Source organism: Paenibacillus sp. DS2015, from assembly GCF_050433705.1.
GTDB lineage: Bacteria > Bacillota > Bacilli > Paenibacillales > Paenibacillaceae > Paenibacillus_AQ.
Map to the genome: position 1 here is coordinate 57,672 of NZ_JBNPWS010000013.1, position 57,671 is coordinate 115,342.

47 protein-coding genes, 3 pseudogenes and 2 riboswitches (2 of these 52 cut by a window edge) are annotated in these 57,671 nt (G+C 41.8%); of the genes and pseudogenes, 40 read left to right on the forward strand and 10 right to left on the reverse strand.

The window, feature by feature from the left end:
- The 5 genes and pseudogenes from J2T13_RS13110 to J2T13_RS13130 all read left to right on the forward strand — a co-directional run.
- Positions 1–521, forward strand: the final stretch of a protein-coding gene (locus J2T13_RS13110; RefSeq protein WP_429371897.1) for a slipin family protein. It extends 592 nt beyond the left edge of the window; only the last 521 of its 1,113 coding nucleotides appear in the window; the start codon falls outside the window, past its left edge; it ends in the stop codon at positions 519–521.
- A gap of 513 nt (positions 522–1,034) precedes the next feature.
- Positions 1,035–1,460, forward strand: a pseudogene (locus tag J2T13_RS13115) (RtcB family protein); the annotation flags it as partial.
- Positions 1,461–1,646: 186 nt separating this feature from the next.
- On the forward strand, positions 1,647–2,090 hold the full coding sequence (locus J2T13_RS13120; protein ID WP_429371899.1) for a hypothetical protein: 444 nt from the start codon (positions 1,647–1,649) through the stop codon (positions 2,088–2,090).
- 221 nt (positions 2,091–2,311) lie between these two features.
- Entirely contained in the window at positions 2,312–2,857 is a 546-nt protein-coding gene (locus tag J2T13_RS13125; RefSeq protein ID WP_429371901.1) for a PadR family transcriptional regulator, read from the forward strand.
- Positions 2,838–3,608, forward strand: a complete 771-nt coding sequence (locus J2T13_RS13130; protein ID WP_429371903.1) for a CPBP family intramembrane glutamic endopeptidase — start codon at positions 2,838–2,840, stop codon at positions 3,606–3,608. The genes J2T13_RS13125 and J2T13_RS13130 overlap by 20 nt, the downstream gene beginning before the upstream one ends.
- A 167-nt stretch (positions 3,609–3,775) precedes the next feature.
- On the opposite strand, the gene J2T13_RS13135 is transcribed toward J2T13_RS13130, so the two are convergent.
- Complete coding sequence (locus J2T13_RS13135) at positions 3,776–4,150, reverse strand: hypothetical protein (RefSeq protein WP_429371905.1); 375 nt, start codon at positions 4,148–4,150, stop codon at positions 3,776–3,778.
- A gap of 276 nt (positions 4,151–4,426) precedes the next feature.
- On the opposite strand from J2T13_RS13135, the gene J2T13_RS13140 reads away from it, so the two are divergent.
- From J2T13_RS13140 to J2T13_RS13160, 5 genes and pseudogenes are all read left to right on the forward strand, one after another.
- Positions 4,427–5,830, forward strand: coding sequence for a transcriptional regulator (locus tag J2T13_RS13140; RefSeq protein ID WP_429371907.1), 1,404 nt, complete (start codon positions 4,427–4,429; stop codon positions 5,828–5,830).
- Positions 5,831–5,899: 69 nt separating this feature from the next.
- Complete coding sequence (locus J2T13_RS13145) at positions 5,900–7,078, forward strand: FtsW/RodA/SpoVE family cell cycle protein (protein ID WP_429371909.1); 1,179 nt, start codon at positions 5,900–5,902, stop codon at positions 7,076–7,078.
- A gap of 58 nt (positions 7,079–7,136) precedes the next feature.
- Entirely contained in the window at positions 7,137–8,123 is a 987-nt protein-coding gene (locus J2T13_RS13150) for a Gfo/Idh/MocA family protein (protein WP_429371911.1), read from the forward strand.
- Between the two features lie 62 nt (positions 8,124–8,185).
- Positions 8,186–8,710: a hypothetical protein gene (locus J2T13_RS13155; protein ID WP_429371913.1), complete on the forward strand. Its 525-nt coding sequence runs from the start codon at positions 8,186–8,188 to the stop codon at positions 8,708–8,710.
- A gap of 21 nt (positions 8,711–8,731) precedes the next feature.
- Positions 8,732–9,286, forward strand: a pseudogene (locus J2T13_RS13160) (DUF1273 domain-containing protein); the annotation flags it as partial.
- A gap of 197 nt (positions 9,287–9,483) precedes the next feature.
- On the opposite strand, the gene thiE reads toward J2T13_RS13160, so the two are convergent.
- From thiE to thiM, 3 genes are read right to left on the reverse strand one after another with little or no spacing between them, the layout of a single operon-like run.
- Entirely contained in the window at positions 9,484–10,143 is a 660-nt protein-coding gene (thiE, locus tag J2T13_RS13165) for a thiamine phosphate synthase (protein ID WP_429371915.1), read from the reverse strand.
- Complete coding sequence (thiD, locus tag J2T13_RS13170; protein ID WP_429371917.1) at positions 10,136–10,954, reverse strand: bifunctional hydroxymethylpyrimidine kinase/phosphomethylpyrimidine kinase; 819 nt, start codon at positions 10,952–10,954, stop codon at positions 10,136–10,138. Before thiD ends, thiE begins: the two co-directional genes overlap by 8 nt.
- Positions 10,955–11,009: 55 nt before the next feature.
- The gene (gene thiM, locus J2T13_RS13175) at positions 11,010–11,810 is read right to left on the reverse strand and encodes a hydroxyethylthiazole kinase (RefSeq protein WP_429371919.1); all 801 of its coding nucleotides are present in this window, start codon (positions 11,808–11,810) and stop codon (positions 11,010–11,012) included.
- A 196-nt stretch (positions 11,811–12,006) separates the two neighbouring features.
- Positions 12,007–12,110, reverse strand: a riboswitch (TPP riboswitch).
- Between the two features lie 212 nt (positions 12,111–12,322).
- Between thiM and J2T13_RS13180 the strand changes: the two genes are divergently transcribed.
- Genes J2T13_RS13180 through J2T13_RS13190 form a run of 3 tightly spaced genes read left to right on the forward strand, consistent with a single transcriptional unit; the run spans position 12,323 to position 14,553 of the window.
- Complete coding sequence (locus J2T13_RS13180) at positions 12,323–13,015, forward strand: methionine ABC transporter ATP-binding protein (protein WP_429371921.1); 693 nt, start codon at positions 12,323–12,325, stop codon at positions 13,013–13,015.
- Positions 13,008–13,670 carry a methionine ABC transporter permease gene (locus tag J2T13_RS13185; protein ID WP_429371923.1) on the forward strand — a complete coding sequence of 221 codons (663 nt, stop codon included), beginning with the start codon at positions 13,008–13,010 and terminating at the stop codon, positions 13,668–13,670. The genes J2T13_RS13180 and J2T13_RS13185 overlap by 8 nt, the downstream gene beginning before the upstream one ends.
- A 49-nt stretch (positions 13,671–13,719) precedes the next feature.
- Positions 13,720–14,553 carry a MetQ/NlpA family ABC transporter substrate-binding protein gene (locus J2T13_RS13190; protein WP_429371925.1) on the forward strand — a complete coding sequence of 278 codons (834 nt, stop codon included), beginning with the start codon at positions 13,720–13,722 and terminating at the stop codon, positions 14,551–14,553.
- A 164-nt stretch (positions 14,554–14,717) separates the two neighbouring features.
- On the opposite strand, the gene J2T13_RS13195 is transcribed toward J2T13_RS13190, so the two are convergent.
- Positions 14,718–15,524 (reverse strand): WYL domain-containing protein, encoded by an 807-nt coding sequence (locus J2T13_RS13195; protein WP_429371927.1) that lies wholly within the window; start codon positions 15,522–15,524, stop codon positions 14,718–14,720.
- Entirely contained in the window at positions 15,511–16,827 is a 1,317-nt protein-coding gene (locus tag J2T13_RS13200; protein WP_429371929.1) for a helix-turn-helix transcriptional regulator, read from the reverse strand. The genes J2T13_RS13195 and J2T13_RS13200 overlap by 14 nt, the downstream gene beginning before the upstream one ends.
- 196 nt (positions 16,828–17,023) lie before the next feature.
- Between J2T13_RS13200 and J2T13_RS13205 the strand changes: the two genes are divergently transcribed.
- The gene (locus J2T13_RS13205; protein ID WP_429371931.1) at positions 17,024–17,806 is read left to right on the forward strand and encodes a nucleotidyltransferase domain-containing protein; all 783 of its coding nucleotides are present in this window, start codon (positions 17,024–17,026) and stop codon (positions 17,804–17,806) included.
- A gap of 20 nt (positions 17,807–17,826) precedes the next feature.
- Complete coding sequence (locus J2T13_RS13210; RefSeq protein WP_429371933.1) at positions 17,827–19,053, forward strand: RtcB family protein; 1,227 nt, start codon at positions 17,827–17,829, stop codon at positions 19,051–19,053.
- Between the two features lie 113 nt (positions 19,054–19,166).
- Here J2T13_RS13210 and J2T13_RS13215 read toward each other — a convergent pair whose 3' ends face one another.
- A complete protein-coding gene (locus J2T13_RS13215) occupies positions 19,167–19,403 on the reverse strand; it encodes a DUF6953 family protein (RefSeq protein WP_429371935.1) in 237 nt (78 codons plus the stop codon).
- Between the two features lie 290 nt (positions 19,404–19,693).
- Here J2T13_RS13215 and J2T13_RS13220 point away from each other — a divergent pair, with 290 nt between their 5' ends.
- The 12 genes and pseudogenes from J2T13_RS13220 to J2T13_RS13275 all read left to right on the forward strand — a co-directional run bounded on the left by J2T13_RS13220 (position 19,694) and on the right by J2T13_RS13275 (position 32,447).
- Positions 19,694–20,749: a FecCD family ABC transporter permease gene (locus J2T13_RS13220; RefSeq protein ID WP_429371937.1), complete on the forward strand. Its 1,056-nt coding sequence runs from the start codon at positions 19,694–19,696 to the stop codon at positions 20,747–20,749.
- Position 20,750: 1 nt separating this feature from the next.
- A complete protein-coding gene (locus tag J2T13_RS13225; protein ID WP_429371939.1) occupies positions 20,751–21,791 on the forward strand; it encodes a FecCD family ABC transporter permease in 1,041 nt (346 codons plus the stop codon).
- A 63-nt stretch (positions 21,792–21,854) separates the two neighbouring features.
- Positions 21,855–22,518, forward strand: a pseudogene (locus J2T13_RS13230) (ABC transporter transmembrane domain-containing protein); the annotation flags it as partial.
- A gap of 357 nt (positions 22,519–22,875) precedes the next feature.
- Entirely contained in the window at positions 22,876–23,922 is a 1,047-nt protein-coding gene (locus J2T13_RS13235; protein ID WP_429371941.1) for an NAD(P)/FAD-dependent oxidoreductase, read from the forward strand.
- 133 nt (positions 23,923–24,055) lie between these two features.
- Positions 24,056–24,607 carry a glutathione peroxidase gene (locus tag J2T13_RS13240; RefSeq protein ID WP_429371943.1) on the forward strand — a complete coding sequence of 184 codons (552 nt, stop codon included), beginning with the start codon at positions 24,056–24,058 and terminating at the stop codon, positions 24,605–24,607.
- 174 nt (positions 24,608–24,781) lie between these two features.
- A complete protein-coding gene (locus tag J2T13_RS13245; RefSeq protein WP_429371945.1) occupies positions 24,782–25,786 on the forward strand; it encodes a Gfo/Idh/MocA family protein in 1,005 nt (334 codons plus the stop codon).
- Positions 25,787–25,957: 171 nt separating this feature from the next.
- Positions 25,958–26,117, forward strand: a riboswitch (FMN riboswitch).
- Between the two features lie 131 nt (positions 26,118–26,248).
- Positions 26,249–27,208, forward strand: coding sequence for a DMT family transporter (locus J2T13_RS13250; RefSeq protein WP_429371947.1), 960 nt, complete (start codon positions 26,249–26,251; stop codon positions 27,206–27,208).
- A 213-nt stretch (positions 27,209–27,421) separates the two neighbouring features.
- Positions 27,422–27,937, forward strand: coding sequence for a hypothetical protein (locus J2T13_RS13255; protein ID WP_429371949.1), 516 nt, complete (start codon positions 27,422–27,424; stop codon positions 27,935–27,937).
- Positions 27,938–28,145: 208 nt separating this feature from the next.
- Positions 28,146–29,120, forward strand: coding sequence for a ring-cleaving dioxygenase (locus J2T13_RS13260; RefSeq protein WP_429371951.1), 975 nt, complete (start codon positions 28,146–28,148; stop codon positions 29,118–29,120).
- A gap of 447 nt (positions 29,121–29,567) precedes the next feature.
- Complete coding sequence (locus tag J2T13_RS13265) at positions 29,568–29,897, forward strand: ArsR/SmtB family transcription factor (RefSeq protein WP_429371953.1); 330 nt, start codon at positions 29,568–29,570, stop codon at positions 29,895–29,897.
- Between the two features lie 186 nt (positions 29,898–30,083).
- The gene (locus J2T13_RS13270) at positions 30,084–31,844 is read left to right on the forward strand and encodes a SulP family inorganic anion transporter (protein WP_429371955.1); all 1,761 of its coding nucleotides are present in this window, start codon (positions 30,084–30,086) and stop codon (positions 31,842–31,844) included.
- 93 nt (positions 31,845–31,937) lie between these two features.
- Positions 31,938–32,447 (forward strand): hypothetical protein, encoded by a 510-nt coding sequence (locus tag J2T13_RS13275; protein ID WP_429371957.1) that lies wholly within the window; start codon positions 31,938–31,940, stop codon positions 32,445–32,447.
- 158 nt (positions 32,448–32,605) lie between these two features.
- Here the strand turns inward: J2T13_RS13275 and J2T13_RS13280 are convergent, their stop codons facing one another.
- A complete protein-coding gene (locus J2T13_RS13280) occupies positions 32,606–33,229 on the reverse strand; it encodes a nitroreductase family protein (RefSeq protein WP_429371959.1) in 624 nt (207 codons plus the stop codon).
- Between the two features lie 253 nt (positions 33,230–33,482).
- On the opposite strand from J2T13_RS13280, the gene J2T13_RS13285 reads away from it, so the two are divergent.
- Positions 33,483–33,935, forward strand: coding sequence for a cupin domain-containing protein (locus J2T13_RS13285; RefSeq protein ID WP_429371961.1), 453 nt, complete (start codon positions 33,483–33,485; stop codon positions 33,933–33,935).
- 7 nt (positions 33,936–33,942) lie between these two features.
- A complete protein-coding gene (locus tag J2T13_RS13290) occupies positions 33,943–34,605 on the forward strand; it encodes a hypothetical protein (protein WP_429371963.1) in 663 nt (220 codons plus the stop codon).
- Here J2T13_RS13290 and J2T13_RS13295 read toward each other — a convergent pair.
- Positions 34,588–34,809 carry a hypothetical protein gene (locus J2T13_RS13295; protein WP_429371964.1) on the reverse strand — a complete coding sequence of 74 codons (222 nt, stop codon included), beginning with the start codon at positions 34,807–34,809 and terminating at the stop codon, positions 34,588–34,590. The genes J2T13_RS13290 and J2T13_RS13295 overlap by 18 nt on opposite strands.
- A gap of 595 nt (positions 34,810–35,404) precedes the next feature.
- Here J2T13_RS13295 and J2T13_RS13300 point away from each other — a divergent pair.
- Positions 35,405–43,111 carry a pullulanase gene (locus J2T13_RS13300; RefSeq protein ID WP_429371966.1) on the forward strand — a complete coding sequence of 2,569 codons (7,707 nt, stop codon included), beginning with the start codon at positions 35,405–35,407 and terminating at the stop codon, positions 43,109–43,111.
- Positions 43,112–43,340: 229 nt separating this feature from the next.
- On the forward strand, positions 43,341–43,610 hold the full coding sequence (locus J2T13_RS13305; protein ID WP_429371968.1) for a NifU N-terminal domain-containing protein: 270 nt from the start codon (positions 43,341–43,343) through the stop codon (positions 43,608–43,610).
- Between the two features lie 316 nt (positions 43,611–43,926).
- Here J2T13_RS13305 and J2T13_RS13310 read toward each other — a convergent pair whose 3' ends face one another.
- Positions 43,927–44,967, reverse strand: a complete 1,041-nt coding sequence (locus J2T13_RS13310) for a substrate-binding domain-containing protein (protein WP_429371970.1) — start codon at positions 44,965–44,967, stop codon at positions 43,927–43,929.
- A gap of 281 nt (positions 44,968–45,248) precedes the next feature.
- On the opposite strand from J2T13_RS13310, the gene J2T13_RS13315 reads away from it, so the two are divergent.
- The 9 genes from J2T13_RS13315 to J2T13_RS13355 all read left to right on the forward strand — a co-directional run.
- On the forward strand, positions 45,249–46,208 hold the full coding sequence (locus J2T13_RS13315; protein ID WP_429371972.1) for an MTP-1 family protein: 960 nt from the start codon (positions 45,249–45,251) through the stop codon (positions 46,206–46,208).
- A 2-nt stretch (positions 46,209–46,210) separates the two neighbouring features.
- Complete coding sequence (locus J2T13_RS13320) at positions 46,211–47,272, forward strand: BtaManbiosPhlase (protein ID WP_429371974.1); 1,062 nt, start codon at positions 46,211–46,213, stop codon at positions 47,270–47,272.
- Between the two features lie 289 nt (positions 47,273–47,561).
- Positions 47,562–48,506 carry a carbohydrate ABC transporter permease gene (locus J2T13_RS13325; protein ID WP_429371976.1) on the forward strand — a complete coding sequence of 315 codons (945 nt, stop codon included), beginning with the start codon at positions 47,562–47,564 and terminating at the stop codon, positions 48,504–48,506.
- Between the two features lie 61 nt (positions 48,507–48,567).
- Positions 48,568–49,314, forward strand: a complete 747-nt coding sequence (locus J2T13_RS13330; RefSeq protein ID WP_429371978.1) for a carbohydrate ABC transporter permease — start codon at positions 48,568–48,570, stop codon at positions 49,312–49,314.
- 81 nt (positions 49,315–49,395) lie between these two features.
- Positions 49,396–50,676 carry an ABC transporter substrate-binding protein gene (locus J2T13_RS13335; RefSeq protein WP_429371980.1) on the forward strand — a complete coding sequence of 427 codons (1,281 nt, stop codon included), beginning with the start codon at positions 49,396–49,398 and terminating at the stop codon, positions 50,674–50,676.
- Positions 50,677–50,773: 97 nt separating this feature from the next.
- Positions 50,774–53,755 carry a hypothetical protein gene (locus J2T13_RS13340; protein WP_429371982.1) on the forward strand — a complete coding sequence of 994 codons (2,982 nt, stop codon included), beginning with the start codon at positions 50,774–50,776 and terminating at the stop codon, positions 53,753–53,755.
- A 107-nt stretch (positions 53,756–53,862) separates the two neighbouring features.
- Positions 53,863–54,714, forward strand: coding sequence for an AraC family transcriptional regulator (locus J2T13_RS13345; protein ID WP_429371984.1), 852 nt, complete (start codon positions 53,863–53,865; stop codon positions 54,712–54,714).
- Positions 54,715–54,790: 76 nt separating this feature from the next.
- Positions 54,791–55,780, forward strand: a complete 990-nt coding sequence (locus J2T13_RS13350; protein WP_429371986.1) for an aldo/keto reductase — start codon at positions 54,791–54,793, stop codon at positions 55,778–55,780.
- A 373-nt stretch (positions 55,781–56,153) separates the two neighbouring features.
- On the forward strand, positions 56,154–57,671 hold the 5' portion of the coding sequence (locus tag J2T13_RS13355) for a glycoside hydrolase family 95 protein (protein WP_429372028.1). 855 nt of this gene lie beyond the right edge of the window; the window shows 1,518 of its 2,373 coding nt (coding positions 1–1,518); the start codon lies at positions 56,154–56,156; its stop codon lies off the right edge, out of view.

The window sequence follows — 57,671 nt, forward strand, 5'->3', positions numbered from 1 at the left end:
TGCGTCTCAATTTTGTATGTCAGTACAAGGTTGTAAATCCGCTTAAGGCTTTGGAAATTAAGTCGTTTGAGGAGCAGGTCTACATTGTTCTTCAGCTTATTCTGCGAGAATATGTAGGAACATTGAAGCTGGATGATCTGTTAAAAATGAAGCAAGAAATCGCGAATTTTGTCCTCACTCGCTTGAACGAGCAAAGTGAACATTACGGAGTTAAGTTTCTATCGGCTGGGCTGAAGGACATCATATTACCCGGGGATATTAAGGATATTCTAAATACAGTATTACTGGCAGAGAAGAAAGCGCAAGCTAACATTATCACGCGTCGCGAGGAGACAGCATCTACCCGAAGCCTGCTAAATACAGCAAAGCTTATGGATGAGAACGTGACGCTCTACCGCCTTAAAGAACTAGAGTTCTTAGAGAAAATCTGTGAGAAGATCGGCACGATCTCACTTACTGGTGGTGGGAACTTACTAGAACAGCTTAATTCTTTGTTGAGTGTAAAAGGTTTGGAGAAATAATGGTGAATAGTTGACAAATATTGGAATTCCTTTTAAGATGATTGAAATAACAGAAGGGAGGCCGATGAATATGTTCCAATACAAGCTAACGATCCACACAAACAATTACAAATTGAAGTCCATATCATCGGTCTCTGACGGGATTGCATGACCAATAATTAAGTTTATGTACCCCTTTTTGAATTTACTTAGATTATTGAAGGTGTAATAAAGAAGCCATGGACGCAGTATGCTGTCCGTGGCTTTTTTGTGTTCACTTATAGGGATCAGGATAAAGACTTGGTCGATAGGGGCAGTGATTAAGATGTAAGATTCGCAGGTTTATACAGGATTTAATAAATGGAGAGGAATTAAGACCAATATGAAAGAAACTTATTATCAGCAGGTCCAATTGCCTTCAGGGCAAGTGCATGTCTAAGTTTAACTTTGACGAGGAATCGTTGAATTTATTTCCAGAACGGGTCTGGCATCGCTCGCATCGGCAACTGGGAACCCTGGGTGGAGGGAGATGGGAAGTCTTATTTTGTTCATCGTAAAGGAGCAACCCGGGCCCTCCCTCCGAAGCATCCGGATAATCCAGATCCTTACCGCGAAAGTGGTCATCCTGCACTTATTCCTGGTTCTATGGGAACGGCATCGTATATTATGGTCGGTAGTGAAAGTGGTAAGGCCAATTTTCATTCCATTTGTCATGGTGCGGGGCGTATTCGGTCACGTAGTGCTACCAAGAGATTAATTACAGTGGATGAATTCTCATCCTCGATGCGGGTTGGGATGGAGGACGAGATTGTTGTGAACCAGCGCTCATTAGAATCTATGATTGATGAATCTCCACAGGCGTATAAGGATGTGGACCAGATTATTGAGAGTGTTGTAGGAGCAGGTTTAGCTCAAGTTGTGGCAAAATGTAAGCCTTTGGCTACAGTTAAAGGTACTTAGAGAGCTACTTAGAACCTATTTAGTATTTGTAGATATGTTCTAATGTTGTCATATTCACTCATAATAAACCGAAAAATGATAAATAAGTTAAATTTGTTGAAAAAAATAGCATATTATGTCATGTTAGATAAGCTTGGGTAATAAAGGAATTAAAAATGACTGTGTCTAATAGGGAGGATATGGAAAGTGGAAACGAATAACAAGATTGTATTACCTGTATTAGGAGCATTGTTAGCTGCGATCATCGGAGGCGCGCTATGGGCGCTTATCGCAGTCCTAACGGAGTACGAAATCGGCCTTGTAGCATGGGCAATTGGAGGATTAGCGGGTTATGCAGTTAGTATATTGGCTAACAGGCATACAAGTTCAATCCATCAGATTATAGCGGTTATCGCTAGCTTGATTGGGATCTTATTGGGTAAGTACTTCATGTTCAGTTACTTTATGAATGACAGTTTTGAAGGTATGTTTAGTAGTTATACCGTTCAGTTTTTCCAAGAGAACTTTACGGAGTTATTCGCTGCCATGGATATTCTCTTTGTAGTGCTTGCTGTTGTAACGGCATGGCAATTGCCAAGCAAAATGTCTATTCGTAAGGCTTCATCTGAGCAACCTATTGCACCACAGTAGAATGAAATAATGTAGCCCCTATCTTTGTGGATAACACCAACAAAGATAGGGGCTTTTTATATATATATTTGCTTATATTTCTACGAGAAACGGTTACTTTCCCTTGGGGTATGTAGCATTCGTATCTACTTGATAAAAAAACACTTGACTGAATTCTGAAATAGATTATGATAAATATATCGAAACGATATATCGAGTAGCTATAAATGAGGGGGGATTGAATGTTAGAATACATCATTCTGGGGTTGTTGATGGAAGGAAAGATGAGCGGGTATGATCTGAAGAAGACGATCGATAGTTCTGTAGGTTTCTTTTATAAAGCAAGCTTTGGTAGTATCTATCCAGCATTAAAGAGGCTAACGGACAAAGCCCTTGTATCCGTAGAAGAAATCGAGGATAGCAAGAATAAGAAGTTGTACTCACTGGTACCGGAGGGTAAAGAGTCCTTCCTGATCTGGTTATCCAGACCGTTAGAACTATCTCGTAATGATCATTTGAGTAAAATATTCTTCTATGACTATTTAGATGAAGATACGCGTCAGCAACGCCTAGCGGAGTATCAAGTTAAATTAAATCATGAAATGCACCATCTTCAAGCCGTTCAGCAGATCGTTGCTGGAGAACTTACAGAAGTTGAACATCCTGAGAATTACTACTATCGTGTGTCTGTCTTAGCGTATGGATTGAACCATTCCAATATGGAAAAGCAATGGATTAAGGATATCAAAGAGAGGAAGGAATTAAACCATGACAACTTCAACAAATAATAAATCATTTTCAAAGAGGCGCCCTATTCTAACCGTTGTAATTATTGAGGTTTTACTGTTGCTGGCAGTCTTTGCTGCTGGAGCTTACGCTACGATTAAGGAGCTAGAGTACACGGCACCGGTGCTGATATCATTCATCCCCATTGCGCTTGTGCTAATTGTATATTTAACTTGGAAGCGTAAATGGAATCAGATGGGATTTCAATCTTTGCGTAACATTCCTAAGAAAAACTGGCTGTATTATTTGCCGCTTGTCGTGATTCTAGTCGTCATTAGTCTTGAGGGTTTTAGGGGAGTTACGGCTTCTGAAGTATTATTCTTTATCTTCTTCACATTGTTAGTTGGTTTTGTTGAGGAGACAGTCTACCGAGGTTTAATCTTAAGAACATTGTTAGCTAAAAGTGTTACAACGGCAGTGGTCACATCAAGTATTCTTTTCTCCATTACTCATGTTCTAAATGTATTGTCAGGTCAGAGCACTTCTCAAACGATTCTGCAAATTATTTATGCACTGGTTATGGGTGCTGTATTAGCCTTACTAATAGTAAAAAACCATAATATTATCCCACTCATTCTGTTTCACTTTATACATAATCTAATCCAGTTCCTAGGCAATGAAAGCACATTTCTAGCCTATGATGTTCTCATCATTGTTGTGTTAGTGATCCAGTGTGTATGGTTAATTGTAAGCTTGAAGGGCAAGGTTGTACGGCCTCAGCCAGAGATCAATAAGGGATCATCGCTTGTGTAGGTGTACGGTGTTGTATTAAAACTGGGGGTGTCAACCTGACGCCCTCTTTTTGCTATAATGGGAAAATATATAAAAAACACCTCTCCAAGTGGTTTCAGAGAGGTATTAGGGTTAAATCCAGATCCGCGTGTAAATTACCTGAGCTTGTTGGTCTAAGGTAGTTCTAATTATTGTCTAATGACTAGTATGTCATTAGGAGGATTCCCCGTGTTCTGTATTTCTCTAATTTGTTGATTCGTTAGATTGCGGCCTACTAGAATAAATGAAGAAGTTACATTGTCAAAGCCTTGGTTTCTTAGATTCGCTACATTGGTGTTACCCCGAAATACGCGGAAATCTCCTCGGAAATTAATACGGGAGAACAAAACAAGTGTGACCTCAGAGCGGTTCACAACATTTCTGACTCTGAAGCTAGAGAGGAGATCGTCGAAACGAAATGCACCTAAATCCCGAACGGCGACACCGCCACGTCTAAAGACAATACGTCTTCCGTTAAAGTTAGTGCCTGCGAAAAGGGCGAGTCTAAGATCTCTGTTTGCCATTATTATTATCACTCCTTCTTGTGAGATGATAACAATATATGAGAGTCTTTCAATCATTGCGTAGACTTGTGGGAAGGTAAAACGTCTGATTTTGGTGGAGAGGCGTATGTCATAGTGATGAGGCAGGCTGTGTAACCCCCATTCCCATTCAGGGTGAGGAAGAATCATTTAATATATTTCTACAATCATTTAGTTATTTGACCGATAAAATAATTACACATATAATCCCAATAACTAGATGAATATAAATATGAATATTTCAGTAAGGGGTGTAAATTGAAAGACACCACAATACGTTCAATATTAGAGGAATACATAAGAAAAGAAAATATGAATATGCTGTCGTTCTCACTAGCAGCTGGAATGAACAGAGGCACGTTGAGTGCGATTCTCAATGGCAACCCCCCTAAACCTATTGCTATAAGCCAGCTTGATCTGATTACGATAGGTATGCAACTTCCAGTGGGAGCCTTATATGATTTATACGTAGATGAGTGTTTTATTACTAAAGCACCACATTGGCGGCGTCTACGTCCATTTCTACTTCGATGTGCGGAGTATGAGAAGTATGAATGTATGACCAATGTCGTTCAGCGGCTTGCCGAGGATCTATCCTATATGCCAGGTATATTCAGTACAGCTGAGATGATTCATAAACAAGGGAGAACGAAGGCTGCGGCATTGCTCTATAAGTGTGTAGCTGAAGGAGAGAAGTATCAGCATTCGGAGAGATTGGCCATTTGCCAGTATCGGTTATTTAATGAAAAAGTAGGTCAGGATATGGTAGCTAATTTTAAGGCGGCTACTCAGTTTGACCCTTTTATTGATCGCTTACCTGAGTATGAGCAGCTAGATGCGCTCCGGGATTTGGGTAATATATATACGGGGCTTCACGAATGGGAACGTTTAGATGAGATTGCCGATCAACTAGAAAGATTAGTGAAGACTCTATACAAATATGAATGTGAGTCTAATAGATACGACGAAATAAATAGAAAGACTAAATATCCTTTAGTTGCTTATTACGGAAATGCCTATTTGATGAAAGCAGAAGTATGTGACAATTTCAGAGATTATGAACGGGCTAAGGCATATAATAATCGTTATGCTGACTTGAGTTGGTTTCGAGGATTAGGTCATGAGGGAAAGGCATGTGTTATCCAGTTTAGTGAATGGTCAAGGGCAAACGCTTATGTATTTGATCTGAAGTCAGGAAAAGTGGATATTCTTCCTGAATATGTTTCTTATATTGAAGATAAAGAATATGAGATTCTGCCAGGTCTAGAAATCATTATGAAGGCTGCTAACCAATATGATTTGGACATTGATCCTATTCTTAGTCAGTTTAAGGATCGCATCTCCACGTATTTTCATCGAGATTTTACGATAGGGAATTATAACCGTCAGCTAAGCATGCATCGGTATGTGAACTTTTTTTATGAAGTATCCTATTACAATTTCAAGAAAACAAGTTATGATATAGCATATAAGTATATTATAGCGAGTTTGGAAATTTCACTTGAAATGAACAATAAGTCAGTACTCCTTAAATGTATAGCTTTGTTCGAGAAGTTTAGACATACGGCATCAGAAGAATCTATCCATGAATATAAAAATATAATGGCAAGGGTACACGATATTGCGCAGAATGATATTCTTTTTGTGGGTCCGCATAGCTAGCAGATGACTCCATGTTTCTTCGGGGTCTGTTTTTAAATTTCAAGGATTGTAATCTGGAGGACGCTATTAATGCTAAGCAAGTTGAGAAATGTCGATTGGATTATTGTAGTCATATTGCTGATATTTATGGGCATTAGTGTAGCACTCATTCATAGTGGCGTCGCCGCCTGGCCCAAATTCCAAGGTTATGGAAAGCGAATGGTGTTTTATTATCTTTTAGGCTTTATATGTTTCTTTGGGATGTTTCTTGTAGATTATCGACTTCTCCTCAAATACCATTGGTTTATTCTCGCTGTAGGTGTGTTCTTACTAGTTATTGTTATATTTATAGGAGGTACATTAAATGGAGCTAAGGGATGGATTAAGATCCCCAGGGTGGATCTTAATATTCAACCGGCTGAACTCTTTAAGTTGGTCTTGATCATTTCTCTCAGTGCCGTAATTGGACAGAAAAGTAAAATAGCACTTACCTTTTGGCGGGATATCGTGCCGCTTTCTCTTTTTGCTCTTATACCTTTTGGGATTGTTATGGCTCAGAATGACATAGGGAATGCGCTTAGTTATATCGTTATTTTGTTCGGGATTCTGTGGATAGGTAATTTGAAATACACACACACTATCCTATTGTTACTTGTGATAGCGGCCTCACTATATATAGGCATCAAAAGTTATATTACATTTCATGAGCAGATCACAACCTATTTGGAGAGTACAAATAAACAACACTGGTTGGATAGAATAGACCCTTGGTTACTTCCTGACCTAGCCAGTAGTGATGCTTCCTACCATACCCAAAATGCCCTTATAGCGATTGCTTCTGGGGGAATGCTAGGAGATGGGTATATGCAAGGAGCTTATGTCCAATCTGGATTTGTACCTTACACATATTCCGATTCTATTATTGTAGTTGTGGCCGAAGAATTCGGGTTCATCGGAGTATCGGTACTTGTACTGCTCTATTTTATTCTAATTTATCGATTAATTATTACGGCATTAGAGTGTAAAAGGCGAGAAGGTCCTATCCTCATTGTTGGAATTATCTCGATGTTCTTATATCAAATCTTTGAGAATATCGGCATGTTCATAGGGTTAATGCCCTTAACAGGAATTACCTTGCCTTTCATCAGTTTTGGAGGAAGTTCATTATTGATTAATATGGTTAGTATAGGTCTAGTCATCAGTATTCAGTTGTATGGGAGGCAGGAAGAAGAGTTGCCGTTCGTAGGTTATAAGAAAGTGGACATGTAGAATGGAGAGTGAGAGAATACCTATAGAGAATTTAATGAAGAAAGGAATTGAGTGAACGATGATACGATTTGGTGTGATTGGAACGAACTGGATTACGGAGCGCTTCATTCAAGCGGCGGTAGAGACAGAACAATTTGTCCTGACTGCGGTCTATTCACGTACAGAAGAGAAGGGCAGAGTATTTGCCGCTAATTATAACGATCCTAGAGTTTATACGGATTTGGAACAAATGGTATCGAGTGATGAATTCGATGCAGTATACATTGCAACGCCTAACTCTTTTCATGCTGAGCAAGCGATACTATGTATGAATCATGGAAAGCATGTTCTCTGTGAGAAACCTATGGCTTCGAATTCGACTGAATTACAAGCGATGATCGATGCTGCACAAAGTAATAATGTTGTTCTAATGGAAGCATTGAAATCTACACTTATGCCTAACTTTAGAATTATGAAGGACAATTTGTATAAACTAGGTCGGGTGCGGCGCTATTTTGCAAGCTATTGTCAGTATTCCTCACGATATGATGCTTTTTTACAGGGAAAAGTTCTTAATGCTTTTAATCCTATCTATTCCAATGGCTCATTAATGGATTTGGGAATTTATTGTCTATATCCAATGGTGTCACTATTCGGTAAGCCAGATTCGGTGCATGCTGTGGGTGTCATGTTATCTTCTGGCGTGGATGGCGAAGGCAGTATGGTCATGCGTTATCAAGATATGGATGCGATTGTCATGCATTCCAAGATTACTGATTCTTATTTGCCGACAGAAATTCAAGGTGAGAATGGGACAATGGTTATTGATAAGATCAATCAGCCTTATGATGTCAAAATCCATTACAGAGATGGTACGATTGAAGATCTGACTCGTCCACAGGTACATGAATCTATGTTCTATGAAGTTCAGGAATTCATTGGCTTGTTACAAAGTAATCAGCGGGAAAGCTCAATCAATTCGCTAGCCAATTCACTTATCGTGGCAGAGGTGATGGAGGACGCAAGAAAACAGATAGGTCTTCGTTATGAGACAGATTTGTTCTAGTACGGAGTATCCGTTAAACATCTAAGGTGGAAAGATTACAGTGAGTAGGTAAGGAGAAGAGCATGTTTGATCCTACTGTTTTTGAGAATTTAAAAGTGGCCTTCGAGAACCATGTGTACGATTTGGATAACATAGATAAGCAGATTATGATTACGAATCGAATTGATCGTATGGAGCTGTCTATAATGTCTAGGTTGTTTGCGCTCCAGTTCTCACGGGTGGATGATGAGGATGTTGTTGCTGAGATTCGGCTGGAATCCTCCGTTAAAGATCTGGCGAATGAAATATTGGAGTTACCCGATGTAGTTCCAGGATGTGTGTTACAGATCTTCTTTTATATGCCGATTGCCAACGTTTCAACACAGTGCAGACAGATTGAAGATATCCTCCAGAATATTTGGAAGCCTGAGTTGAAGCCTCTACAATCATTAAGTTATGTGTACGGAGAAGAGAATGCGATACACACCAATACGATAGAGCTGAGATTTAATCGCAAAATTAATGAGGATCAGATGGATGATATTCCAGAACTGATCGGTCATGTGCTTCAAACACTTGATGAATTACAACACATGAGTATCGCATAAACGAAAGGGTGTTAGGAAACGAAGAATCTTCTCGTTACAGGGTATCGTGCACATGAACTCAATATTTACAATCAAAAACACGCAGGCATTGAATATATCAAAAAAGCGATCACAGGCAAACTGATTCCCCTCATCGAGGATGGATTGGAATGGGTGATTACACCTGGCCAGTATGGTGTGGATCTATGGGCCTGTGAAGCCGTTATTGCTCTGAAGGAACAATACCCTAGCTTGAAATTGTCTATTATGTCGGCCTATCTAAATCCAGAGGAGAAATGGAAAGAAGATAAGAAAGACTATTACAACGAAATTCTACTGGGTGTAGATTACTATGGTATTGTCAGTAAGCAGACGTATCAAGGAACATGGCAATTCATTGCACGCGATGACTTGTTATTCCGGAAAACAGATGGCATCTTACTGATCTACGATGAGGATGCGGGTGAGGGCAGCCCTAAATTCATGAAAGATAAGGCCTTAAAGAAGCATAATCAAGATGGATATGTGTATTTGAACATTACATCTGAAGATATTCAGAGCATAGCGGATGAAGAGAATGATCGTTCATTTGATTGATTAAGGTAGGCTCAAGTACTGATTCTTAAGACAGCAAGCCATCGGTAGAATGACAATTCCACTGATGACTTGCTGTCTTATTTGAAATATAAGAATTTATATGTTGTACATAATAAATGATCCTTATATTTTTACGAGAAACGGATGCCGTCCCTTGAAAGGACGGCGCAGCCGTTTCTTCTTATGTGTTTATGAATTCAGAGTTGAGTAGTATTGCGAACAAAATGCGCAGTGGCTTCTTTAATAGATTTCGCACCTGCTATAGCTGAAATAACAGATACGCCGTCTGCACCAGCAGCAATGATGGAAGCCGCGTTGTCTATCGAGATGCCACCAATCCCTACAAGCGGGATTGAAATTCCCTGTTGGCGTAATTCGCGGATTAAGGTTGTGCCCAGCACTTCTCCAGCATCATCTTTGGAACGTGTTGGAAAGATCGGGCCGACCCCCAGATAATGTGCCCCATCTTGAATCGCTTGTTGCGCTTCCTCCAAGGTATGGGCTGAGACACCGATTATTTTGTGATAACCAATTCGCTCACGGATGGAGCTTGCGGGTTCATCGTCTTGACCCACATGAACACCATCTGCGTCAAGGGCGATCGCGAGGTCGATATCGTCATTGACGATGAAAGGGATGTGATGTTCTTGGCACAGTTGTTGAAGTTCTCTAGCGAGTGTAAGCTTGGCTTCGCCGATCAAGGCACCTGCGCCTTTTTCGCGAAACTGGAATAATGTCATACCGCCAGCAATTGCCTCCGATAATACCTCGATCGGATCTTCCGTACAATTGACACTACCCATAATGAAATAGACTTTCAGCAATGGACGAACAGTTTCGCTATTCATGTTAGACATGATCTTCGCCTCTCCTTCTCCGTTGATAAGCAAAATGGTTCGTTGGACCATGACCAGCACCGATTCCTAATGGGTCCTCAATCGCCGCTTGGATGAATTGTTTCGCTGTTTGAATAGCTTCAAGTACGGATTTTCCTGTAGCCAACTCAGCTGTAATCGCTGCTGAATAAGTACAACCTGTACCATGAGTATGTCTTGTCTCAATCCGTTGATTCTCCATATAGATGTAACGATGCCCATCATACACAAGGTCTACGACTTGATCGGTAGAAGCATCATGTCCGCCTTTCATGACGACATAACGAGAACCCATCTGATGGATTCGTTTCGCAGCCTCTTCTCGGTCACTTAAGCTTATAATGGACATCTCGGTAAGGATTTCTGCTTCTGGAATGTTGGGCGTGGTGACCAGAGCAAGTGGGAGTAGGACTTGGATGACGGATTTAATCGCTTCTCGTTGCAGAAGTGTAGATCCGCCCTTGGCCACCATCACGGGATCGACGACTAAGTTGCGCCAATGATATTGCTCGATCTTAGCTGCGACAATCCGGATAATCTCTCCACTGAATAACATCCCTGTCTTTAATGCATCAGGTTCTAAATCTTCCCCAATGGAGTCCAGTTGCATAACCATCGCTTCGGTAGTCGTGGGGAAGACTCCTTGGACTCCTAAGGTGTTCTGTGCTGTTATTGCGGTAATGGCTGTCAACCCATATACACCTAATTCCTGAAAAGTTTTGAGATCGGCTTGAATCCCTGCTCCACCGCCACTATCTGACCCTGCAATCGTTAACGCTTTATATATACTCATCTCTAGGTCTCCTCCAATCTTCTGAGTCTTAGTGGTGAATCGTTCCTGTAACTTCTTAGACTTGGTGGATTTGGGCTCTTTCTTGTAAAGTTTCTGGTGATACGCATGCCAGTTGGTTCAATAATTCAATCTGAAAGCTTCCAGGCCCTTGATGTGCTGTCATCTCAGCAGCTATTTCAGCGGCAACGCCATAGAAAGCAAGCGCCTCGGTAACGGATTCCAACCATGCTTGTTCGCTAACTTCGCTTACAGCTAAGAATGCTCCGATAATAGAGCTGAGCAAGCATCCAGCCCCTGTAACTTTAGTTAGCAGAGGATGACCATTACGGGTGGTGTAAGTCCTGCGTCCATTCGTAATCACATCTTCCTTTCCCGTAATGACAACAATACATCCTAGCTTTTGAGCAGCCTTTTGTGCTAGAAGAACAACATTGCCTTCGCCAACACCTGCATCTACACCTCTGATGGACCATTCCTCACCTACGACGTTTGCTACTTCTGCAACATTGCCCCTGAGCACGGCAAGCTCAATTTCCTGAGTGATTCTCTGAGCAATTGTTGTCCGATAAGCCGTGGCACCTGCTCCAACCGGGTCAAATACGACAGGAACATGATTCTCATTCGCGGATTTTCCAGCAATAAGAATTGATTTCACCACATTTTCATCGAGGGTACCCATATTAACAACCACTGCACTTGCTAATTTAGCTACATCTGCCACTTCTTCATGCGCTTGAGCCATAAAGGGAGAAGCACCCAAAGCGAGCAGCCCATTGGCTGTGAAATTGGTAACGACCATATTCGTAATATTATGTATAAGTGGATTCTCCTGACGAACTTTGTTTAGAAATGACATGCTTAACAACCTCCTGAATTTTAGTTGGTTATATAGGATATGATAGCCGAATAGCTATAATTTCCCTTGAAACGGTTACCGTCCCTTTAAGGACATAGAAGTCAGTTCTTCTTGTAAACAAATAAAGGCCCAGCCATTTCCAGAAGGAAATGAGTGGGCCAAAAAGTTCAGTCAAGCCATAATATATGCATGATTTGAAAATTTCGTTCCACTTCCCTCCGCTGGTATAATCCAGATCAGGTTCCAAGGGTCCGAAGCTTAATGCTTCATCTCAGTCGTTAGACTCCCCTAGTGAAAAAACAGGCTGTATTCAATTCGTTGATGTAAAGAATATAACACAAAATTCCCATATGTAAAGCGACATTTAGGAATCAATACGGATTCTGTATCACAATTATCCTTAAACCTGTGGTATGATTATTTTTATTCTGCCAACCTTTAAGCGCGTGTTCAAAAATTCGACTTTTTGAACAACCTCTTTAAGAACAGTAGTAGATAGGAGGAACACTCCCTTGATTTCGTTGCATCAGGTAAGTAAAACTTTTGTGAGTTCGACTAACCATTTCCAAGCTGTTAATGCTGTATCTCTTCAAGTGCAAGAAGGTGAGATTCATGGAATTATTGGCACAAGTGGTGCGGGTAAATCGACTCTGTTACGGCTGATTAATTTATTGGAGAAGCCCGACAGTGGTAGTGTGATCGTGGGGAATCAGGATCTGACTCAGATGAGTGAGAAGGAGCTGCGCGAAGCTCGTAGGAACATCGGCATGATATTCCAAGGATTTAATCTGGTGAGCAATAGGACGGTTAGTGGAAATGTTTCCATACCGCTTGAATTAGCAGGAATACCGAGGCGTGAACGTGTGGAACGTGTAGATGAGTTCTTAGAATTTGTGGGGCTAGAGCATAAGTCGAAGCAATATCCTTCACAACTAAGTGGAGGAGAGAAGCAGCGAGTGGCGATTGCCAGAGCGCTTGCGAATCGTCCTAAAGTGTTGTTATGTGATGAACCTACATCCTCTTTGGACCCTAATACGACAAATGGTATTTTGGGTGTGCTGAAACGGCTCAATCAGAATTTCGGGCTCACGATCGTTATCGTAACACATGAAATGGAGGTCGTCCGCAACATGTGTCACAACGTATCCGTTATGGAGCTAGGCAGTTTAGTTGAGACTAGCGTGGTGGATCAACCACATGATTGAATATATCATGCAGTATGAGTCTGAAATATGGAAGGCTATTGGGGAGACTTTCGCTATGGTGGGGATATCCATTATCGCAGCGATATTAATAGGACTTCCGGTAGGTACATATCTATATTTGTTGGGGAAGGGTCAGTTATACGAGAATCGGTGGCTCTATGGGGTTTTGAATATGATCGTCAATATTGTGAGGTCATTCCCATTTCTGTTATTGGTCGTTTTTTTGATCCCATTTACACGTATTGTCGTTGGAACAGCACTAGGCACACTTGCGGCTTCGGTGCCGTTATCCATTATGGCGATTGCCTATTATTCAAGGTTAGTGGAGCAGTCCCTGCTAGAGGTTCCAAGAGGTGTGATCGAATCGGCTTCATCGATGGGAGCATCTACCTTCCAGATTATCGTCAAATTTATGTATGTCGAGGCTCGCTCGGGACTCACGCTAGGTTTAACGACTTCAATTATTAGTTTCATCTCATACTCAACCGTGATGGGGATCGTGGGTGGGGGTGGAATTGGCGATTTCGCCATTCGCTATGGGTATCAACGGTTTGAAACGAAGATTATGGTATTTACAATCATTATTATGATTATATTGGTGCAGCTCATTCAATTTACAGGTAGCTATATTTCGAGGAGGCTCGATAAGAGATAAACTGATTTGGAAATTGCCTGAATAACAAACATTATGGGGGAATATAAAGATGAATAGAAAAATAATGATGTTGCTAGTCGTTGTATTTATGTTGGTTGCAGCGGGTTGTGGAAATAATGAGAAACAAGCTGACAATAGTGCAAATGCTCCGAAAGCTGATGAAGAAGTTACTTTGAAAATCGCTACATTGATTCCTCCGATGACGGAGATATTGGACCTAGTGAAACCTCTATTGAAGGAGGATGGAGTTAACCTTGAGATCGTGGTACTGTCCGATAATGTACAGCCTAATAACGCTTTGGTTAATAAAGAAGTGGATGCCAACTTTTTTCAACATGAACCTTATATGAAGCAATATAATGAAGCTAATCAATCCGAAATGGTTACAGTTCAACCTATTTATAATGCTGTGTATGGTGCTTATTCCAAAACGTATAAGAACATGGAAGATATGCCTGAAGGTGCCACAATCGCTATTGCTAATGATCCATCGAATATCGGACGTTCACTTGTGATGTTCGAGAAGAACGGATTGATTAAGTTAAAAGAAGGCGTTGGTATTCAAGCTACACAAGCTGATATTACCGAGAATGTGAAAAAGTTTAAATTCAAAGAAGTCGATTTGTTGATGCTGGCTCGTACACTAGATGATGTGGATCTAGTGGCTATGACTCCAGCGTACGCTAAGCCTCTTAACTTAACACCTAAGAAAGATGCATTAATTACTGAAGGTGATGATTCTGATTTTGTCATTAATCTAGTGGCGCGTAAGGATAATGCAGACTCTGAACCTATTCAGAAGCTTGCAAAGCGTATGGCAAGTCCAGAAGTGAAGAAGTTCCTTGAGGATAATTACGGGGATATCGCAATACCTGCTTTTTAATAAAAATAGGTTAAGCGTAAGTACGAAGGATTGTTCGAACTAGGGTATAAGTATAGCGACGGAAGTTTTCCTGAAGAGTTACAGGAGAACATTCGTCGCTTTTTGTTAAACATCGTTAAACATCTAAAGACTGGTAAAGACGTTCATCATACCTAGAATATGAACTAGGGTGAAGTGATTCCATACCTTTCAAGTGCTTTTCTTGAGGTTTCTAACATGCGCCTTTGTAAATGATCCCCTTCAATGATACGCACTCTTTTACCTAGGAAACGAATTTTGGATAGTACATATTCCCCCTCATCTCTAATAAAGTTTAAGCGTAGTCTGTATATCTGTTCTGTTTCATCATAGATGACTTCTTTCTCGAAGCAGGAGAAGGCATACAAGATACGAGATAACTCCTCATTGTAATCTTTGACTACCTCAATGACGACTTGATCTCTGAGGTTATCCAAGATTTGATGGATGTTCATGACAGCTTGAGCGATAACCTCAGGTGAGGTAGTTACTTCTATCATCGATATGATTTTGCTCAGTCTCGTATTCATCAGAGAACGATGTCTAAGGTGGTACCACAGCAGGTACCATTCTTTTTTGACCATGGAATATTCTAATTTATATGGAACCCCGTGCTGATCTGTAGATGTGCGTCCTCCCTTCAAACGATAGGTGATGACCAGACTACTCTTATTCAGAATGAATCGGCGGCAAGTACGTAGAAGGGGATGATAGACCTGCTTTTCTAGACTGCGTCCCTTTTCTATTAGATGTTCTTTGAACTCTATGGTGGGATCTTGTGCGAGCACTTCTCTCAACTTTAGTAATGTGTCTTCAAGAAAAGCTTCCGTTGCTGCGGGATGCTCAAGCATGGTCTTAAGCCAGCCTCTCTCCTGTGAGGTGACCATGAAGGTACCGGAGTCATCTAGACGGGAGATGATTTGATAATTAAATATTTTCTCAAATAGATTCATAATACGATTGAAGCTCCTTCCATTCGGCAATCATGTCGTGTCTTAGCGAAGGGGGCTCTAGTATTTCACAACTAGACCCGAAGCTGCGGAGCCAAGGTCTGATCTCGGTGGAGCCATTTACAACAATTTCATAAATGAAAGTGTCCTCATCTTCTTTAGTGATTTCCCCCCACTGTCCTTGTAACAGTACTCGTTCCTTAATGAAATTGGGCTGTGATAATCCAGGGTTGAAGAAGCGAACACGAACTGTAATCGGACGTCCTGTATCAATCAACCAGCTATGCTTAATCCTATCTTCTAAATTCTTGGACACAGTATCAAATAATGGTTCTGAGATTTGGATATCCTCTACGATCTGGGTCATCCCCTCTAATCGATACTTTCGAATTCCCTGGCGTGAGTGGTGAGAGAGCAAATACCACCTGCCATATTGATGGTCATACACCACTTTCAGCGGAAGTGTGAACTCCTCTCGACCTTTGTTTTCACGTTCAAAAGTTGGATTGGTATTCTTGGAAGCATAGCTCTTCTCGGATTTGGGTGAAAAATATAGAAATCTTATTTTACGATGATTTCGAATTGCATCCAATAGTGTAAATAGATGAGCCTCATCCAGAATACGTGAATAATAGTGGTATTTATATAAAAAGGGTTCTACAACCTGCCTATCTGGATAGAGTTGGGTCAGGGTCTTCTTCAAGCTATCACGAAGCAAATAGCCTTGTACGGAGGGAACTTGTGTATTGGCCATCACATCGACATAATCGAACAGATCGATCAGTTCATCTTGTGACAGTGCCTTTATCAGATCATTCTGAATTCGAAATTTATAGGGACGTAAGCCAGATTCTCTTACAATCACCCCGACTTCTTCTAAATATTTGAGATCTTTACGTATCGTCTTCTCGTCGGGTTGAGTAGAATCGGCAGCTAAGCTTCCGCAACATACGTCCAGAAGTTCCATAGCCGTTAATGAATGATGATGATGTAGTGTAGCTAATAGTAAGGAGATTCTTTGGCTCTCCGATTCTTTTAGTGACTTTGCACGAAATAGAAATAAGAGCATAGGGTCGGCAGAATCGTAATAATCCAATCGAATGGATTCCGCTAGTTCTGGGCTCTGTTCATGGGGGAGTTGTTGAGACATACTATGAATGATTTCTTTTAGCTTACGAATCGTCTTATCAATAGTATGGATAGAGATACCTAGACGATTCGCAAATTGTTGGCGATTATAAGCCCCGCTCGTCAGGACGAGCATACGTAGAAATTGAATCTCTTTATCAAAGCTTTCTTTAGCCATGTGAACCTCCAATGATACGCAGTTGGATGAATAATATATCTCATTGTAACAGGACTATCGTAGAGATTACCAAAGTTTCTCATGGATTGCCATACTTTCGCCATGTTCGTTTAAGCTTGAATAAGCGATGATAGGTCCAGAAGACATGAGACATTAAGACTTATAGACGCGACGAAGTGAAATGGAGGAAATGAGTATGCCGGATATGAAGCCACAGATTATGGAACAACTAAGAAAGATTGAAGAGGAAGAATCCGTTAAGATCATATATGCTTGTGAGTCTGGAAGTCGGGCATGGGGGTTCCCATCCAAGGATAGCGACTATGATGTTCGGTTCATATATGTGCGTCCTGTAGAAGAATACTTATCTATTTTTGAATCAAGGGATGTTATTGAACGGCCCATTAGCAACATGTTGGATATTAACGGTTGGGATCTTAAGAAGGCACTTTACTTGCTTAAGAAGTCGAACCCGCCCTTGCTGGAGTGGTTACAGTCACCGATTGTGTACTTGGAAACGACCTCGATCGCAGAGCAAATTCGCGAGATGTGTTATTTCATTTATTCCGAACGAACCAGCATGCAACATTATCTACATATGGCCAAAGGGAATTATAGAGAATATCTTCAAGGCGAAAAGGTCAAAATCAAGAAATACTTTTACGTGCTGCGTCCGATTCTAGGTTGTCAATGGATCGAGCATAACCATACCATGCCACCCATGGAATTTGATCGGTTGGTTGATGAATGTATTCCCAAGGGTAGTGAACTAAGTGCAGCGATTGAGAATCTTCTTGTGCGTAAAAAGGCCGGAGAGGAAATGGATTATGAAGCTAGAATTGAAGTGATCAATGAATTTCTGGAAGAACGAATAGCTTACTTTGAAACATTGGCACCTAGAATACTTACCGCAAAAAGCGAACATAGAGAGGAATTGGACACCTTATTCCGGTCTGCACTACAAGAGGTTTGGATGTAAAGCGAAAGGAGTTGAAGTAAATGTCATATCAAAATATAGAGGGTATTCGTGTGTGGGGGAAGCTGGATGAAGGAGCTTTATCTCAAGCCAAAACCTGCTCTGTTACCGGAAATGTTGTGCAGACACTCTTGATGGCAGATCATCATTTGGGCTATAGCCAACCTATCGGTGGTGTGGTAGTGTACGATGGGCAAATTTCCCCCTCTGGGGTCGGTTACGATATTGCTTGTGGGAATAAAGCGGTCAGAACGAAGTTATTGGCTAAAGATGTGAAGCCACGTATCTCTGCCATAATGGATCAGATTGCTCATAAAATATCCTTTGGAGTTGGACGCGTAAGTGAAGTGAAGGTTGATCACGATCTGTTCGATGATCCCAATTGGTCAGTCTATGCAGATGTGGGTAAGCAGGAGCATGATACAATGAAGACATTAGCTCGGAACCAGCTAGGAACGGTGGGGAGTGGCAATCATTATGTGGATTTATTCGAGGAGCCAGAGACAGGTCGTCTGTGGATTGCGAACCATTTTGGAAGTCGTGGTTTTGGTCATCGGACTGCAAGTGGGTTTATGAACTTGATAGCCGATAGAACATTTATGGCCAAGGCTCCCGGAGAGAAGATGGATCAGTCTCCACTATTATTAAATATCGATAGTGAACTTGGGGATATGTACTATCGGGCGATGATGTTAGCAGGTAGGTACGCCTATGCTGGACGCGATGCAGTCATGGATCAAGTACTTGATATTCTAGAGACAGAAGCTGACTTCGAAGTACACAATCATCATAACTATGCATGGAAAGAGACACATCATGGGAAAGAGAACATTGTTGTTCGAAAAGGCGCCACCCCTTCAAGACCTGGGCAATTAGGGTTTATTGGAGGGAGTATGGGGGATATGTCTGTTATCGTGAGAGGTAAAGATACAGATGAGAATCGGGATGCCTTCTACAGCACCGTACATGGAGCAGGTAGAGTAATGAGTCGTACGAGAGCCGCAGGCAAAATGAACTGGAAGACTCGTCTAAGGAGCGGTGGGGAAATTTCCCCCATACAAATGCTGGACGCCATTCGTGATTTCGGTGTCGAGCTTCGGGGAGCAGGGACAGACGAGAGTCCATTTGTCTATCGGAAGTTACAGGATGTACTCGATGCACATGCAGAGACTATCGATGTATTACACAGATTAAAGCCTATTGGTGTATGTATGGCAGGGGCAGATGAGTTTGATCCTTACAAGGATTAGAATGTAGCAGTGTGGACGAGCGAAGAAATGAGGTCGAGATAATCAATAAAGCCGATCAGTAGAGTAGACAACCACACTGATCGACTTTGAAATTGTAGTTCATGAGAGTCATGTTAAGTCCAATACCAGAAGAAACCTTCCCGGTCCCAAGCGGCTTTACCTCCGTGTAACTTTTTGAATGCCTTCTTGGCATCTTTGGAGATAGACTGGTTTCCATTCTCATTAACATAAATAAAGGCTTCACCGAAGTTAGTTATGATATAAGAAACGGCGTCAGTCTGAATTAATTTCCCTGTAGACTTTACTTCGTTTAGCATCCATTCAGCCACTTGCTCTGCTGAGTATTCCATGTGTATCGCTCCTTAAATCAGATAAGCAACATTATACATCTTGATTCGAATAATGACAAAAACATCTTATTGAGCATATCCAGTAGAGAGAATGGTCATGTTGCACCATCGCTCAATTAACAGTAAAGAACCCTTTAAGCGAATGGCTTAGAAGGTTCTTTTGTCATTTATCTATTTTGTACAAGAAAAAGTTGATGTTTATCCATTGCCAAACCTTCATATTATATATAATATATATATAAATATGCAAATGATAATCAGTATCAATTGATTCGGAGAAGGAGACAGAAATGCAATACTCTATAAAAGCAGGAGAACAAGTAGAGAAGACGTCAGCTGTAAAACATCGTTCTCGTCCATGGGCAGCATCGTTAATATTAGTGGGTGGAATGGTTGCGCTAATATTTGGGATAGCTCTGTGTATCTCATTAGGAGCAGCAGATATTAAATTGTCAGTCGTGTGGGATGCTATTTTCCACTTTAATCCTGAATTAACACAGCATCAAATTATACAGGAATTACGTTTTCCACGTGTTCTTGGCGGAGCCATGGTAGGGGCTTGTTTTGCAGTAGCAGGAGCAATTATGCAAGGGATGACAAGAAATCCATTAGCGGATTCTGGGCTTCTTGGATTAAACTCAGGAGCAGGATTTGCGCTTGCACTCTGTTTTGCTTTTGCGCCAGGATTACCGTTCTTATATTTAATTATGTTTTCATTTCTCGGGGCAGCGCTAGGAGCGGGGCTTGTTTACGGTGTGGGTTCATTTTCTAAGACAGGTTTGAGTCCCATTCGTCTCGTTCTTGCAGGAGCAGCAGTTAGTGCTTTGTTGTCTGCATTGAGTGAAGGGATTCAGTTATACTTCCGTATTGGACAAGATTTGGCCTTTTGGTATGCTGGCGGAGTAGCTGGAACGACTTGGTTACAGCTCAAAATTATGTTTCCTTGGGTTGGGGGTGCGATTATAGGTGCGATTATCCTATCTCCCTCCATTACGCTACTTAGCCTTGGGGATGACATTGCAGCGGGACTTGGTCAACGAACCAAATTAGTCAAATTTCTAGGAGCGATAATCGTTCTAATATTAGCAGGATCGGCAGTATCGGTTGTGGGTGTAGTTGGTTTTGTCGGACTCATTATTCCTCACTTGACGAGAATGCTTGTAGGTGTTGATTATCGTTGGATCATACCTTGTTCGGCTGTGTTAGGGAGTCTACTAGTTATGTTTGCTGATCTTACAGCTCGAATTATTAATCCACCGTATGAGACGCCTATTGGAGCCCTAATTGCGCTAATTGGTGTGCCTTTCTTCCTTTATCTTGCACGTAAAGAAAGGAGAGCATTATAAAATGTCATCTATAGAATCGCAAGGATTGTCTGCAGATCGTCGGAAGAAAGTTCGCGATAGGACAGTCATCTTGATATTTGGTGTACTTATTATTATTGCATTTATGATTAGTATGAATACAGGTTTTATCAGGCTTTCACCGCTGGAAGTGTTACGCACGCTATTTGGATATGGAACGGAAAAGCAAGAACTGATTCTATTTGAATTCAGACTTCCACGGATTGTCATTTCTGTACTTGTCGGGGCTGGACTTGCCATCTCGGGATGTATTCTTCAAGGGATTTCACGTAATGCACTGGCTGATCCTGGTATTCTGGGGATTAATGCTGGGGCGGGGCTAGTAGTTATGCTATTTATTTCCTTTTACCCAACAACGGCTGCTGCACCGACTTTTTTGTTGCCTGTTCTTGCTCTGCTTGGTGCAGGGCTGACGGTCATGTTAATATACTCACTTTCCTATAAACGACATGAAGGGATATCTCCATCACGGTTGTTGCTAACGGGGATTGCAGTAGCAGCCGGGATTAGTGCCGTTACCATTGTACTTACTCTAAATTTAAGACCAGAACAATATCAGATTGTGGCGACTTGGATGGCAGGTAGTATCTGGGGAACGACTTGGAAATATGTTCTTGCCGTGCTACCGTGGATTGTTGTATTGATTCCTTATGTCATGTCTAAAGCGCGGGTGCTTAATGTCCTAAATCTAGGGGATCAAATGGCTTATGGACTTGGAATGAGAGTTGAAAAAGAACGATTATTGCTACTAGCCGCTGCAGTAGGTCTTGCTGGCTCATGTGTATCCGTTAGTGGGGGCATCGGCTTTGTAGGTCTGATCGCTCCACATTTAGGGAGAAGACTCGTGGGTCCTAAACATCAGGCGCTACTTCCAGCATCAGCTCTAATTGGGGGTTTTCTTGTAATAGTAGCCGATACCCTAGGTCGGTGGATTATACGACCGTCTGAGATTCCGGCGGGGATTGTCGTTGCCGTTATTGGGGCACCGTACTTTCTCTATTTACTCTCACGGACAAAAGACTAGCTCTACTAGCTTCTGTAAACTTTAGAATATAAATAGTAAGAACGGAAGTGCTGTGTGCTACGTCGTTTTTTCCATACTATAAGCCTTACAGGACATCTTGTATCCAGGATGACGAATGATTTGATGGACATTGGTGAGATTGCTCATCATGGTCCTGAGGATTTATTTCAGTAAAAAAATGACACGTGCTTTTAACCGTATGTTCGCCGATATTGCGGATTTTAATGCTCGTGTTGAGAACAATGTAAGTGGAATTCGTGTCGTTCAAGCCTTTTCTAACGAGACTCATGAGATGAATCGCTTCGCTGTTAATAACGGACGTTTTCGTCAGACGAAATTGATTGCCTACCGTATTATGGCTTTGAATTCATCACTAAGTTACATACTTATGCGTTCTGTATCTTTATTTGTTCTTGGTTGTGGTACTTGGTTCGTTATAGAGGGACAGATGACACATGGAGAATTTATCGCTTTTGTATTGTTATCCAATGTGTTCTTAGATCCTATCCGAATGATTAATCAGGTTATAGAGACCTATCCTAAAGGGATTGCAGGCTTCAGACGATACACCGAAGTACTTGAGACTGAGCCAGATGTGGCTGATCATCCAAATGCCGTTCAAGTTGATCATCTGCAAGGTGATATTCAATTTAAGAATGTGACCTTCGGTTATGAGAATAAAGATAATGTATTGAACGATATTAGTCTGAACATTCAGGCTGGGGAATTCAAAAAGTCATCTTTTGATCACGAAGCATATCAAGAGGCCTAATCGACGTCGAAGATTGAATTCAGCCGGTCGTAGTGTATGCTTTCGAAGGTTGTTTCCTCCGGAAACATTTCAGGTGCTCACCATAGGTACTGCAAGCGCATGCTTCCGAAGTCGTTTTCTACGAAAACGTGTAGCTCCGCTCCTCACTCCCTTGCTTCATCCAATCTTCTGAGGCGTTTCAAAGAAACGCAACATCGTAAGCATACACTTTAGTGCTGAAAAGTCGACTTTTTGATCACGCACTATAACGAGAAATGTAAATGTTCATGAAAATACACTTGTGAATCTATAAATCATACTGGAGGAATTATCATGACTGAAGGATTAGAACTGTTTGATGTTACTATTATCGGTGGAGGACCCGCGGGAATGTACACCTCCTTTTATAGTGGAATGCGTGATCTAAAAACAAAATTGATTGAGTACGGGCCTGAGCTAGGAGGACGTATTCTGATCTATCCTGAGAAGATCATCTGGGATATTGGAGGGATTACTCCTATTAGAGGAGAGAAGCTTATCTTACAGCTGAATGAACAGGCAAGAACGTTTGATCCAACCGTATGCTTAAACCAACAGATAACCGAACTTGTTAAGTTAGCCGATGGAAATTTCCTATTGACTGCTGCGACGGGAGAGAAACATCTGACTCGAACGGTTATTCTGACCGTGGGGTACGGTATTCTAACCATGCAAAAGTTAGATATTGAAGGTGCGGATCGTTATGAAGTAACCAATCTACACTACACCGTACAAGAGTTAGAAGGTTTCCGTGGGAAGCATGTTCTAATATCAGGAGGAGGCAATTCAGCTGTTGACTGGGCGAATGAATTGGAACCGATTGCTGCAAGTGTAACCGTTGTACATCGTCGGGATCACTTCGGGGGGCATGAATTTAACGTATTGAAGATGAAGGAGTCCTCTGTAGACGTACGTACACCCTATGCATTAACGCAGTTACATGGGAATGGAACATCTATTGATCAGGTTACGGTCACGCATATGGAGACTGAGGAAACCGTCCAATTCGATGTTGACCACGTCATTATCAATCATGGCATGAGATGTGATTATGGACCGATACTCAATTGGGGACTAAATATTCAAGATGATTTACTTGTGGTAAACGAGAATATGGAGACCAACATTCCTGGGATATTTGCTGCAGGTGACTTTGTAAGTCATCCTAGCAAAGTACGGCTGATTGCAGGAACCTTCGTCGATGGCGCACTGGCTTTGAACAGCGCTAAATTATATCTGGATCCCGAAGCAACGAAGGTAGCGTATGTATCTTCTCATAATGAGCGCTTTATTGAGAAGAATAAGAAGATTGAAGCAGAGGCTGTCAAATCTTCTCACTAATTTCTAAACCCTTTTCATAAGTTCTTTCATATTTTCCTATTGTAAATTACCTTCTTTTTATTCTTTATTAAATAGAATAGAATAGAATGGATAGCACATAGACAATATTACATAAGGACAAGAGGGGAATATTATGAGTATTTATGATTTTAACTTTCAAGCTGTAGGAATGAATGGTCAGGTTAAATCCCTAGAGGAGTTTGAAGGGAAAGTTGTTTTGATTGTAAATACGGCCAGTAAATGCGGATTTACTTACCAGTATGAAGATTTGCAAAAATTGTATGATCGTTACAAGGATAAAGGATTCGTAGTGTTAGGATTCCCATCCAACCATTTTGATGATCAAGAACCTGGTAATAATGAAGATATTAAAACCTTTTGTAAGCTGAATTATGGGGTAACTTTCCCTATGTTTGAAAAGTTGCATGTGAGAGATGAGAACGCTCACCCGTTATTTAACTATTTGACAGCGGTAAAACCGTTTAAAGGATTTAATCCCTTTCACCCGTCATCAAAGCTATTAACTTCAATAATTAATGAGAAGGTTCCAGAGTACCTGATTGGCGATTCTATTAAATGGAATTTCACTAAATTCTTATTAGATAGGAAGGGTAACGTAATCCATCGTTTTGAAGCGATGACAGATACCATTGATATGGAGAATGATATTGAGAGTTTACTGTAACTGGTTGGTCAAAAGCCAGATATTAACCGAGGTATAAGAATGGATATAGGGGTGTCTCAAGCCATTGTTCAGGCTGTTGAGACCCCTTTTTTTATAGTGATGTGAATCTATTATTTGGAAGATATGAGGTTAGGTTTTTGATATAATAGGCTCGACAGAAGAGAGGAGCAGGATATGAATATGAATAATAGTCATGAGAGCAAAATAAAGTGGGGAATATTAGGTACGGGCTGGATTGCTTCTCAATTTGCTAGAGATTTAGCTCATGCTCAGAATGCGGAGAGGTTTGCTGTTGGATCACGTACGAAGGAAAGTGCTGACCAATTTGCTGAAAATTTTAATTTTGCTCATGCTTATGGAAGTTATGAAGAATTACTAGCCAATCCTGAGATTGATGCTATTTACGTGGCTACACCTCACCCATTTCACAAGGAGAACGTACTCACTTGTCTTCGTGCGGGCAAAGCTGTGCTATGTGAGAAGCCTTTCACAATAAATGCAGCTGAGCTCGAAGAGATGATTAGCTACGCTAAGGAGAATAAACTATTCTTAATGGAAGGTATGTGGACTCGCTTCTTACCTCCCATTCGTAAAGTCAGAGAGTGGCTTCAAGCAGGACGAATTGGTGATGTAAAATTGGTGAAGGCTGATTTCGGTTTCCGCTCAGATTGGAATCCGGAAGGAAGGTTGCTTAACCCTGATTTAGGAGGGGGAGCGCTTCTAGATGCTGGGATCTATCCCATTTCTTTCGCCTCAATGGTTCTTGGGGCGAAACCTGAGAAGATCATGAGTACGGCACATATTGGAGAAACAGGGGTAGATGAACAGTTCTCTATTCTTTTAAGCTATGAATCCGGTAGAACCGCATCACTGAATGGTTCCGTTCGACTCAATTTAACCAATGAAGCTTATATATATGGCACAGATGGGTATATTCATATCCCTAGTTTTCTGAATAGCAAATCAGCTTCACTGTTCATCAACGGTGAGGAAGTTGAGACCTTCACGGATGATAGAACGTCAATTGGGTATGTGTATGAGGCTGAAGAGGTAGGTAGATGTTTACAAGAAGGCCTTACCGAAAGCTCAATTATACCGTTAGAAGAATCTTTAGGGATTATGAAGATACTTGATGAGGTACGTGGGCAATGGGGATTACGTTATCCTTTTGAAAAATAATGGAGTATCTTCGACAATATTAGCAGTTTCGTTGTATAATGAATGCAAATAAATGAATTTCCTGAAACATGTCATTTCATAAGATGAATGTGACTATTTTAACAGAGGATTGTCAACTATTGTTGTAGTATTTACTTATAATTAAAACATCACATTTTAAACTAATTGAATATGGATCTTCGGGGTAAGGTGAAATTCCTAACCGGCGGTGAATGTTCGTTCTATCTCAGAATGAACATAAGCCCGCGACTTGCTATTCTGAATAAGAAATAGCGACTGACTTGGTGAGATTCCAAGGCCGACGGTAAAGTCCGGATGGGAGAAGATCAAGAGATTCGCATGTTGTGGAATATTAATTCCCTGCAAGCTTATTTGATCAGCCCCCGCTTCTGTCGATGATGTATCGATGAAACGGGGGCTTTCCGCATAAGAACCCCATATTCAGGCTAAGGGGACAGGGATATGGATAACGTAAGTGTAAATGGACAGAAGCCGCTATCATTACCAAAAGAACAGGGGAGCAACAGTGGCTTCTGGTTAGTCGTATTGGGTGCTGCACTATGGGGTGTTGATCCTTTATTTAGGATTCTGTTGTTGAAGTCACTTACTTCGACGCAAATTGTATTACTTGAGCATATTATTATTGCGCTAGTCGTTGCTCCAATTCTATGGAGACAACGGAGTGAACTTCGGGGAATTAGAGCGAAGCATATTGCTGCATTACTCTTTATATCATGGGGTGGTTCAGCACTTGCAACGATATTGTTTACAATGGGATTGGCTGATGGAAATATGAATGCTGTATTATTACTTCAGAAATTACAGCCATTGTTTGCCATCATCATGGCGAGAATGTTATTGAAAGAGAGATTACCCCAGCGTTTTTCCTTATTGTTCATCCTTGCACTTATAGGAACTTATTTGCTGACATTTGGTTTTAAAGTACCCTTCGGTCATTGGAATGAATTTGTTCAAATAGGTAGTTTATTTTCACTCGGCGCAGCGGCGCTATGGGGTGGTTCAACGGTCATGGGACGTTTAATGGTTGGACAAATGAAATATGAGACAGTAACTTCGTTACGCTTCATACTAGCTTTGCCTTTGTTGCTTGCTATAACATGGGGTGAAGGGGGAGTTTGGAACTTGCCGACGGGTTCTTCGGCGATCGTAGGAGTGTCACTTAATTTATTGGGGCAAGCCTTATTGCCTGGTTTACTGAGTTTACTTGTATATTATAAGGGACTTACAACGACCAAAGCTTCGGTAGCTACATTCGCAGAATTAAGTTTCCCAATGGTGGGTGTTCTAATGAATTGGATTGTGTTTCACGAGATTATTACGAGTGCTCAAATCTTCGGATTTGTTCTGATATGGGCTGCATTATTCGTCATCTCTAGGCAAAGCCAGTCTTTGAAAGCATGATGGGAGGTATGTACGGCACATAGATTACGACCAAATCGCAAATGGATTTGGTCTCTTTTCGTATTGATCCCATACTAAACTCATCGCCAGAAGTGGAATGAGGAGTATAAAAGGTTGAGTCTTATTAATCATGATTTTGGACAAATTTGAATTTATGTTAAAATAAACCTTTGAGTGATTAAATTCGTTGAATTTACATCGGAGGGTTTAATATTGAAAAAAGTATTTCCAGTTATCTTCACTATTTTAATGATTCTTACGGGGTGTACTTCTGATACAGTTGATACAACTCTCTACCAAGGCATGAGTTTAGACATCGGTGTTATAGGGGGGGCTCCTAAAGTCAGAGAAGATAACATCAAATTCATTAATATTACGTTTGAGGAAATTGAAAATAGGAATCTCTTGGATGATTTTGATGCTGTATTCATTACGAGGGAAAATCTTTCTGAAGCTTCTGACAGTAAATATGCAAAAATATATAAAAATGCTGGTATTCCATTCTTCTTTATTGAGTCTAAGAAATCATATGTACCCTTTCTTGATGAGGCATTATCCTATGAGGATTCTCCAGATAGTAAATCAAGTGACTATGCCACGGGCTATTTTCAGCTTGGTGAAGAAGGTCAATCTTGGGGCTATGGACTCTATAATAATAAAATAAATGAATCCAATATCAAAGACGTCTATTCACGAATATTTACAACGATCTTAGAGAATCAAAAATAAAGAATAAATGATCCCAAGCTTGGAGCTACTATCCAAGCTTTTTTGGTTTTGAGGAAAAAGATTTCTTTTTTATCAAATTAGATATATACTAATTAAAAGTATGCAACTAACTAAAATAATTATCGAAGGAAAATAGTTCTGTTATTAGGATCTGACTTCAAGTGGAAACTATCCACAATAAATGTAATGTTGAGAGGATGTACAACGAATGAATGTTAAAGGTATTCACCATTTGTCCGCCATGACGGGTAGTGTAACGGGTAATTTTGAGTTTTATACAGAAGTTCTTGGGATGCGCCTTATTAAAAAAACAGTAAACCAAGATGATACATCTGCGTATCATTTATTCTATGGAGACGAACGAGGAAATGCAGGTACGGAGCTTACCTTTTTTGATTTTCCGAGTATCGGACAGAATCGAAAAGGGGTGAGTAGCATCTCCGGTTCTTCACTTCGTGTCCCTAGTGATGAGGCACTTGGATTTTGGGTAGAGCGATTTATTGAGCATGGGGTTAAACATTCACCGATTTCAGAATTTGCTGGACGGAACGTTATATTCTTCGAAGATCCGGAGGGGCAACAGTTATCCCTTGTTTCTGATGAGACGAATGTGGGCGTAGTGGGTGGAACTCCCTGGGAGAAGAGTCCTGTGCCAACACAATACGGTATTGTGGGTCTAGGACCGATAAAGCTTACGGTTCGTAAACCTGAATCGACAATAGCTGCACTTCGTCTAATCGGATTCACTGAGAAGGCTCGGGTACCTGCTCTAGTTGAGGGTCAAGAAGATATTATAATCATGCAAGTAGCTGAAGGTGGATCGGGTGCGGAGGTACAGGTCGAGCCACGAAGTGATCTTTCACCGACTAGACTTGGAAAAGGGGGCGTGCATCACGTCGCTTTTCGTATAGCGGATAAGGAGGAGCTTCTTGCCTGGATTGAAGTGTTGAACAAAGCGGGCTTACCGAATTCTGGATTTGTAGAGAGATTCTATTTCCGCTCTCTATACTTCCGTGAACCGAATGGTATTCTGTTCGAGTTAGCTACAGATGGCCCTGGATTTGATACCGATGAACCTTTTGAGACCTTAGGTGAGTCGCTAGCTCTTCCTCCGTTTCTTGAGGATCAGCGCGAATCGATTGAAGCTAATCTGAGACCGCTGGATACGAAACGTTCGAAGTAATAGCTATAGCTAGAAGTAGAAGCACAGAGCAATTTATCCTAATGAAAATCTATCCAAATGATTGAATATTGAAACGACGCCTAGGTATGGGAGCACTGCAAAAGTTTACTTTTCAGAACAAGAAAATAATCAAAAAAAACGAGCCTCTAGAAACGCTTCTAAGGCTCGTTTCGCGTAAAGGGAGTTATATTAAACTCCTTGAATTACATAATTTTTCCGAGGATACTACTTTTGCAGGGCTCTCAGGTATGGGCGTCGTTTTTTAGTGGAGACTTGTGGATATCATAATATACGCTATTGAATTTAGAAGTGAACCGTTCGATGCAGCTTTGTGCCTGACTGAAAGGGTGTATTATGATGGTTATGGCAAAATCAAATGTGCTATGATAGTGTAATCTTTACATCTTTAATAATTGAGGTTAATAAGGCGACTAAGGAGCAATGAATATGAATCAAGATATACAACAATTTAAAGCTGATTTCTTCAAAGCCTTAGCGCATCCCATGAGAATTCGAATCCTTGAAGTCCTGAGTGAAGGGGATAAGAATGTGAACGAGTTACAAATGATTCTAGGATCGGAAGGCTCTGCTGTATCTCAGCAACTGGCTGTATTAAGGAATAGAAATATCGTGAATGGACTAAAAGAGGGTACTTCTGTTATTTATTCATTGCGAGATCCACTAATCAATGATTTGTTAGCAGTGGCTAAACAAATTTTTGATAACCACCTTGTGGATGCTATATCATTACTAGAGGGTATTCGAAAAGAGACATAAAAGGAAACACAAAAAGAAAGACAAACGAAATATCAAAAGAACATAAATCCTAAGACAAGGAGATCCTTAAGTTAAACTGGGGATCGCCTTTTTTGGTGATTTTTGTGTTTGACATGAACAAAGCAGAGGCGTATTATTTTATATATATTCAAATAATCAAATATTCAGAGAAGAGAAGGTACGTGGATGAAGTGGACAGGAAGGTTCGAGGGCTACAATAAATCAATGTTACGTAAAGATCTTATCTCGGGTCTGATTGTAGGTATTATTGCCATTCCATTAGGGATGGCATTTGCTATTGCTGCTGGGGTCAACCCAGAATACGGCATTTATACAACGATCATTGCCGGTATTATTATTTCTCTATTTGGTGGCTCCAAATTTCAAATTGGGGGACCGACAGGTGCATTTATTCCTATTATTTTCGCAATAGTGATTCAATATGGTTATGAGAATTTACTCATTGCTGGCTTCATGGCAGGGATGATTCTAGTTCTCATGGGTTTATTTAGGCTAGGAGCGCTGATTAAGTTCATACCTAAGCCCGTTACGATCGGATTTACTGCAGGTATTGCGGTCATTATCTTCACGGGTCAGATTGCCAATTTGTTAGGACTAACGGAACTAAAGAGCCATGAGAATTTCCTGCCTAATATGAAAGAAATCGTGATGCATATCACGACCATTAACGTATACAGTGTCTTGACTGCCGTTCTCTGTTTCGTAGTTATCTTACTCACTTCGAAATTCTTGCCGAGGGTTCCAGGATCGTTGGTTGGTCTTGTGATTTCAAGTGTTGTTGCAGCACTATTCTTTGAAGGACAGGTGGCTACGATTGAATCTTCCTTTGGAGCTATTCCGAGTGCGCTCCCTCAATTTCATATACCACAGATAACGTGGGCTACAGTGCAGAACCTTATAGGTCCAGCTTGTATTATTGCTGTGTTAGGAAGTATTGAATCTTTATTATCGGCAGTTGTTGCGGATGGCATGTCGGGTAGTCGTCATAATAGTAACCGAGAACTTATTGGGCAAGGGATTGCGAATATGGTGACGCCATTGTTTGGGGGAATTCCAGCGACAGGGGCTATCGCACGAACAGCAACGAATATCAAAAGTGGGGCAGTATCACCCTTATCTGGCATTATACATGGGGTCGTTGTTTTCTTAGTTCTCATTTTATTTTCCCCCTATGCATCTCAGATTCCATTAGCCAGTATGGCGCCTATCTTGATGTTGGTGGCGTGGAATATGAGTGAGCGCAAGGAGTTTATGCATGTATTAAGAACAAGAACAAGTGATTCACTTATTTTACTGGTTACCTTCTTCTTGACGGTATTTACAGATTTAACAACAGCTGTAGAAATAGGCTTAGTGTTGGCCATCATTATATTCGTGAAGCGTATGAGTGAAGTTATGGCGGTTACGAAGGTGTTACCTGACCCTAATGCAGTTGACGAACATTTGAAGGGACATATGGTAACCGAAAGCCATGATTGTCCACAAATTAATATCTATTCGATTGAAGGTCCATTATTTTTCGGCGCAGCGAGTTTATTTGCCAAATCTATTATGGATACGATTCATATTGAACCTAAAATTGTATTACTGAGAATGAGTAAAGTACCTTTCATGGATACGACAGGTGCCTCTCAATTAGCTAGCATTGTGAAATATGCTGAAGTCAATGAGGGACAGGTCATCGTATCAGGCATTCAATCTCAGCCGTTAGACGTGTTAAGAAAGACGAGATTGAGTGAGCTGATCGGCGAAGAACACTTCTTCGTACACACAGGAGAGGCAATTGAACATGCTCTACATCAATTAGACCGTAATCAATGTCTCAATTGTAAACACTTCGCATTTCGTGAATGTTCAGCTTTATCGAACGTTACCGATAACCCGAAGGGAGTTCACACCATTGATTTGGTGAATTCTCCAGTATAATAACTTTGATTATTTGGATTAAATTCCCTGTGAATTTTCTCGATGATATTATATAATCCTCAGTACATCATAGAGTCGGAAGGGGTCATCCAATTGAAGAGAATGCTAGGTTTAATCGTCTTTATTTTGTTATTTAGTAGCATAAATATCTCACAGGTCGGTGCTGCTACGCGTACATTTAAGCTAGATAAGAATACAGCAGCTTCGCTTAAAGTAGGGAAAATTCCGGGATTTGACATTCAGTTAGGAATGAAAAAAGCGCAAGTTGTGAAAGTGCTAGGCAATCCGAAACAGTCTTACAATTGGATTGGAGGGCAATTTTGGATATTCAATAAGGTTTCGTATGCAGGATTTTGTTTCAATGAACCTGGAATGAAATCGGGTAAATTATATGCTGTGTCGATTGGCAGTGAAGGCTTTCCCAACAAGACATTTGCTAAAGTAAAAGCTCAGTTAGGCAAACCGAGTTACATCGGTGAAGATGAGGCTGAGGGTGGTTATACCCTGATGTATGAGTACGGTGGATTAGTCATTTACTTTGCTGCAGACACATTATCTGGAAAAATAACAAAAATCGACATTATCAACAAAGATTTAATGTAGTAATCTATACTCTATGTTGGAATTTATTAAGCAAAAAAGCTTGTTACAGTTATGTTCAGACTGAAGCAAGCTTTTTTTATAGTATTTCAGCGCATTAGGAAGTGTATGAAAACAAGAGGTGCTTTCAGCATGATGCTGGAGACACCTCTTGTTTACATTCATACTCCGATAAACTCAACGAATTCATTGACTGGCTTGCGGTAGCCACGTGGTCTGATTTTTCGGTTGTTGTCTTTACCAATCGTGATCAACATGACGGGAACCAGGTTGTCCGGCAGATTCAAGGTGGCTTGGATGGCTTCTGGATCGAAGCCGATCATGGGGCAAGTATCCCAGCCTTTGTCTTTGGCGATTAACATGAATTGCATCGCAGATAAGGAAGCATTCCGAATAGCATCATCGCGTTGAAAAGCATCTTTGCCTATGTAGGAACTGTTAATGGATTCGATGGTTTGATCGAATTCCTCCTCTGACATAGCTCCTAGCATCTTGAGTCCTCCATAAATCTCTGGAGCCTGGAGATAAGCGTGCTTATCTCCAAGTACAACAATGACTGCTGAGGCCGAGTGGATTTTATATTGGCCATAGGCACCCTTGCGAATTTCCTCTTTTAGAATCTCGTCGGTAATCACTATATAATGTGTATGTTGAAGGTTAAATGCCGATGGCGCTAAGCGGGCGTAAGAGAACATTTCTTCCAGTTCATTCTGAGGGATCTTGATACCCTCCACAAAATTCATAGCCGATCTGCGGGATTGAACCAAATCTATAAAAGTACTCATGATTTCAGCCTCCATTATGTATTATAGTAATTAATAATCTCAAATCACTGATATTAATAAATTAACTTACTAATATATATCAGTTAACTTAAGGTAACATATATTGATACTGATCGTCAATGATAAAAAGTAATACTATTGTCATAAGTAGATTACGTTATACATACAGAGCGTGACGAAAGTTATGAATTCATGTAGAATGGCTACAAAGTATATAAACTATTTACTACATAGGATAGGGAGAGAAATTACAATGGATTTACAACAATCACCATTGGTGAAGCAAATAGGAATGGACAAGCATGTGGAAGGCGGATGGTTCAAAGAAATATGGAAAGCATCTTATGAGATTCCTAAAGCAGTATTAGGACCTGAATACTCCGGTGCTAGAGCTGCAGCAAGTTCAACTTACTTCTTACTACACCCAGGTGAAGTGTCAGAATGGCATGTCGTATTGTCAGACGAATTATGGTTGTACCATTCGGGAGGTCCTTTGGAACTCACATTAGGTGGAAGTGAAAAGAATCCCGAAGAAGGCGAGAAAATTATTCTAGGGATGGATATTGAGAATGGACAACAGCCGCAAGCGCTTGTACCGGCCAAAGTGTGGCAAACGGCAAAAGCCTTGAGCGATGAACCCGTATTTGTGACCTGCGTTGTAGCTCCAGCTTTTCATTATGATGATTTCACTCTTATTGATAAATAGAAGATACGTGTTAAGTCATAGATATAAGTACACACAACAAAGAAGAATCGCCCGAAGTGAGGGTGGGTTCTTCTTTGTTGTTATTATATGTATAAAAAGTGATCCCTTTTTACATTATTTACGTATTAAAGAACATGGAGTTATTAATGAGGAAGGAAGTGATCTCGTAATGGAACTATACTTTAAAGATAACTTTTTCAATGCAGGCATCTCAGATATTATGAACGAGGCTGGCGAAACAGTGGGAAGCATAGATTTAAAGAGTTCTATCGGTTCTTCACTAGATGTGTATGAGTCTACAGGTGTTAGAATATGTGGAGGGAAGTTTCGATTTTTTTCTAACAAATGGGAAGTTTCTGATTCTAGTGACGAATTAATGGGTGTGCTGAGAGCCAGAATGAGCTTCTTCTCTAAAAAATATGAGTATGATGCAGGCAGAAGGGGAATCTATGAAATAATCTCACCGGCATTTTCTAAGGAGTATAGCATTCAAAGTACCCATGGAGAGACAGTGGTGACATTCGCTAGAGTAAATGGTTGGCTTCAATCTGGCGCTTATGGTCTTCATAATAACTCAGCAGAGTTAAATCATTATGAGCTAGTTGCCGTAGTTATGGGAGTTCATGAAATTCAGAAGAGATCGAGGGCAAATTCAAGCGCTGGTCAGTAAATGTAATAAATAAAAGGAATCACTGCTGCCATGAGCGGGATTCCTTTTATATTTATTATACAGTTGTGTTTGTTTTTGCTTAAGGGTAGGTGTGACTTTAACGGTGGGACTAACACCATGCCATGAACCTCGTAGTACTTCTGGATTAACTTTACCTTGCTGGGCAAGTTTTTGCCTTGCCCTTTTTGCCTTGCTTGTAGACATAATTGTGTTCCTCCTATATTGGGTTTGGCTTCTACGTTACTGTCCTATTATACGCTTTTATCTACGATTATGTTTCAATCATGATGATTTCGCTACCATTCGTAGAACAAGGTGGGAAGTGTTATAAAATAGTATATGATGACTATGATTTATATTCTCCTCATGTAACAGAGAAACTTCCCATTGGGTCGGATGTGAACTTTCCTTATCAAGTGATAAGGAAAGCCACACGGCCTTATTGGTGTTCTTATACTCTTGCTTTTAAACGGGGCATAGTAGCGAAGAATCTGTATCGCAAATGAAGGGAGATTTTGTAGGAAATGCTTGCAATAATCACGTTTTCATTAACTGATAGTTTAATTTATTTAATTTAAAAATTTATAAATTGACGAGTTGCTAAAAGAGTTATAATATATATGCAAACGGTTTCATTGATTGGAATATGTTTCCGTGTAAGGATTAGAATTCTCATCATGGGTGCTGACTATCACGAGTATAGTGGCTTAGTAGATATAGATTTAAAAGGGGGGATACTGCCTTTTTGTGCAATCGTTTGCAGTTTCTGTTGAATTTTAAATGAGGGAGTGTTGCCTAAATGAATTTTTCTTTTAAAAGGAAGAAAATGTTGTCTATCTTTATGACTCTTGTTCTTATGATTTCGAGTATCGGGTTATATCCCCTACAAGTAGGTGCAGCAGCTCCTACTAAAGTTGTACTGGTAGGTAGTTTGCAAAAGGCATTGGGAAATGCAGAGGATTGGGATCCAGAGTCTACTGCTACCGAAATGGTTGACCAAGGTAATGGAAACTATCAGTTTAGCGGCACCTTACCCGCAGGTACTTACGATTACAAGGTTGCCATGGACGGTACGGGGGATGTTAGTTATGGATTGGGTAACTATACCAAACCAGCTGGTGTTATCGCTGGGGAGAACATCAGCATTACATTAACTGAAGAAACGCAAGTGACTTTCTACTACAACGATAACTCTCACAAAATTGCAGATTCAACTTATTATACGCCTATTGCAGCGGATAAGATCCCGCGGGTAGTTGGGAACTTACAGACTGAAATTGGAGATGCAGCGGATTGGAATCCGGGAATTGCCAGTGCAATTATGACGGATGAAAATTTTGATAATGTGTACTCGGTCACCAAGGTTGTATACAAGGGTGATTATGAATATAAAATAGTTCTAGGTTCAACTTGGGATGACGATGCTTATCCTACTCCTGCTATCGGTAATAAGCAATTGAGTCTTCCTCAAGAGCTATCCGTCACTTTTAATTACAATGCAATTGATCATAATGTTACAGCTGACTTTGTTGTACTAGTTGTACCAGTTGATCCTGGAGGATCTGCTGGAGGATCTGCTGGAGGATCTGTTAGTGAAGTTCCAGCAGGACATCTTCGAGTCCACTATAACGTGTTGACAGCTGCAGCTGATGGTATGGGACTATGGCTATGGGGTGATGTTGCAACAGCAACTACGGGTTGGCCATCAGGAGCAATCGCCTTCCCAACTGGACAGGTAGATAACTATGGTGCTTATATGGATATTCCAATTACAAGCACAGCGAAATCTATTAAAGCCATTGTTGTAAATCGTAATAATGGGGCCAAAGATGGTGAGGACAAGAATATTTCAATAACGACGCCTCAGACGAATGAAATATGGGTCAAAAAAGGTTCCGATGTAGTTACTCCATATGAACCTGTTGATATTGCGCCCAACACAGTTCGCATACATTATCAAAGAGCAGACAAGAACTATAGCCCCTACGGTATTTGGAATTGGGAGGACGTGGCAAGTCCTTCTAGTGGTTGGGCAACAGGGGCAACCCCTTTCCCGGATGGGCAAGTAGATAGATATGGTGCATATGTGGATATTCCACTCACAGAAGGTGCAAAGAAACTTGGTTTTTTTGTTGTGCATCGCACATTAGGGAATTTAGACCAAGAAGCGAATAGAAACTTTAATCTTCTAGATAAATACAATCAGTTGTGGATCAAGCAAGGTGACAATTCCGTATATGTCTCTCCTTTCGGGGAAGTGCCTACGGGTTTATTGTCCGGAGAAGTAATATCCGATAGTAAAATTCTTCTAGGTTTTACGATGACCGAAGGACTGGAAGAAGCAGCATTGAAAAGCGGGCTGATCATTACAGATAAGAACGGTGCTACTATAACCGTGAAAAGTGTCAAAATCACCAGTGCAACAGCGGTTGAAGTGGTTACAACACCGTTCTCATTGGATGATACCCCATTAAGTATCGTCTATTCGGGGAAAACGGTATCCGCCACCAAAGGTTGGAGAATGATCGACGAGCTGTACAATTATGAGGGAGATGACCTCGGAGCAACATATGAGGCAGGGAGTGTAACGTTTAAACTATGGGCACCCCAAGCGAGTTCAGTTGTTGCCAATGTATATAACAAGGATGATTCTACAGAGATTGTTGGACACGTTAATTTAACCCAAGGAGACAAGGGAGTGTGGTCTGCTAAGGTTGCCCCAGGAGATCTGGGAAATGGCAGTGTTACAGACCTAAAAGGTTATTTCTATCAGTATGACGTGACTAATAATGGTGTCACCAAACAAGTGCTTGATCCTTATGCTAAATCTATGGCTGCATTTAGAGTCAAAAGTACCGGTGGTGTTGGTCCTGATGGAGATACTGTAGGGAAAGCGGCCATCGTGGATTTAAGCGGAACGGATCCAGCGAATTTTGACTATGCCGATATTGAGGGATATGAAAAAAGAGAAGATGCGATTATTTGGGAAATTCATGTGAGAGACTTCACATCAGACCCATCTATTGAGAATAGCTTGAACACTGCAACATGGGGCTCCTATGATGCCTTTAAAAGTAAGCTTGACTACATCAAATCTCTTGGTGTTACACATATTCAATTGCTTCCTGTAATGGCTTGGTATTACGGGGATGAGATGAAGATGAAGGATAGAGAACTTGATTATTCAGCTAAGGACAATGAATACAACTGGGGATATGATCCACATAACTACTTCTCACCGGATGGTGCTTACTCCGAAGATCCTACAGATCCGGAACTGAGAATCAAAGAACTGAAGGCAATGATTGATGCCATTCATGACGAGGGCATGGGTGTAGTCTTGGATGTTGTGTACACTCATATGGCTAATACAAGTCAATTGGATGATATCGTACCTAATTATTATTCATTCCAAGATGCGAGTGGAAAGAATATTGGAACGTTCGGAAACAATCTAGCGACAAGCCATAAGATGGCAGAGAAATTGATGGTAGACTCTGTTAAATATTGGTTCGAAGAGTATAAAATTGATGGAATGCGCTGGGACATGATGGGTGATGCAACTTATGATGCTGTGCAGAATGCCTATGATGCAGCAGAGGCAATCAATCCTAACGTTCTATTTATCGGTGAAGGTTGGAAAAATTTTAAAGGAGCATTATCAGATCCTTCGCTAGCAGGTAAAGGCGCGGATCAGGACTGGATGGATAAAACCGACAGTGTGGGTGTGTTCTCCGATGAGATCAGAAATGAATTGAAGTCCGGTTATGGTTCCGAAGGGGAGCCGAGATTTATTACGGGTGGTGCGCGGGACATCAACGGTATCTTTAACAACATCAAAGCGCAGCCAAGCAATACGCCTGCCGATGATCCGGGTGATATTGTACCCTATATCGAAGCACACGACAATTTAACGCTTTATGATGTTATTGCTCAATCGATTCATAAAGATCCATCTATACCGGCTAATGATCTTGAGATTCATAAGCGGATAAGGCTTGGGAATATGTTTGTGCTGACCTCCCAAGGGACTGCTTTTCTCCATGCAGGACAGGAATATGGACGTACCAAACAATGGCACGGAGTAGGATTACCAGAAGAAAAGTATACTTCCTTAACAGATGAAAATGGAGATGTGTTCGGACAATTCATACATGATTCCAATGACTCTACCGATGCCATTAATATGTTTGATTGGAAGAAAGCAACGGATGAATTGGCATATCCTGTGAACAACACAACAAGAGAATATACAGCAGGATTGATGGCATTAAGAAAGTCAACGGATGCTTTTAGACTAGGGGATATGTCTCTAGTAGACTCCAATGTAACTTTAATCCAAGCACCAGAGGTTCAAGCAAATGATCTCATTATTGCTTATAAGAACAAAGCAACAGATGGAACAGGGAATTATTATGTATTCATGAATGCAGATAATACAGCAAGAAAACTTACGCTTACAGAAGACTTAACTGCAGGTACGGTCGTAGTAGACAATGATGAGGCAGGAGTCTTGGAGGTTACTGACAAATCCGGATTTTCACTTACATCTAACTCAATCACGCTAGATCCATTAACGGCAGTCATTATTAAGCAAGAAGCCGCAGCAGCGGTATTAACATCGTTAGAAACAGACAAAGCCAGCTATTCAGTAGAAAAAGGTAAGACGCAACAATTAGTGGTTTATGCGAAATACGATGATAATACCCGCAGAAAGATAACAACTCAGGCTACTTACGCTTCAAGTAACACTCAAGTCGCTACCGTGACTACAAAAGGCCTTGTGAAGGCAGTTGCTAAAGGTACAGCGACAATTACAGCTACATTTGGTGGCGAAACGGTAAATATTACGGTTACCGTTACCCCTACCCCTAAATCAGCTAAGCGTTACGTTCAAATCAATTATATCCGCCCAGATAAGGATTATACTGATTGGAAGCTCTGGATATGGGGTACCGGATTAGATAATATCGATCTGACTGAATTCCAAAATATAACGGAGGGTGTCGCTGAGAATGGTGTGGCGTCCGTAATGATTGAAATTGCACCCCAAACCACGACCGTTGGATTCGTTCTTATAAAAACAGATGTAGTTAAATCTGCAGAATTACTTTGGAATGGTATCAAGCAGGATATTCCAGATGATCGTACCATTTCTGTGAACCCAGGAGATATACTTACCAAAGTGAAATTGACAAGCATGGTCCAAGCAGCTGATATTTTACCAAGTGTCACGGGACCTATTCTGAATGACGGAAATATAACGTTTGTGTACAGAGACGATGCTCTTTTCCAAAGCAATCAAATGACGTCTATCACAGATGCAAAAGTTATAGTTAAAGTTGACGGTGTAGAATATGCCATGACTTACGATCCAGCAAAGGAATGGTTTAGTTATACATTGACTAATGTGGAGAATGGTACTCATGAGTACACCTTCTTAGTAACGAAGGATGGAAAGACTACCGAAATTACAGATCCTTACAATACGGTTAATGGAAAATCAGTCGTGGAATATTTCATCCCAGTGGTGACTATTCAATCGACCCTTAATCCAACGGTAATCTCGTCTAACGAGAATGCGGTACTGAAACTGAATGTTTCATCGGATAGAGAACTATCTTACAGAGAAGGTTATATGGACCTCACCGCATTGGGTGGACCTTCAAAAGTGAAGTTTGACACGGAAATTCTGGAACAGTCCATTGCGGTGAAGGATTCTATTGCTGCTGGATCGAAGAATATTCCGATCACATTAGTGGATCAATATGGAAATAAGCATACTCATTCTGCGACCGTACAGGTCAAGGTGAGAACGAATACTGGAAAGAATGATTTCGATTGGGACGAAGCTCGTATTTATTTCGCTCTGACGGATCGATTCTTGGACGGTGATACAACGAATAATAATGATGTCGATAAAAGTCATCTTGAAGCCTACCACGGTGGTGATTTCAGAGGTCTTATCGACAAGTTGGATTACTTGCAACAGTTAGGTATAAACACGTTGTGGATTACACCGATCGTGGACAACATCGATTTCAATAAAGGTGTTGATTTCGAGAGTAAACAGTATGGTTATCATGGTTATTGGGCTAAGGACTTTACGAAGATCGACGAACATCTAGGCGATCTAGAAACGTTCAAAGAGTTAATCGATACGGCTCATGATAAAGGAATTAAGATTATGGTAGACGTGGTCTTAAATCATACGGGTTATGGTCTTAAAGCAGATGATAATCGTCCTGGCATCACGCAGGCAGACAAGGACCGCTTCGCGGGCATGTTGAGAACAGACGGAATTACCGCGGATGAAGATCCGATTAAGGGAGAGTTAGTTGAGCTTCCTGATTTCAAGACAGAGGATGCTGATGTTCGCGCACAAATCATTGATTGGCAGGCGGGTTGGCTGGAGCGTGCTACAACAGATCGTGGGGATTCAATTGATTATTTCCGTGTCGATACCGTGAAACATGTGGAAGATACGACATGGAAAGCATTCAAGAATGCATTGACTGCGATTAACCCCGACTTCAAAATGATCGGCGAATCCTTCGGTGCAAGCGTAGATAGTGATGGAGGTATGCTCCAAAGTGGTCAAATGGATAGTCTTCTTGACTTCAGTTTCAATGAGAATGCAAGAGATTTCGCCAATGGAAATATTGCATCGGTTGAAGCTTACCTAGCTGCTCGTGAAGCAAAGATGGATAACACAAAAACCATGGGGCAGTTCCTGAGTAGCCACGATGAAAATGGATTCCTAATTGATTATGCGGGAGGAGATAAGGGCAAGCTCAAAATTGCAGCAGCGTTACAAATTACTTCCAAAGGACAGCCTGTCATTTACTACGGGGAAGAATTAGGTCTTACAGGTAATAATGCAGGTACCATGAGACTGGGACAGTTCAGCGAGAACCGTAAGGATATGCCGTGGGATCAGTTAGAAACTGAGAAAGCGCTGCATGACCATTACCAAAAGCTGCTAAACATCCGAGCTACGTATTCCAAATTGTACTCCAAAGGAACACGGACATCATTAGTTGCTTCCAATGAAGCAGGATATCTAGCATTTAACAAAAATTATGAGAATAAGAATATCGTTACCGTCATTAACACGAAGACAACCGCTACAGACGTTACGATTAGCGTACCTTTTGTGGCTGGAAGTCAAGTGAAAGACGAGTACAGTGGTAAGGCTTATACCGTAACGAATGCTCAAAAGGTTAGTTTCAGTCTTCCAGGTATGAATGAAGGTGGAACTGTCATACTTTCAGGAACGTCTGATAATGGAACTGTGGAAGGACCTGGAACTGGAGTAGGACCTGGACCTGGACCTGGAACTGGAACTGGAACTGGAACTGGAACTGGAACTGATAACAGCAACAGTACTACCCAAACTCAGAAGGTCGTCAGTGCAGAGTCACTGAAAAGCGACAAAGAGAAAATATCTATTGATCTTGGCGCTAATGAGAATGGGGTTCTACTTCCGTTGAATTCTGCGGAAATTGTAGGGTCCAAGCCGATTGAAATCAAAAAAGGCGATTTCACGGTTGTGCTTCCTTCTTCGTTACTGAAGGCTATTCAGGAATCGTTAACGGCTGGGCAATCTGTGGGTGCTCTGATCTCCTTTAGAATGGATGAAGTGGATGCATTAGCAGCGAAATCCCTTATCGAGAAGTCAGATAGTTCGACAACGAAGCTGGAATTAGCAAGTAAGATGTTTGATCTCGGACTGTCTGTCACAATGAAGGATGGAAAAGAAGTGAAGACAGAAACGTACTCAACACCAATAACAATTGCATTTACGGTTGATCCTTCAGCGAATAAGAAGCTTCTTGGTGTATATTTCGTTGGGGACAATGGAAAAGTGGAATACGTTGGCGGGTATTGGGAGGATGGTAAGCTTAAAGCGAACGTTAACCATTCAGGTAAGTATGTAGTACTGGAGTTCAATAAATTGTTTGCAGATTTACATGGCCACTGGGCGGAAGCTGCCATCAAAGAACTTGCAGCTAAGCATGTGGTAGAAGGCACGACGGACAGTACATTTAGTCCAGGTCAACAGGTAACTCGTGCTGAGTTTGCAGCTATGCTCGTTCGGGCCTTGAACCTAAAGGCTGAAGGTAGTATATCCTTCACGGACGTCGATAGTAAGGCTTGGTATGCTTCCGCAGTATCCATTGCTTATCATAATGGACTGGTGCAGGGTAAGAATGAGTCTACATTCGCACCTCAAGCAACGATCACACGGGAAGAAATGGCTGCGATGATCCTACGTGCTTACAAGGTGAGGAACGCAACATCAGCGGTATCGAATGGTTCAACACTACCTTCGTTTACCGATGAACAGCAGATCAGTGCGTGGGCTATTAAAGAGGTTCAAGCAGCTAGGTTACTTGGATTGATGAATGGACAAAGCAAGAGCAAATTCGTTCCCAAGGCGAACTCAAGTCGCGCAGAAAGTGCGCAAGCTATTGTGAATTTACTCAATCTAATGAAGAAATGAGATCATTCTAATAGGTGACTATTTGAACAATCTCTGAAACACAATCAAGAACCTTCCTGCTCTCATTCGAGCTAGGGAGGTTCTTGGCATTTTTATTAAATAGATTACTATTGGGTCGGAAGGATAGAGGTAATAATTACGCGGTTGATTGGCTGTGGAAGGGTAGAATATCTAATAAGGTTTGTATCTGCAAGTTACAATGTTACAATATCATAAAAGGAGTGATTACATGGCAATAGAAATTAATGTTCAAGAGACACCAAATCCGAATTCAATCAAGATCAATACAAGCGAGGCGATATTTGAAGGTACTGGAAGTACATCATTGAAGAGTGGTGATCAAACAGATCATCCGCTGGCTAGTGCCCTACTCGATATAGAAGGTATTGATAATCTATTTGGGATGAGAAATTTTATAACGGTTAGTAAGCAACCAGATGTAGAGTGGGATGAAATTCTACCCAAGGTAGAAGAGGCTTTCAAAGTAGTGTACGGCTGATCTAAACTAAGAGGAACAAAGTGAAGGGCAACAAAAGCGTGATGACCCGTCTGATCTACGGTAAACTTGTAGAAGGCGGGTTTTTTTCAATGCTATAAGTATTTTAGCAAATGAGAGAATCGCCCTGACTATTACATAATGATCAACGTACATGTTGAAAAAAGAGGGCAGTTCCGAAGCCGATGGCTGGCTATGGAACTGCCCTAACTAACGTAGAGATAAGCATACCCAAGAATATGCACTTCTTGTTCGGTATGTAAGATACCTCTTACCCATAGCAAATATTAATTCCATCGTTCTTCTAAAAAGAGTGGTCTCAGCAATCAGGGGCTACGTTAGTATCATCTTCAAAACGTTGTTTTGTCGATTCCCTTTCGATCAACGTGGTGGGGAGATGGACTTCGATGTAGGGCTCGTCTGGGTTGTTCATTCTCCAGAGTAGTTGCTGGAAGGCCTTTTGGCCATATTTACTTAAATCCACTGCTATGGTAGTAGTAGTCGGCGTATTAATCCGCGATAGTTGTCCGTTATCAAAGCTGCATACGGAAAAATCATCGGGGATCTTGTATCCCATTTGCTGCAAAGATGAAATTAATAGAAATCCCAAACCGTCGTTAATGCAAAACCAAGCTGTAGGTAGTGAAGCCATCTTTGATAGTTTATCGGTTACTTCAGCAGCCTCCTCAGTAACATCCTTTAGCAGCCATTCCGGATGAATCGTTAGGCCTGCTTCATTCATAGCTAGGTTGTATCCTTCCAGTCGTTCTTGATAGCTGGGCGAGAAAGAAATGTCACCTAAGAAGCCGATTTGTTTGTGGCCAAGCTTAATTAATTGGTGAACAGCTTCATAGCCACCAAAGCGATTGTTGATTAAAATGCAATCCACATGGATATGTGGATGATGGTGGTCAATGAGAACGGTGGGAATACCCGTATCTAAGACAGTGTTGATATATTCTGTACTAATGTGAGAGAGGATCAGCACGCCGTCGACAGTTTGGTTCTGCAGAAAGGATGGTAAAATAAGATTTTCTCTGGCATGTGGGTTGATGGACTGTATTTGCAAAGTTATACCTTGTTTTGAGCATTCTTGTTCTATGGATAAATATATTTCTCCGAAAAAACTTCTTGAGAACGCGAAGTCTGAAGCAATCAAAGCAATGCTACGGTTTCGATCAGTCTGCTTCTTTTTTCGGGTTTCGGAGTATGAATACCCTAGCTTTTCAGCCGTTTGAATAACGAGCTGCCTCGTTTCCTCGCTGACCCCATCCTTGCCTGTAAGAGCCTGAGATACTGAGTTTTTGGAGATCTGTAAAGTTTCCGCAATCATTTGCATTGTTACTTTTTGCTGCTTCAAGATTATCTTTCCTTTCCGAATACAATATATCAGTTATATAAACAATCTGTAACGTTACAAATTATATCGTACTCAATACGAAAAAGGAACTGTTTTTATAAGGATTTCTCATTTTAATAGTTTTGATTGACTTTTTATTTCTCGTCATTAATAATGAATGTGAATTAGAATAATAAAGAAAAGTAATCCTTTTGTAACGTTACTCATGATGAGGGATTTAAGGTTTTTATTAATTTTAGATTATTGGGGAAATTGACAATCTAAATAAAGGGGGAATATTGATGACGGAATTGATCAAAAACGATGTAAAAACCTGTGCGATACTACTGAAAGAATATTTAAACAAAAACGAACCCGTAACTAACGTGGTTAAACTGCATTTTACGAGAGTGGGAGAACGCGATGTATACAACATTACGGCTCCCTTTGAAGACAATGGGGAGCTAGTGATCGCTGGACGTGTCGAATTCAGAGACAGCGAGCATTCGAATATCATGTTTTTCGTAGAACGAGATGGAGCTTGGGTTCCTAGAAAAGGTATGCCAGAGTTAACGCTTCAGGATCCGTTCTATACGAGAGTTAACGGAGAAATTATCCTCGGTGGTGTACAGGTCTATCCTCATCCTGTTCACGAAGGTGCTCTTGCGTGGCGGACAGTGATGTACAAAGGTAAGTACCTTCAAGATCTTACGTTGTTTTTTACAGGTCCAAACGGCATGAAGGATCTGCGTATAGCAGAACTTCATGATGGAAGCGTCGTCATTCTTACAAGATTGCAGGGAGAGAAGGGTGGACGCGGTAAAATTGGATTTGCGCGCGTAGCTTCTCTTACAGAATTAACGATTGAAAGGATAGAGGAAGCACCGCTTTTGGAAGACCAATTTATCGAATCGGAATGGGGAGGTGCCAATGAAGTCCATGTGCTATCAAATGGACTAATCGGCATTTTAGGTCATATCGCCTGCTTTGATGATGACGTGAATCGTCATTACTATGCTATGGTCTTCGCAATGGATCCGGTTACCGGCGAGCATTCAGATATTGAATTGATTGCAATACGGGATCAGTTTCTACCGGGGGAGGCCAAAAGAGAGGATTTAATAGACGTCATTTTTAGCGGCGGACTTATAAGGTGTAAGGATGGAACTGCCGTATTATATGCCGGAATCAGTGACGCAGAGGCTCAAAGAATAACTATTCCAGATCCGTTTTTGAAATTTGAAACTCATGGGGTGAATTAGGCATGAACATTTACCGTTATGAAGAAAACCCGTTAGTGACGCCGGCTGATGTACAGCCTTATCATGATGGCTTCAAAGTCATCGGAGCATTTAATGCTGGCGTTGCTGAGTATAAGGGAGAAACATTGCTGCTTCTTCGAGTTGCTGAACAGCCGATTAGTGATGATCCGGATAAAGTACTATCCCCTATTTATAATACGAACACAGGGGAAATCGATCTCGTGGAGCTGGATCGAAACGACGAGCGGTATGATTTTTCAGATCCTCGTGTGGTTAGAGACCGTAACCAAAGTGCAACCTTTGCCTATTTAACTTGTATATCTTACATTCGCATTGCCCGAAGTAAGGACGGACGTCAATTTACTATAGATAGCCAGCCGTTTATCTATCCCTCAAACGCTCAGGAGATTTATGGAGTTGAAGATCCGCGCGTAACGCAAATCGGTGAGGATTATTATATTTATTTTTCGGTCGTTTCTCCGGAAGGCATCGGCGAATCCATGGTTTCTACCAAAGATTTTATAAATATTACCCATCATGGCATGATATTTTGCCCCGATAACAAGGATGTACTCATTTTTCCTGAAAAAATTGGTAATAAATATTATGCACTTCACCGTCCGACTATGAAAAGTGTCGGTAGGCCAGAGATTTGGATCGCAGAATCGGATAATCTGCTGTATTGGGGAAATCATAGGCATCTGTTGGGTCTGCGGGACGGGACCTGGGACAGTGGCCGGATTGGTGGCGGTGCGGTACCTATCAAAACTGAGAGGGGCTGGCTTGAATTATACCATGGGGCGACGAATGAGTACCGTTACTGTATGGGAGCCGTTCTGCTTGAGCTAGAAAATCCTACGAAGGTGATTGCGCGTTCGCTTAAACCTGTGATAGAGCCAGAGGCCGCTTATGAGAAGAATGGCTTTTTTGGGGATGTCATATTTTCCTGTGGAGCGATTGTCGATGGGGATATTGTGAGAATGTATTATGGCGTAGCTGATACCTCAATGGCTTGTGCGGAGCTCAGTCTAAAGGAAATACTGGATAGCCTGGTTTATGAGTGAATTTAAGGAAGTAAGCAGAGAGGACAGTCGAGCAGACTGTTCTCTTTAATTTCAATAGGGTGTATAAAAATGTGAATATTCACGATTTACATGACATAACATTACAAAATAAGCATTACAAATTATAAATTAGTGATTGTAACCAAAAAATAATGTTGACAAAATGAAATTGTGAACTAAAATAGTAATTAATAGTAAGTGTAAAACGTTTACATTATACATTACAGTTTATCCTGTTTGCCACAGTTGTCATGTGAATCAAGATGAATTATTCACAGGGGGAGAGAATATGGGGTCAAAGAAATATACGGGTTATATATATATAACTCCTTGGATCATTGGGTTTCTTGTATTTACGGTTGTACCTCTTATCTTCGCCTTCTATGTTGGGCTGACGGAGTGGGACACGTTCAACAAACCGAAATACATAGGTTTTGGAAATTATGTAGATCTAATAAAAGATGAAGATTTCCGCAAGGCTTTATGGGTGACGCTGAAATTTGCCGTCATTTCAGTACCACTAGGAATTGCAACCTCGCTAGTGATCGCGCTCTTGGTGAACACGAAGGTGAAAGGGGTATATTTCTTCCGCACGGCGCTTTATTTACCAGCTATCGTATCTGGGGTATCGATCTCCTTGCTGTGGAAGTGGATTCTGGATACAGACTTTGGACTTATCAATCTCCTGCTCTCCAAGATCGGAATTGCTCCACTTGGTTGGCTAACCGATGGATCTCTAGTGATGCCATCCTACTTAATGATGGTGATATGGGGCGCCGGAGGCGGGATGCTAACTTATCTAGCAGGTCTACAGGATATTCCCGGACATTTGTATGAGGCTGCAGAAATTGATGGGGCGAGTGCTTTTCAGAAATTTAAACACATTACGTTGACGATGCTGACACCGGTTATTTTCTACAATCTTATTATGGGGATTGTCGGCGCAATGCGTAAGTTCGGAGATGCCTACATTATTGGAGGGGCGGAGAACGAGGGCCGCTTCTATATGATCTATTTGTATGAGAACGCTTTTAAGTTTTTCAAAATGGGATATGCAACTGCGATGGCTTGGATATTATTCGTTATTATCATGATCCTCACCCTGATCGCCTTTAAGTCATCCTCGGCATGGGTTTACTACGAGAGTGAAGTTAATACCAAAAAAAGCGGGAAGGACGGTGAAGTAAATGGCCTCTTACGGGATGGGAAGAAAACAAAAAAAGGTTCTGCGTAACATTGTTTTGTATGTCTTTCTAGGGATCTTCACCATAAGTACCTTGTTTCCGCTGATATGGATGATTTCTACTTCCTTGAAATCAGGAAATGTGATTTTTCAAATTCCTCCTCAGTTTTTGCCTGACGGATTTCATTGGGAAAATTATACGAGAGCTATAACAGAAATTAATTTCTTTGTCCTTTTTAAGAACACGCTGGTCATTACTATTTTTCAATTGTTATCTAATGTATTTGTTTCCGCCTTCGTGGCGTACGGTTTCGCAAGGTTCAATTTCCCTGGAAAAAATATATGGTTTATGTTAGTACTTTCTACCATTATGCTTCCGGGTGAAGTTACGATGATTCCGGTGTTTATCGGTTTTAGCGCGATCGGCTGGAGTAATTCCATCTTACCACTTGTCGTTCCTGGATTTTTCGGAGGGGCTCCGGTATTTATCTTTCTTCTCCGGCAGTTTTTTCTCTCCGTTCCAAAAGATTTGGAAGAGTCAGCCGTTATCGATGGGGCAAATAGCTTTACTATTTTTCGGAAGATTTTTCTCCCATTATCCATACCTGCATTGGTTACAATCGGCATTTTCTCATTCCAAGGGAGCTGGAACGATTTGCTAGGCCCACTTATTTATTTGAATGATGTGGATAAATTCACATTGACTCTTGGATTGTCGATGTTTAAGGGTGTTATGAAGGTCGAGTGGGGGCCGCTCATGGCTGGATCAATTCTTTCACTGCTTCCAGTACTTATTGTTTTCTTCCTTGCTCAGAAGCATTTTGTAGAAGGAATTAAATTAAGTGGTATTAAGGGATAAGCGTATGCTATCAGGATGAAGCTTGGTTCAGACGAAATAGTCGGAATCAATTTCAAATATAAATTAAGGGGAGCTCTACACATGAAGAAGAATAGAACTGCACGATTTGGATTTGTTTTGGCATTGATGTTGTCGTTTACGGTAGTGTTAGCTGCATGTGGCGGCTCAAATAACGGGAATGTACCTGCTGCCAACAGTAACGCGCCCACGGATAAAGGAGAGAACGCTACTAAACCAACTGAGAAAGTGAAGTTGAAAGTGGCAACATGGGCAGGAGCGGAAGAGCTACGGGAATTCGGAGAATTAGTAGCGAAGGTAAATACAAGTGCGACAGATTATGAAATCGAAGTACAGAGCATACCGGCTGACTATTATCAAAAGCTACAAACGATGATCGCAGGTAAACAGTCTCCAGATTTCATGTGGTTATCTCAAGAATATGTTGCTCAATATGCGAGCTTGGGCGCAATCGCTCCGCTTGATGAGCACTTGACGGGGGTTGCCAATTATAAGGCTGATGATTATTTCCAAGGGACGATCGATGTAGGTCAATATAAGAACCAATTGTATGCATTACCATGGATATCCCAACCTTATGTGCTTTATTACAACCAAGATTTATTTGAAAAAGCAGGTGTGGCGCTTCCGACAAATGATTGGACGTGGGAAGATTTTATTACAGCCGGCAAAGAATTGACAAAAGACGGCGAATGGGGCGCATTGCTGAACAACATTCCAACGGCCATGTATACGTGGTCTTACGGTGGTGATGTGTTCGATAAAGAAGGTAACATCAAGCTGGATTCACCTGAGTCCATCAAAGGTTTAGAAATGTATCAAACCATCATTAAATCAGGGATCGCTCCAGCACGTGCCCAAGCAGATTCTATGGGTAATGGCGATATGTTTAAAACAGGTAAGGTGGCTATGTTCGTAGGTGGTGCCGGTGATGATTTCGAGAAAACATCGAACTTCAAGCTCGGTATGGTTGTACCTCCGCATGGTACGGAGAAAGTAACGTTTAGCTGGATCGGAGTAACAGCGATGGCGAGCAAGACGAAAAACCCAACAATTGCGGCAAAAGCACTTGTAGACATGACAAATGCGATCCACGAGTGGAAAGTAGTAGCACCAACAAAAAGCGGGTTCGATCTCATTAAAACAAGCCGCCCAGAAAAAGAGTATGCAATTGAAGCGATTCGCCAAGCATCTGAAGTGGCTAGAGGCTTCAACAATCAACCGAAACAAAGCGAAATTGACGGAGCAATCTGGGAGAAGTTGACCCAAGCGATCGAAAAAGGTGACGATGTCAATGCTGCGGTGAAGAGCACGATCGAGAAATTTAACGCTATTATTAAATAATTTTATTGACCTGTATACACACCTGCCGCCAATGAGTAAATAGACTCTGGCAACGGCAGGTGTTTTTTATAAACAGGGAGAAAGGAGAAGGGTATTCATGATGTGGAAAAGGTTGATCATGACTTTAGTCATCCTAATGGGTTGCTTAGGATTGAGGGGAATTGGGGAACGGGACGTTTATGCAACTGCTGCGCAGGAGCCGTCGGAATCCGGGCAGATTGTACAAAAGCGGATCAATAAAATCCAACAAATGCCGAACATTCCCGAGCCTTATCTGTTGAAGGATTGGAGGGGGACGGCGCTCGCATACGACCAATTCGTATTTGATTTCACGAAACAAGGAGAGTTTCTGCCTGTAGGCTGGTGGGATCGGACCCATCATAATTTGGATGAGGATACGTTTGGCCTTATGTCGTATGTCGGTAAATTTTCACAAGGGACAGATGGTTCACAGGAAGCGATCAATACGATGGCTGCTGTTCTGAGTGGAACGTTGGTTGGCATTGACAAAAGTGATCAAAACGGACACGATTACGTGAAAATGTTGCAAACCTTCTATAATAAAGACAATGGTGAAAACGTTATTTTAAATAATCCAAAGACGGTAAGTGGTCAGACATTTTGGTATGAATTACTGCCGCACGTTTTATTCTACGCACTGAATTCCTATTATCCAGATATTGAGAACTCTGAAGAAATCATGCGTGACACAGCCGATAAGTGGGCAGCAGCTGTGCAGGAGCTCGGTGGGAAATACGGACGGGCGGATTATAACTATACTGCTTTTGATTTTTACAAAATGGAGCCCTTTCGAAATGAAAAATGGACGGAGCCGGATGCGGCTGCGGGCGTGGCCTTGCTGCAGTATATGGCTTATGCGAAATTCGGAGATGCTGATTATTTGCAGGCAGCTGAGTTAAGTATGGATTATCTGGAGCGGCAGGAAGATAACCCACTTTACGAGGTTTTGCTATATTCAGCCCCGTATGTAGCCGCACGGATGAACGCGGAGCAGGGTAAGGATTATGATGTCAACAAGATGATGAACTGGGTGTTCGATGGGGGCAGCAAGGCAAGAGACGGTTGGGGGACGGTCACGGAGAAATGGGGGGATTACGACGCCCACGGCCTGCTCGGTAGTCTCAATGATAATGGCGGTTATGCTTTTGCCATGAACACGTTCGCGGCGTTCGGTGCGCTAGCTCCAGTAGTTCGTTACGATCCGCGTTACGCGCGTGATATTGGAAAATGGATGCTAAATGCAGCCAATCAGTCGAGATTGTTCTATGCCGATGCGCTTCCGTCAGAGAATCAATCTGGCGCAGACTGGAAGGGAGACCCGCAGCATGTCATCCCGTATGAGGGACTGCGAAAAGAACTTAAGGGAAAGTCTCCTTATGCAAGCGGCGATCCGACGGTTTATGGATGGGGAAATACGGACTTTTCTTTATATAGCGGATCCTTTGCTGGTTACCTAGGAGGTTTAATCGAGCAGACAAACGTGGAAGGTATTCTGAAGATAGATACTTTGAAAACCGATTATTTCCATCAAGAGGCTTATCCAACCTTCTTATATTATAATCCGCATGAGTCTGAACAAATCGTTGAGATGACGAGTTTAGGAAGTGATCCGGTTGATCTATTCGACTCGGTTAAAGGTAGCTTTGTCGCGCGTGATGTGAAAGAGCAGACTACTTTTCGAATGAAAGGCGATACGGCAGCAGTCATTGTCATCGTGCCTGCGGGTGGAACGCTCTCCTCGAAGGAGCAGCAAACGTTCATTCATGACGTATTCGTTGCACCTGCTGCAAAACCAGTAGTTAATATACTCGCTTTGCAAAAGAGACAACTAGTCAATGGGACGTTAAAGCTCGATGTGGAAACGATCGTACCCGCCCATCAGACCATTGAAGAACTGACATTCACTTTTGCAGGGAAGGAGATCTTCAGTGGATCTCAGCTTCCTCATTCTTTGGAATTAGATACGACCTCGTTCGCCAATGGCTTTCACCGTCTTGAAGCGGTACTGGAAGCATCCAGTGGTGAAATCGACAAGGCGGAGATTGAGCTGTTCGTGCGAAATGAAGGCGGCGAATCGATTCTAACGGCTGGAGCGGAGAGCATGTTGGGTTGGAAACCCATTGAAGTCATGCCCGGCAACACGGTGGTAGAACAAGATAAGCTCATAATAACCGAAGCCAATGATGCGGGTAGTTACGGAGGGATTGCTAGCCCTACCTTCCAGCTTGATCTCAGCAGGAGGCCCTTCGCGATCGTCGATGTAAGTAGCGTCAGTTCGAAATGGGCGCTTCAAGTTCATGTGAAAGGTGAACCTTGGGGGTTCTATGTGAAACCAGACGGAACAGAAACTGGGAACTTTATCCTTGATGTCGTAAAGGAAATGAGGCGAATGCACCCGGATATGACTTATTTGGGAATTCAGGAAGTAGAGCTCTGGCTAATCGTTGCGGGCGAGGAAGGAGCAGAGGCGGAATTTCAAAGTGTGGATATGTTCTATCAGGAAGATCGACCTCTGAGTGAGGCGGACTGGTCAGGTCTGCGAACGGCATCTTCAATGGCAGAGTGGTCCTCGGTGCCATCTCTGCAAGGAAGCGTGATCGTCGATCATGAAACGGCCGTCATTCAGGAGGATAGTATCTTGAATCGAGGTGGTGTAAGCTCACCGTTCATGAACGTAGATATTGCGCAAAACCCAATGTTAACAGTGGATATTGCTAGCATTACTAATCAATGGTCACTCATGCTCTATATGCGTGGACAAAACGAAGGGATGCTTCTTCAAGCTCCTACAGACTTGGTGGGTAAGGCTTCTTACAATTTAAGAGATAAGATGAAGGAAGCCTATCCGCAGCTTCAGGTGGACGAAATGGTCGAGATGCAATTGTGGCTTATTGCAGAAGGGGCCGAAAAGGCGAATGTGGGCGTTCACTCCCTTGAGCTTGCCTATGAAGAGAACCGTAGTCGGATTTGGTTAATCGCCATCATAGCTATTGGAATAGGTGTGGGCCTTGTACTTAGCTTCATTATGGGGAGGAGAAAAAAGAAAGAGGTTCATTAAAAGCTGTCAGCTCAAGGAAGTAGTTCATGGACTTTGGATGCCTCTATTGAATATTTGTAAGTGTAGGTATAGATTAAAAAGAAAGAAGGGGGGGCATGTCATAGCCTATGGCCATATTTCAATTCAATCCATCTCGTCCATCGGAATGCTCTCCTAATTTCCATTTACTGTTCTGGGGCAAGGAAGATTGTGTACCAGGGCATGCTGTAGGGCCGGGAGTTAGAGATATGTACAAGATCCATTTCATTCATAAGGGGCAAGGTATTGTTCGCGTAGGTACAGAGACGTACACACTCGTTGCAGGACAAGGGTTCCTGATCTATCCTGATGTTGTTTATTACTATGAAGCCGATAGGGAAGAACCTTGGACATATTCATGGATCGGATTTCAAGGCACAGAGGTATCTGAGATTCTTAACCGGACCTACCTATCTGCTGTCCAACCCGTTTTTCCGATGGATTCCAAGGTCATGCCCATATTATACGATCAATTATCGAGCGCCGCAGCAACTGCGAGTGGATCTCTTGATTTACGGCTGAATGCTATATTTTTTGAGTTTTTGGCTGCTTGGGTGGATGCGACCGGAGTCCATTCGCCACTGGTTGCTATATCTGGCAGACAAGAAGAATACGTTCACCAGACGTTAGAATTTCTACATAATCATTATAGTGAAGATATATCGCTCGAGAATCACGCTGAGAATTTAGGTTTGGATCGTAAGCATCTTAGTTCACTTTTCAAAAAGGCACTCGACATGCCGCCTCGTCAATATTTGCTGCATTATCGGATGAATAAGGCGTGTGAGTTGCTTAGTTGTGGCAAATTTACCGTCGGAGAAGTGGCGAGATCCGTTGGATATCAGGATCAGCTACTTTTCTCAAGAATGTTCAAAAAGGTGATAGGAATACCGCCGAAGAAATATCAAAGAGAGAATCACAAATCTGACATTAATCCATAAATGGCATCCATCTTGTTATGGGATATTCTCATAATAATACCTATAATAAGTTGATAACAAAGAAGGAGTGGTTCATGTGGTTTATTTGGCAGACGACAAGCGATATGAAATGATGACATATCGGAGATGCGGTAAAAGTGGACTGAAGTTACCCGCCATTTCTCTTGGGTTATGGCATAATTTTGGTGGAATAGATAAGCACGAGAATGCAAGAGCTATGGTAAGTAGAGCGTTCGATTTGGGTATTACACATTTCGATCTAGCTAACAACTATGGACCACCCGCAGGCTCCGCAGAGGAGACTTTCGGGAGAATATTAAAGGATGACTTCAGAGCTTATCGTGATGAGATGGTCATCTCTACGAAAGCCGGTTATTATATGTGGCCGGGTCCTTATGGAGAATGGGGATCTAAGAAAAGTCTAGTCGCTAGTCTGGATCAGAGCTTAACAAGACTAGGACTCGATTATGTGGATATTTATTATCACCATAGACCAGATCAAGATACACCACTTGAGGAAACGATGTCGGTGCTTGATTTGATCGTTCGTCAAGGTAAAGCTCTATATATTGGTCTCTCCAATTATTCACCTGAAATGACGCTAGAAGCCTCTCGTATTCTGAAAGGTCTCGGAACTCCCTGCTTGATCCATCAACCGCAATATTCGATGCTGGCGCGTGAACCCGAGCGAGGATTACTTCAAGTATTGGAAGAGGAAGGGATCGGTTCGATTGCCTTCTCACCCCTAAATAAAGGAATATTGACGGACCGTTACTTAAATGGAATCGCAGCGGATTCCAGGGCTGCGGGACCAAGTGTATTCATGAATCCGAGCGATTTGACGGAGGAACTATTAGCTAAAGTGGGCAAGCTGAACGATCTAGCTATGGAGCGTGGTCAGAAGCTTTCCCAGATGGCGTTAGCTTGGACACTTCGCGGTGGTAAGGTCACTTCTGCCCTGATCGGGGCAAGCAAGGTCAGCCAAATTGAGGATGCTGTGGGGACTATTAATAATCTATCCTTCACGGATGAAGAACTGGATCTAATCGAGGAAATATTAGCTTGATTACCGCGTAAAGTAATACACTGGAGTCCTTACTTATACAATAGTGCATAGCGTCACCATGCTAGCGGAGAATGGTAGCGGGCGTACGTGGAAATACCATATCGTACCGAAAGAATTTAATACAAGCAGCGACAGTCTAGGACAATTACATGTCCCAGATCGTCGCTGCTTTTTTATTAAGGTCAGGTTAGAGTACAAGGGTTGCCCATTTCCAATCGTCGGATGTCACGGCATTGTGAAGGTCCTTAAAAAAACACAACCCTTCAAAATCTATACCATGTCGAAAAGGGGAATATAGGCGTAGCATATCATTTGGAGATACAACAAAGGACGGATTTCTTCAGAGAAAAGTCAGAAGGGTTGTGTACACATGATGTATGAAGGTGGATTACGGGAAAAGGCAGAACTGAAATCACAGACCGAAGAACCGCTCAGGCTGTGGTATACCCGGCCAGCAGGGCAGTGGAATGAAGCTCTCCCGATCGGTAACGGACGTCTTGGAGCGATGGTGTTCGGGACGACTTCACTGGACAAAATTCAATTGAATGAAGATTCACTCTGGTATGGCGGGCCTGGTCGTGCAGCGAATCCTCCTGCACATGCTCATCTTACAGACATCCGTACCCTGTTGCGAGAGGGCAGGCAAGAGGAGGCGGAGCATTTAGCCAGAATGGCGATGACAGCTTCGCCTAAATATGAACAGCCTTATCAACCTCTGGGCGACCTTCTACTGAAATTTATGGGCATTGAAGATACGGTTGAAGATTATGAACGGGAGCTGGATTTGGAGCGTTCCATGGTGACAGTCTCCTTTCGCTCTCGGGGAGTCCTGTATCGCAGACAATATTTTGTCAGCGAGCCTGAAGGTGTGATGGTCATTCGTTTAACGACAGATTACCCGGGAACGCTTACATTTTCGGCTAATTTAATGAGACGTCCATTTGACAGCGGATGCCGAATCGGTCCTGAAGGTACGATTCTGATGGATGGTGAGTGCGGAACGGACGGCGTCCGTTTCTGCGCCGCACTGCGCGCAGTGAACGAGGGGGGGATCATACGGACGATTGGTGATTTTATATCTATAGAAGGAGCAGACGCCGTTACTCTGTTATTAGCTGCGCAGACAACATTCCGTGAGAAGAATCCAGAAGAGTCCTGTCTTGAACAGTTGGAACAGGCTGTAGGGATGTCATATGAACAGCTGCAGACGCGCCACCTGAAAGAGTACAGTGAGAAGTTCACTCGCTTTGAAATCCAACTTACTCCAGATGGAGATCCATACAGCTTATTACCAACCGATGAACGGCTGAATCGACTAAAGGAGATAGCGGTAGATAGCGTAACGGAAGTTAGTGACCCTGGACTTATAGCTTTATATGTCCAATACGGACGGTACCTTCTTCTCTCCTGCTCCCGGCCTGAATCTCTGGCTGCCAATCTGCAGGGGATTTGGAATGATAGCTTCACACCCCCTTGGGAATCTAAATATACGATTAACATTAATGTACAGATGAATTACTGGCCTGCCGAGGTATTGGGGTTACCAGAGTGCCATGAGCCGCTTTTCGATCTCATAGAACGAATGCAAGTGAATGGGCGGATAACAGCCCGAGAAATGTATGGTTGCCGTGGATTTATGGCTCATCACAATACGAACTTATGGGCAGAGACTAGACCGGAAGGAATTCTAATGACCTGTACGGTTTGGCCTATGGGAGCTGCATGGCTCTGTCTTCACTTATGGGAGCATTATCGCTTTGGAAAGGATATTAAATTTCTGAAAGACAGGGCGTATCCTATCATGAAGGAAGCCGGCCTTTTCTTGCTGGATTATATGTTGGAGGAGGACGGAAAGAGGATTACCGGGCCATCGGTATCGCCAGAGAATCGC

Excerpts from the sequence above, each read along its gene's own strand:
- J2T13_RS13125 (WP_429371901.1), top strand. The coding sequence starts at position 2,312 with ATGTTAGAATACATCATTCTGGGGTTGTTGATGGAAGGAAAGATGAGC.
- J2T13_RS13130 (WP_429371903.1), top strand. The coding sequence starts at position 2,838 with ATGACAACTTCAACAAATAATAAATCATTTTCAAAGAGGCGCCCTATT.
- J2T13_RS13135 (WP_429371905.1), bottom strand. The coding sequence starts at position 4,150 with ATGGCAAACAGAGATCTTAGACTCGCCCTTTTCGCAGGCACTAACTTT.
- J2T13_RS13145 (WP_429371909.1), top strand. The coding sequence starts at position 5,900 with ATGCTAAGCAAGTTGAGAAATGTCGATTGGATTATTGTAGTCATATTG.
- J2T13_RS13150 (WP_429371911.1), top strand. The coding sequence starts at position 7,137 with ATGATACGATTTGGTGTGATTGGAACGAACTGGATTACGGAGCGCTTC.
- J2T13_RS13155 (WP_429371913.1), top strand. The coding sequence starts at position 8,186 with ATGTTTGATCCTACTGTTTTTGAGAATTTAAAAGTGGCCTTCGAGAAC.
- thiE (WP_429371915.1), bottom strand. The coding sequence starts at position 10,143 with ATGTCTAACATGAATAGCGAAACTGTTCGTCCATTGCTGAAAGTCTAT.
- thiD (WP_429371917.1), bottom strand. The coding sequence starts at position 10,954 with ATGAGTATATATAAAGCGTTAACGATTGCAGGGTCAGATAGTGGCGGT.
- thiM (WP_429371919.1), bottom strand. The coding sequence starts at position 11,810 with ATGTCATTTCTAAACAAAGTTCGTCAGGAGAATCCACTTATACATAAT.
- J2T13_RS13185 (WP_429371923.1), top strand. The coding sequence starts at position 13,008 with ATGATTGAATATATCATGCAGTATGAGTCTGAAATATGGAAGGCTATT.
- J2T13_RS13190 (WP_429371925.1), top strand. The coding sequence starts at position 13,720 with ATGAATAGAAAAATAATGATGTTGCTAGTCGTTGTATTTATGTTGGTT.
- J2T13_RS13195 (WP_429371927.1), bottom strand. The coding sequence starts at position 15,524 with ATGAATCTATTTGAGAAAATATTTAATTATCAAATCATCTCCCGTCTA.
- J2T13_RS13200 (WP_429371929.1), bottom strand. The coding sequence starts at position 16,827 with ATGGCTAAAGAAAGCTTTGATAAAGAGATTCAATTTCTACGTATGCTC.
- J2T13_RS13205 (WP_429371931.1), top strand. The coding sequence starts at position 17,024 with ATGCCGGATATGAAGCCACAGATTATGGAACAACTAAGAAAGATTGAA.
- J2T13_RS13210 (WP_429371933.1), top strand. The coding sequence starts at position 17,827 with ATGTCATATCAAAATATAGAGGGTATTCGTGTGTGGGGGAAGCTGGAT.
- J2T13_RS13215 (WP_429371935.1), bottom strand. The coding sequence starts at position 19,403 with ATGGAATACTCAGCAGAGCAAGTGGCTGAATGGATGCTAAACGAAGTA.
- J2T13_RS13220 (WP_429371937.1), top strand. The coding sequence starts at position 19,694 with ATGCAATACTCTATAAAAGCAGGAGAACAAGTAGAGAAGACGTCAGCT.
- J2T13_RS13225 (WP_429371939.1), top strand. The coding sequence starts at position 20,751 with ATGTCATCTATAGAATCGCAAGGATTGTCTGCAGATCGTCGGAAGAAA.
- J2T13_RS13235 (WP_429371941.1), top strand. The coding sequence starts at position 22,876 with ATGACTGAAGGATTAGAACTGTTTGATGTTACTATTATCGGTGGAGGA.
- J2T13_RS13240 (WP_429371943.1), top strand. The coding sequence starts at position 24,056 with ATGAGTATTTATGATTTTAACTTTCAAGCTGTAGGAATGAATGGTCAG.
- J2T13_RS13245 (WP_429371945.1), top strand. The coding sequence starts at position 24,782 with ATGAATATGAATAATAGTCATGAGAGCAAAATAAAGTGGGGAATATTA.
- J2T13_RS13250 (WP_429371947.1), top strand. The coding sequence starts at position 26,249 with ATGGATAACGTAAGTGTAAATGGACAGAAGCCGCTATCATTACCAAAA.
- J2T13_RS13260 (WP_429371951.1), top strand. The coding sequence starts at position 28,146 with ATGAATGTTAAAGGTATTCACCATTTGTCCGCCATGACGGGTAGTGTA.
- J2T13_RS13265 (WP_429371953.1), top strand. The coding sequence starts at position 29,568 with ATGAATCAAGATATACAACAATTTAAAGCTGATTTCTTCAAAGCCTTA.
- J2T13_RS13270 (WP_429371955.1), top strand. The coding sequence starts at position 30,084 with ATGAAGTGGACAGGAAGGTTCGAGGGCTACAATAAATCAATGTTACGT.
- J2T13_RS13280 (WP_429371959.1), bottom strand. The coding sequence starts at position 33,229 with ATGAGTACTTTTATAGATTTGGTTCAATCCCGCAGATCGGCTATGAAT.
- J2T13_RS13285 (WP_429371961.1), top strand. The coding sequence starts at position 33,483 with ATGGATTTACAACAATCACCATTGGTGAAGCAAATAGGAATGGACAAG.
- J2T13_RS13295 (WP_429371964.1), bottom strand. The coding sequence starts at position 34,809 with ATGTCTACAAGCAAGGCAAAAAGGGCAAGGCAAAAACTTGCCCAGCAA.
- J2T13_RS13300 (WP_429371966.1), top strand. The coding sequence starts at position 35,405 with ATGAATTTTTCTTTTAAAAGGAAGAAAATGTTGTCTATCTTTATGACT.
- J2T13_RS13305 (WP_429371968.1), top strand. The coding sequence starts at position 43,341 with ATGGCAATAGAAATTAATGTTCAAGAGACACCAAATCCGAATTCAATC.
- J2T13_RS13315 (WP_429371972.1), top strand. The coding sequence starts at position 45,249 with ATGACGGAATTGATCAAAAACGATGTAAAAACCTGTGCGATACTACTG.
- J2T13_RS13320 (WP_429371974.1), top strand. The coding sequence starts at position 46,211 with ATGAACATTTACCGTTATGAAGAAAACCCGTTAGTGACGCCGGCTGAT.
- J2T13_RS13325 (WP_429371976.1), top strand. The coding sequence starts at position 47,562 with ATGGGGTCAAAGAAATATACGGGTTATATATATATAACTCCTTGGATC.
- J2T13_RS13330 (WP_429371978.1), top strand. The coding sequence starts at position 48,568 with ATGATTTCTACTTCCTTGAAATCAGGAAATGTGATTTTTCAAATTCCT.
- J2T13_RS13335 (WP_429371980.1), top strand. The coding sequence starts at position 49,396 with ATGAAGAAGAATAGAACTGCACGATTTGGATTTGTTTTGGCATTGATG.
- J2T13_RS13340 (WP_429371982.1), top strand. The coding sequence starts at position 50,774 with ATGATGTGGAAAAGGTTGATCATGACTTTAGTCATCCTAATGGGTTGC.
- J2T13_RS13345 (WP_429371984.1), top strand. The coding sequence starts at position 53,863 with ATGGCCATATTTCAATTCAATCCATCTCGTCCATCGGAATGCTCTCCT.